The organism is Spirochaetae bacterium HGW-Spirochaetae-1 (genome assembly GCA_002839375.1).
Taxonomy (GTDB): domain Bacteria; phylum Spirochaetota; class UBA4802; order UBA4802; family UBA5550; genus PGXY01.
In genome coordinates, this window is record PGXY01000011.1 from 230686 (window position 1) to 288356 (window position 57671).

49 protein-coding genes and 2 tRNA genes (2 of these 51 only partly in view) are annotated in these 57671 nt (G+C 50.6%); 17 read left to right on the plus strand and 34 right to left on the minus strand.

From position 1 onward, the window contains the following. The 13 genes from CVV44_21750 to CVV44_21810 form a co-directional block, all read right to left on the minus strand. Positions 1-438 carry the 5' portion of a hypothetical protein gene (locus CVV44_21750; protein PKL35433.1) on the minus strand. The gene continues 405 nt to the left of window position 1, outside the view, so the window shows 438 of its 843 coding nt (coding positions 1-438); it begins with the start codon at positions 436-438; its stop codon lies beyond the left edge, outside the window. An 83-nt stretch (positions 439-521) separates the two neighbouring features. Further along, on the minus strand, positions 522-1358 hold the full coding sequence (gene flgF / locus CVV44_21755) for a flagellar basal-body rod protein FlgF (protein PKL35434.1): 837 nt from the start codon (positions 1356-1358) through the stop codon (positions 522-524). A 199-nt stretch (positions 1359-1557) separates the two neighbouring features. After that, positions 1558-2013, minus strand: a complete 456-nt coding sequence (locus CVV44_21760; GenBank protein ID PKL35435.1) for an arsenate reductase — start codon at positions 2011-2013, stop codon at positions 1558-1560. A 127-nt stretch (positions 2014-2140) separates the two neighbouring features. Continuing rightward, the gene (locus CVV44_21765) at positions 2141-3217 is read right to left on the minus strand and encodes a hypothetical protein (GenBank protein ID PKL35436.1); all 1077 of its coding nucleotides are present in this window, start codon (positions 3215-3217) and stop codon (positions 2141-2143) included. A 47-nt stretch (positions 3218-3264) separates the two neighbouring features. Then, a complete protein-coding gene (arsB, locus tag CVV44_21770; protein ID PKL35437.1) occupies positions 3265-4311 on the minus strand; it encodes an arsenical-resistance protein in 1047 nt (348 codons plus the stop codon). Between the two features lie 118 nt (positions 4312-4429). Then, positions 4430-5137, minus strand: a complete 708-nt coding sequence (locus tag CVV44_21775) for a cytochrome C biogenesis protein (GenBank protein PKL35438.1) — start codon at positions 5135-5137, stop codon at positions 4430-4432. Beyond that, positions 5137-5583: a thioredoxin gene (locus CVV44_21780; protein PKL35439.1), complete on the minus strand. Its 447-nt coding sequence runs from the start codon at positions 5581-5583 to the stop codon at positions 5137-5139. The genes CVV44_21775 and CVV44_21780 overlap by 1 nt, the downstream gene beginning before the upstream one ends. A gap of 29 nt (positions 5584-5612) precedes the next feature. Beyond that, entirely contained in the window at positions 5613-6023 is a 411-nt protein-coding gene (locus CVV44_21785) for a hypothetical protein (GenBank protein ID PKL35440.1), read from the minus strand. A 10-nt stretch (positions 6024-6033) separates the two neighbouring features. Beyond that, positions 6034-6264, minus strand: a complete 231-nt coding sequence (locus CVV44_21790; protein PKL35441.1) for a thioredoxin family protein — start codon at positions 6262-6264, stop codon at positions 6034-6036. 26 nt (positions 6265-6290) lie between these two features. Next, positions 6291-7091 (minus strand): hypothetical protein, encoded by an 801-nt coding sequence (locus CVV44_21795; protein ID PKL35442.1) that lies wholly within the window; start codon positions 7089-7091, stop codon positions 6291-6293. A gap of 105 nt (positions 7092-7196) precedes the next feature. Beyond that, on the minus strand, positions 7197-7622 hold the full coding sequence (locus tag CVV44_21800) for a hypothetical protein (GenBank protein PKL35443.1): 426 nt from the start codon (positions 7620-7622) through the stop codon (positions 7197-7199). A 96-nt stretch (positions 7623-7718) separates the two neighbouring features. Next, positions 7719-9017: a hypothetical protein gene (locus CVV44_21805; protein ID PKL35444.1), complete on the minus strand. Its 1299-nt coding sequence runs from the start codon at positions 9015-9017 to the stop codon at positions 7719-7721. A 108-nt stretch (positions 9018-9125) separates the two neighbouring features. Beyond that, on the minus strand, positions 9126-9461 hold the full coding sequence (locus CVV44_21810; protein PKL35445.1) for a transcriptional regulator: 336 nt from the start codon (positions 9459-9461) through the stop codon (positions 9126-9128). A 271-nt stretch (positions 9462-9732) separates the two neighbouring features. Here CVV44_21810 and CVV44_21815 point away from each other — a divergent pair, with 271 nt between their 5' ends. Beyond that, positions 9733-10779, plus strand: a complete 1047-nt coding sequence (locus tag CVV44_21815; protein ID PKL35446.1) for a hypothetical protein — start codon at positions 9733-9735, stop codon at positions 10777-10779. A gap of 129 nt (positions 10780-10908) precedes the next feature. Here the strand turns inward: CVV44_21815 and CVV44_21820 are convergent, their stop codons facing one another. The 4 genes from CVV44_21820 to CVV44_21835 form a co-directional block, all read right to left on the minus strand. After that, positions 10909-12333, minus strand: a complete 1425-nt coding sequence (locus tag CVV44_21820; GenBank protein ID PKL35447.1) for a hypothetical protein — start codon at positions 12331-12333, stop codon at positions 10909-10911. Positions 12334-12453: 120 nt separating this feature from the next. Beyond that, positions 12454-13722, minus strand: a complete 1269-nt coding sequence (murA, locus tag CVV44_21825) for a UDP-N-acetylglucosamine 1-carboxyvinyltransferase (protein ID PKL35448.1) — start codon at positions 13720-13722, stop codon at positions 12454-12456. A gap of 11 nt (positions 13723-13733) precedes the next feature. Further along, positions 13734-13895: a twin-arginine translocase TatA/TatE family subunit gene (locus CVV44_21830; protein PKL35449.1), complete on the minus strand. Its 162-nt coding sequence runs from the start codon at positions 13893-13895 to the stop codon at positions 13734-13736. A gap of 225 nt (positions 13896-14120) precedes the next feature. Then, positions 14121-15281, minus strand: a complete 1161-nt coding sequence (locus tag CVV44_21835) for a hypothetical protein (protein PKL35450.1) — start codon at positions 15279-15281, stop codon at positions 14121-14123. Positions 15282-15536: 255 nt separating this feature from the next. On the opposite strand from CVV44_21835, the gene CVV44_21840 reads away from it, so the two are divergent. From CVV44_21840 to CVV44_21850, 3 genes are all read left to right on the plus strand, one after another. Next, positions 15537-15803: a hypothetical protein gene (locus CVV44_21840; protein PKL35451.1), complete on the plus strand. Its 267-nt coding sequence runs from the start codon at positions 15537-15539 to the stop codon at positions 15801-15803. Between the two features lie 169 nt (positions 15804-15972). Continuing rightward, the gene (locus tag CVV44_21845; protein PKL35452.1) at positions 15973-16869 is read left to right on the plus strand and encodes a hypothetical protein; all 897 of its coding nucleotides are present in this window, start codon (positions 15973-15975) and stop codon (positions 16867-16869) included. A gap of 130 nt (positions 16870-16999) precedes the next feature. Further along, the gene (locus CVV44_21850; protein ID PKL35453.1) at positions 17000-17266 is read left to right on the plus strand and encodes a hypothetical protein; all 267 of its coding nucleotides are present in this window, start codon (positions 17000-17002) and stop codon (positions 17264-17266) included. Between the two features lie 22 nt (positions 17267-17288). On the opposite strand, the gene CVV44_21855 is transcribed toward CVV44_21850, so the two are convergent. Further along, positions 17289-19151, minus strand: a complete 1863-nt coding sequence (locus CVV44_21855; GenBank protein ID PKL35454.1) for a hypothetical protein — start codon at positions 19149-19151, stop codon at positions 17289-17291. A 149-nt stretch (positions 19152-19300) separates the two neighbouring features. On the opposite strand from CVV44_21855, the gene lepB reads away from it, so the two are divergent. Further along, positions 19301-20383, plus strand: a complete 1083-nt coding sequence (gene lepB, locus CVV44_21860) for a signal peptidase I (protein PKL35455.1) — start codon at positions 19301-19303, stop codon at positions 20381-20383. Between the two features lie 93 nt (positions 20384-20476). Further along, entirely contained in the window at positions 20477-22327 is a 1851-nt protein-coding gene (locus CVV44_21865; protein PKL35456.1) for a hypothetical protein, read from the plus strand. 66 nt (positions 22328-22393) lie between these two features. On the opposite strand, the gene CVV44_21870 is transcribed toward CVV44_21865, so the two are convergent. Both CVV44_21870 and CVV44_21875 read right to left on the minus strand, forming a co-directional pair. After that, positions 22394-22466, minus strand: a tRNA-Lys gene (locus CVV44_21870). Next, positions 22467-22540, minus strand: a tRNA-Gln gene (locus CVV44_21875). It abuts the tRNA gene before it with no gap. A gap of 196 nt (positions 22541-22736) precedes the next feature. Here CVV44_21875 and CVV44_21880 point away from each other — a divergent pair. Next, positions 22737-24611 (plus strand): hypothetical protein, encoded by a 1875-nt coding sequence (locus CVV44_21880; GenBank protein ID PKL35457.1) that lies wholly within the window; start codon positions 22737-22739, stop codon positions 24609-24611. 2 nt (positions 24612-24613) lie between these two features. On the opposite strand, the gene thrC is transcribed toward CVV44_21880, so the two are convergent. The 3 genes from thrC to CVV44_21895 form a co-directional block, all read right to left on the minus strand. Continuing rightward, complete coding sequence (gene thrC / locus CVV44_21885; protein ID PKL35458.1) at positions 24614-25957, minus strand: threonine synthase; 1344 nt, start codon at positions 25955-25957, stop codon at positions 24614-24616. 16 nt (positions 25958-25973) lie between these two features. After that, positions 25974-27242, minus strand: a complete 1269-nt coding sequence (locus CVV44_21890) for a homoserine dehydrogenase (protein PKL35459.1) — start codon at positions 27240-27242, stop codon at positions 25974-25976. 224 nt (positions 27243-27466) lie between these two features. Next, on the minus strand, positions 27467-29806 hold the full coding sequence (locus CVV44_21895; GenBank protein ID PKL35460.1) for a hypothetical protein: 2340 nt from the start codon (positions 29804-29806) through the stop codon (positions 27467-27469). 319 nt (positions 29807-30125) lie between these two features. On the opposite strand from CVV44_21895, the gene CVV44_21900 reads away from it, so the two are divergent. Continuing rightward, positions 30126-31376, plus strand: a complete 1251-nt coding sequence (locus CVV44_21900) for a glycosyl transferase family 1 (protein PKL35461.1) — start codon at positions 30126-30128, stop codon at positions 31374-31376. 74 nt (positions 31377-31450) lie between these two features. Beyond that, positions 31451-31867 (plus strand): hypothetical protein, encoded by a 417-nt coding sequence (locus CVV44_21905; GenBank protein PKL35462.1) that lies wholly within the window; start codon positions 31451-31453, stop codon positions 31865-31867. Positions 31868-31890: 23 nt separating this feature from the next. On the opposite strand, the gene CVV44_21910 is transcribed toward CVV44_21905, so the two are convergent. After that, on the minus strand, positions 31891-32604 hold the full coding sequence (locus tag CVV44_21910; protein ID PKL35463.1) for a hypothetical protein: 714 nt from the start codon (positions 32602-32604) through the stop codon (positions 31891-31893). 170 nt (positions 32605-32774) lie between these two features. On the opposite strand from CVV44_21910, the gene CVV44_21915 reads away from it, so the two are divergent. Beyond that, a complete protein-coding gene (locus tag CVV44_21915; GenBank protein PKL35464.1) occupies positions 32775-33311 on the plus strand; it encodes a hypothetical protein in 537 nt (178 codons plus the stop codon). 264 nt (positions 33312-33575) lie between these two features. Continuing rightward, the gene (locus CVV44_21920) at positions 33576-36413 is read left to right on the plus strand and encodes an RNA helicase (protein ID PKL35465.1); all 2838 of its coding nucleotides are present in this window, start codon (positions 33576-33578) and stop codon (positions 36411-36413) included. 14 nt (positions 36414-36427) lie between these two features. Here CVV44_21920 and CVV44_21925 read toward each other — a convergent pair whose 3' ends face one another. Continuing rightward, on the minus strand, positions 36428-39742 hold the full coding sequence (locus CVV44_21925) for a hypothetical protein (GenBank protein ID PKL35466.1): 3315 nt from the start codon (positions 39740-39742) through the stop codon (positions 36428-36430). 358 nt (positions 39743-40100) lie between these two features. Between CVV44_21925 and CVV44_21930 the strand changes: the two genes are divergently transcribed. The 3 genes from CVV44_21930 (at position 40101) to CVV44_21940 (ending at position 42555) form a co-directional block, all read left to right on the plus strand. Then, positions 40101-41435: a hypothetical protein gene (locus tag CVV44_21930; GenBank protein PKL35467.1), complete on the plus strand. Its 1335-nt coding sequence runs from the start codon at positions 40101-40103 to the stop codon at positions 41433-41435. Between the two features lie 26 nt (positions 41436-41461). Further along, positions 41462-41860, plus strand: coding sequence for a hypothetical protein (locus CVV44_21935; protein PKL35468.1), 399 nt, complete (start codon positions 41462-41464; stop codon positions 41858-41860). A gap of 65 nt (positions 41861-41925) precedes the next feature. Further along, positions 41926-42555 carry a hypothetical protein gene (locus CVV44_21940; protein ID PKL35469.1) on the plus strand — a complete coding sequence of 210 codons (630 nt, stop codon included), beginning with the start codon at positions 41926-41928 and terminating at the stop codon, positions 42553-42555. A gap of 5 nt (positions 42556-42560) precedes the next feature. On the opposite strand, the gene CVV44_21945 is transcribed toward CVV44_21940, so the two are convergent. Genes CVV44_21945 through CVV44_21955 form a run of 3 tightly spaced genes read right to left on the minus strand, consistent with a single transcriptional unit; the run spans position 42561 to position 47150 of the window. Then, positions 42561-43352 carry a hypothetical protein gene (locus CVV44_21945; GenBank protein PKL35470.1) on the minus strand — a complete coding sequence of 264 codons (792 nt, stop codon included), beginning with the start codon at positions 43350-43352 and terminating at the stop codon, positions 42561-42563. Between the two features lie 16 nt (positions 43353-43368). Continuing rightward, entirely contained in the window at positions 43369-43899 is a 531-nt protein-coding gene (locus CVV44_21950) for a cob(I)yrinic acid a,c-diamide adenosyltransferase (protein PKL35471.1), read from the minus strand. 5 nt (positions 43900-43904) lie between these two features. Continuing rightward, a complete protein-coding gene (locus tag CVV44_21955) occupies positions 43905-47150 on the minus strand; it encodes a methylmalonyl-CoA mutase (protein PKL35472.1) in 3246 nt (1081 codons plus the stop codon). 840 nt (positions 47151-47990) lie between these two features. Here CVV44_21955 and CVV44_21960 point away from each other — a divergent pair. The 3 genes from CVV44_21960 to CVV44_21970 all read left to right on the plus strand — a co-directional run bounded on the left by CVV44_21960 (position 47991) and on the right by CVV44_21970 (position 49642). Beyond that, positions 47991-48317, plus strand: a complete 327-nt coding sequence (locus CVV44_21960) for a hypothetical protein (GenBank protein PKL35473.1) — start codon at positions 47991-47993, stop codon at positions 48315-48317. Beyond that, a complete protein-coding gene (locus CVV44_21965; protein ID PKL35474.1) occupies positions 48224-48697 on the plus strand; it encodes a hypothetical protein in 474 nt (157 codons plus the stop codon). Before CVV44_21960 ends, CVV44_21965 begins: the two co-directional genes overlap by 94 nt. Positions 48698-49018: 321 nt before the next feature. Beyond that, positions 49019-49642 carry a hypothetical protein gene (locus CVV44_21970; protein PKL35475.1) on the plus strand — a complete coding sequence of 208 codons (624 nt, stop codon included), beginning with the start codon at positions 49019-49021 and terminating at the stop codon, positions 49640-49642. A 70-nt stretch (positions 49643-49712) separates the two neighbouring features. On the opposite strand, the gene CVV44_21975 is transcribed toward CVV44_21970, so the two are convergent. From CVV44_21975 to CVV44_22000, 6 genes are all read right to left on the minus strand, one after another. Then, complete coding sequence (locus CVV44_21975) at positions 49713-50645, minus strand: hypothetical protein (protein PKL35476.1); 933 nt, start codon at positions 50643-50645, stop codon at positions 49713-49715. Between the two features lie 191 nt (positions 50646-50836). After that, complete coding sequence (locus tag CVV44_21980) at positions 50837-51406, minus strand: flavodoxin family protein (GenBank protein PKL35477.1); 570 nt, start codon at positions 51404-51406, stop codon at positions 50837-50839. Positions 51407-51558: 152 nt separating this feature from the next. Then, positions 51559-53418 (minus strand): Triacylglycerol lipase, encoded by a 1860-nt coding sequence (locus CVV44_21985; GenBank protein PKL35581.1) that lies wholly within the window; start codon positions 53416-53418, stop codon positions 51559-51561. Between the two features lie 286 nt (positions 53419-53704). After that, positions 53705-55375, minus strand: a complete 1671-nt coding sequence (locus tag CVV44_21990) for a hypothetical protein (GenBank protein ID PKL35478.1) — start codon at positions 55373-55375, stop codon at positions 53705-53707. A 243-nt stretch (positions 55376-55618) separates the two neighbouring features. Next, positions 55619-56989, minus strand: coding sequence for a hypothetical protein (locus CVV44_21995; GenBank protein PKL35479.1), 1371 nt, complete (start codon positions 56987-56989; stop codon positions 55619-55621). A gap of 211 nt (positions 56990-57200) precedes the next feature. After that, positions 57201-57671, minus strand: partial view of a hypothetical protein gene (locus tag CVV44_22000; GenBank protein PKL35480.1) — the end only. Its footprint extends 1947 nt past the window's final position; the window shows 471 of its 2418 coding nt (coding positions 1948-2418); its start codon lies beyond the right edge, outside the window; the stop codon is at positions 57201-57203.

Sequence of the window (57671 nt, forward strand, 5' to 3'; positions counted from 1 at the left end):
TTTGGTTAACTGTGTCGTCAAGGCCGTGGCGGCATATCCCTCCCAGAAGCGCATCAATATGATTTTTCGCCGTATCCTCTCCTGGCCCTCGGCATTAAAGGCACTGAATGCCATGAAGGAAAGACCCGCGATAGGTGCCCCCCAGTTGAATGCATCTGCTGTTATTCCCAACGGACGGTTAATGCGCAATGGAAAGTGATGGTCAATCCGGTAATCGATAGTGTTGCTATGTTCATCGGGGGGCGTATTTTTCTCATAGCCGAAAAACCTGATGAACAGGGAGGCCGCGGTTATGCCTGCCGTTGTGATTATTTCGGCATAGGTCGGTTCTATCAGTTTCGTTTCTCCGGGGTTGCCGGCGTTAGAAGGGATGCTCAGGAGGCAGATTGCCGCCGTGATGCACATAACGTATGATAATCTGTAGCGAGCGCTTATCATGGTAATTATATGAAACGTGCCGCAGCACAGGAATGGCCGCGGCACGTTTTTTATTGCATTATATCAAGCCCCTACGCAAGCCCCTACCGTATAACATCGTTAATGAGCTTGCCGAGCGTCTGGTCATGGGTTGTGATAGTTTTCTGATTGGCCTCATAGCTTCTCTGAACCTCGATCATATCCACCATTTCCCGTATGATATTGACATTGGATTTTTCCAGGAATCCCTGGCGCACCATAACTTCAGCGGGAGGAAGGGGCGGTCCCGAGAATTCCGTTTCACGGTACATGGAATCGCCCTCTTTTTTTATCTCGCGGATATTCTCAAAGTCGACAATTTTCAACCGGTCCAGAACTACCGGTTCACTCCAGTTATTGTTGGCCATGTTCACCATATCACGGGGGTCGCGGGACAGATCATCGTTGATAAGAATCTCCCCGCGCTCGTTTATCATGAAATTGTTTTTCTGTACAGTTATGGGGCCGTTCTCACCCAGGACTGGGTTGCCGTTATGAGTTACCAGTATGCCGTCCTGGTTTATGGTAAAAGAACCGTCACGGGTGTAGCGTTCTCCGCGTTCCGTGAGTACCGTGAAGAAACCGTGCCCCTCCAGGGCCAGGTCAAAGCTGTTTTCAGTCCTCTGAAGCGAGCCCTGCTCGAATTCCGTAAAGACTTCGTTGACTTCAACGCCTGTACCGAGCTTGCCCACGTAGGGCATGCTGTCGTAGGAACCTGCCGGGGTTATGCCCACGCCGCTCTCATCGGTGCGGCGGATGATCATGTCGGGAAATGCCTTGAAAACGGCCAGATCCTTTTTAAATCCTGTTTTGTCAACATTGGCAAGATTGTTGGCCACAACATCAAGGCGGGCCTGTTGTGCTATCATGCCGCTTGCGCCGGTATATATTCCTCGAAGCATAGTGTTCCTCCACTTATATATTAATATCGTCAGGGAGGGACATAATATGAATTATTTTTGTCGCTGGGGGAAAAATCCCCGGTTGTTCCGGGAATATCCTGCTTATTTTATTTGTTTCATGACATTTATATGGAGCAATGAAATGTCCCATGTTTTAGTTTATTGACTGATGTTTAGCTGCTTGCATGTACGGGGTTTGTTACCCTGGAAGAAAGGGTTGCGCGGCTTTGTCCAGGGCTTCAGGCAGAGTCATGATGTATGCCTCTATCTCGTCACAGACCCGTCGATAATGTACCAGGGCCTCTTCCTCAGAAACAGCGTCTTGTGCCAGGACCGGCGGGTCTTCGAATCCCTGGTGGACCACCCTGGTTTTTCCCGGGAAGAAGGGGCATGTCTCGTTGGCATGGCCGCACACGGTAACCACATAATCAAATGAAATATTCATGAGTTCGTTGACATGCTTTGACCGGCCGCTGCTGATATCGATTCCCTTTTCTTTCATCACCAGTACCGCCCTTGGGTCCAGGGCCTTGGGTGCAGTTCCTGCCGAATATGCATCGATACTATCAGTCTTGAGGTGTCTTGCCAGGCCTTCAGCCATCTGGCTCCGGCATGAATTTCCGGTGCAGAGAAAAAGAATGCGCAGTTTATTCATGGTAATATCCTCCCCAGAAGAATGATGTTGGTATCGTTGATTTGGTTTATTGTCATGAGAATAGTATCGTATTATAATGATACTGTCAGGAAACTGTAAATAAAATATAAAGAAAAGATGCAGATGGCTACGGGCACAGCACAATTCCTTTTGCCCAGAGGCACTCACCACAGGGCGTTTCATTCCAGTAGCAATCCTTATTGTCCACTGTACGGTGCCAGCAGAGGTCGGGGCTGCTGCAGGCCGAACAGTCGGGGAATTCAAAGTATTCAAATTTGTTTCGGAAATCAGTGAATGCCCGTGATTGCCACGAGTCACTGAGATTCGCAGTTTTAATGCTGCCGAAATAACAGCTGCGGTGGAGCCGTCGTGATCCGAAGTACCATGCCGGATGGGTATAGGCCAGTTCCGGGCATGGTGCCATGTCGCCATGGGCCGTGATGAATACGGTCCCGGCTTTGATGAAGGGACAGGAGCGGAGAACATCGGCCTGCTGCCGTGCGATACGCAGTTCGGAAGAGCCCGGCTTCCCTCCCATGAGTTTGACCAGATTAATCCCGGGCTCTTCAAAAATAGTGTAGAGTATTTCGTCATTCATGGATTCGGAGTAGGGAAAGATGTTCGATAGTATGAACCGGTCGATTCCCGCCTCCCGGCCGAATTTCATAATGGATGAAAGTGCTTTATAGTTTGACTTCATGGCCACAATTTCCATCCCCAGACGGGGAAGCCCGGTGCCCGTTGCGGAGCGTGCTTCCCGTATCATTGCAGCCTTTTCAATGAAGGTGGCAGCATCGGCGCCGCGCCGGTTATGAGGAGCTGTCCGCGGATCGTCGTCCCAGGAAAGCCACAGTTCGTTCACGGGCAGTGAAGCCAGGAATGCCGATATTTCACGGTCAAGGAAATGGGCGTTGGATACCATTACCATGTCGGCACCGCACTTTCGGAGCTCCTTCATATGAAAAGCAAAGTCGGGATTGCACAGGGCCTCGCCGAATCCGAGAAGAACGATGCGCCGCAGCGCCGGCAGGGATTTCAGCATGGGTATAAGCCGGCGCATGAAATGCCTGGTGAAATGGCAGGGACTGAAGTCTTCAATGGAATTTCTGACACAGGTGCGGCAGTTCAGGTTGCAGTGCGTCGTGAGTTCCACGTAGACCTGGGTTATTTCCCCTGAAACGAACTGACGTTCCGTGCGCTCCATCCAGGAGAAGAGTTTGTTTTTATGCGGCTTGTTCAGGACTGTAACCGTCAGTCCGTAAAATATTTCTTTCTGAAATACAGGGCCACGTTCACCAGGCCGATAAGCACTGGTACTTCCACTAATGGTCCGATGACCGCCGCGAATGCCGCGCCGGAGTTGATGCCAAAGACTGCTACGGCAACGGCGATGGCAAGCTCGAAGTTGTTGCTTGCCGCAGTGAAGGAAAGGGTCGCTGCAACGGGATATCCCGCACCGATTTTTCTGCTCATGTAGAAACTGACAAGAAACATGAAAACAAAATAAATGAGAAGAGGTATGGCAATGCGCACGACGTCCATGGGTATTTTTACAATGTATTCGCCCTTGAGGCTGAACATGACTACAATGGTGAAGAGTAGGGCGATAAGCGTCATGGGGCTCACCTTGGGGATGAATTTCGTCTCATACCAGTTTTTCCCCTTCAGGGCAATGAGCCCGAATCGGGAAGCAATACCCGCTATGAAGGGGATGCCCAGGTAGATGAACACGCTCTCGGCGATCTGGCCGATGGTGATGGTTACCACGCTTCCCCTGAGTCCGAAAAGGGGCGGCAGCACCGTGATGAAAAACCAGGCATACACGCTGAAAAAGAGGACCTGGAAGATACTGTTGAAGGCCACGAGGCCCGCGGCGTATTCCGTGTCGCCTTTTGCCAGATCGTTCCACACGATGACCATGGCAATACAGCGAGCCAGGCCGATCATGATGAGGCCCACCATATATTCGGGATAGCCGCTCAGGAAGGTGATGGCGAGGAAAAACATGAGTATGGGACCTACGATCCAGTTCTGCACGAGAGAGAGGCCGAGGACTTTCCAGTTTTTAAAGACATCACCCAGCTCTTCGTATTTGACCTTCGCCAGGGGCGGATACATCATGAGGATGAGACCGACCGCGATGGGGATATTTGTAGTTCCGGACTGGAACCGGTTCCAGAAATCGCTCGTTCCGGGATAAAAATATCCCATGGCCACGCCGGCGGCCATGGCTGTAAATATCCATAAGGTAAGAAAGCGATCGATAAAGGAAAGTTTTTTAGTGATATGCTCGGCCATATGAATTTCTCCTCGTTGGAATTGTATGATTTGCCTTTATTTTCACAACTCATGTATGCCGCATCGTGTCATTGCTGTGCAGCGTATTACAGGTTCCGGTATACACGATACACTACTATTATGATTGGGCTGTGTATACAAGATAAATTCCTCCCAGAATCACCAGGGAGCCGCATATTTTTTTCACGATAATGGTACCCTTTGAGTTTTCGCTCCAGTTCAGGTACTTCTGGAGGTACTCCGTAAAGGTCCCGGCGAAAATAATTACGGAACAGTGCCCCAGGGCATAGGCTGTTACCAGCATTATGGCCAGGACCAGATTCGATGAAGCAACACTGAAGGCCACGCCCAGCATGGGCGCCATGTAGGCGAAGGTGCAGGGTCCCAGGGCGATGCCGAACACCAGCCCCAGCATGAAGGCGGCCAGGGCGCCCTTTTTCTTTACGCCCGGTGTAGCGGCGTTTTCCAGGAAGGGAAGGGGTATTACTCCCAGTAAGTGCAGCCCTACGATGAAAAATATAACCGCCACGGAATAATTTCCTATTTTCCCCAGGTCGCCCAGCATGCGGCCCATAAGGCCCGTGATGAGGCCGATGACGGCGATAGTGATGAGTATGCCGCCGGAAAAGAGGGTCGACAGGGCAAAGGCCCTTTTGGTGGTCATGTTCTTCTGCCCGTCTATGAATCCCACGATAAGAGGGATGCTGGCCAGGTGACAGGGGCTTAAGAGTACACTCAGGATTCCCCAGATCAGCGAGGCCAGGAGCGCCGCGTGGGACGAGGTATAGAGCATTTCTGAAAGCCTTGTGAAAATCTCCAGCACCATTATTCCACTCCGCCCTTTTTCAGGACCTGCTCCAGTTGCTCGAAAGGGAAAAAACCCTCGTGTCTGAAATATTCTTTACCCGAGGCGTCGAGAAAGACCTGTGTGGGGATGACGCGGATTCCGTACTGTTGGCCGTAGGGACGTCCTTCAGCGGTCCAGACATCATAAAAAACGACTTTCACCTGGTCGCCATATTTTGACTCAACCTCTTTCATAACGGGCTGCATCATTTTACAGGGGATACAGTTTACAGAACCGATCTCCACGAAGGTAACCTTCAGTGATATTTTCTTTTCAGATTTATTTTTTATCGTTATTTCCGGAGCTGCCCCTTTTTTCTGTGCTGCCTGGGTGCTGTTTGTTGAGCTGTCGTTGCCGCATCCCAGGGCTGTTACCAGTGCGAGAGACAGGATTATTTTTAATGTATACATTTCTTTCGTTCTCATTTATCCGTTGTCCTGTTTAAATTACTTTTTCAGCAACCGCATCCGCAGCCGTCCCCGGTCTGTTCTCGGATCGCTATGCCGATCTTTTCCTTTACGGCCTTATGTATTCTATCGATTATTTCGACTGTCACGGACGTTTTTCCTTTTTCAAGACCCATGTCCGTAAGGATGTAAGACTGCGGTGTTACGCCGACACGTTCCATGGACTTTCTGGCACAGGCCAGGGGGCATCCATCAATAGTGATATTTATATCCGCACCTTTAGCCGAGGCAATGAATCCCGGTATTTCCGCGCCTATGGCGGCCAGGCATGTTTTTGTCGCGAAGCCTTCACTCCACAGTTTTCGCGCCACCCGGTCCGTGACCTCGCCTACGTCGGAAGCTCCCGAGCAGGGATAGAGCAGTGTTGTTCCCCCATTACAGCATTCAGCCATGACCATGTCTCCTTTTTTATGACAATAATTTTTTAATGTCTTCAACCGACGGGACTTTTCCCGCCACCTTGACTACTCCGTCCACCACGAGGGCCGGCGTGATCATGACGCCATAGGCCATGATTTTGTCGATCTCTTTCACCTTGAGCACTTCGTAATCTACGCCCAGCTCGTCAGCAGCCTTGCGGGAGAGTTCTTCCAGCTTATTGCACTTGGGACACCCCGTGCCCAGGATTTCTATTTTCATCTCGTTTCTCCTTTATTGTATTACAGCTATATCATTTTTTCAATGATTCCTTTTAAATCAGTGAGGCGGTATCCCTTTATATCGGGAAGTTTTTTATAATTTGAATACATGACAAGAGGTACCCGGTAATCGTCGCGATGGTCCGTGCCGTGGAGTTTGTCGTGGCCGCCGTGGTCGCTGGTGATGATGATTGTGTACTTCTTTCCATCGGTCGATATGGCGGAGAAAAGCGGCATCAGCTTTCTATCGATTGACGACAATTCATTGAGATATTCCTTTGACATCCAGCCGTATTCCATGCCGGCGTACTCAAGGCCGCTCACATGCAGGAATACAAAGGTATTTTTATGAATACGGATAAAGTCCAGAGCGGAGTCAATGCTGTATTCCTCTGAAAACTCATGCTTTATCACCGCATCATTGACCAGGTAACCCAGTTTGGCCTTGGAATAAAAATAGCCTGTTGCCAGGCCCTTTGAACGGGCCAGGGTAAAAATAGTGGGGCTCTTTACATGTTCATCGCCCTCATACCATGAGTTGTCCTTTTTTCCTGACTCTTCGGGAGTCAGTCCCGTGAACATCGCTGTGTGGGCAATAAGCGTTTTGGGCGGATGAACACTGCTGCCTTCGATGTATTTTCCTTCTTTCGCCAGGGCACTTATGTTCGACGCTCTTTCCGGCGAAAGTGCATCGGGGCGCAGGGAGTCTATGGAAACAACAAGAAATAAATCAGGCGCTCCGGATGCGGGCCTGGGCGTACAGCCAGGGAGTATGACTGCTGAAATGAATAGAGTGACCAATATGGGAATTTCTATTGTTTTTTTCATAAATTTATCGTCCAGGCAAAGCTGTTGATATCGGCTTGCGTGCCGGAGTTAATACGCATGCATCATCATGTGCGCATGCGGAGAATGATGCCGTATGCCCTTATATTATTTCCAGCGATTTCCCCGTCCGGACCATTTGGGGACGCCCGTATCATCGCGCAGTACAACAAGAGTCTCATTTTTTTGTACCGATTTCGCTATGATGACATCACTGCCGTTTTGATTTATACGTGAACCGACGGCCGTTATGGTGTCTCCCTTCGAGATGATTATTTTATCCTTTAAAAACCATTCAGGGCCCAGATGCACATTTATTGTTTCTTTTTCAGTTTTTACCGTCACATGCAATCCCCATGCACCGGTGGTGTTCATTTCTATAACTGTCCCCTTTATCGTTTCTACTGTAGCGGGATTATAATTGCGGTTTGCAGCGTTATAGCCTTTCCCGCCTGCACGCTGTGCAGATACATTGGCAGCAAACATGACCAGAATTGCCGTCGCACATGCAAATAGTAATGAATACTTTTTCATATTGAGCCTCTCTTCCTGTTGATATTTTCTTCCTGCCGGATTATTTTCCCGGCTTTATTCTGAGACCCTGATTTTTTACAAAAAGTTTCCTCAGGGTCAGAAAAACATGCCGAATATCATCCCCGATATCGTTGCCATGACCACTACGAGTAAACAGTACACTATGGTTTTCTGCGTGCCGATGTAGCTGCGGATGACCAGCATATTGGGCAGCGACAGCGCCGGGCCGGCAAGAAGAAGTGAAAGCGCAGGTCCCTTGCCCATACCGCTTCCCAGGAGTGCCTGCACGATGGGCACCTCCGTCAGCGTGGCGAAATACATGAAGGCGCCCACGACTGAGGCGAAAAAGTTTGCTGCCAAAGAATTGCCGCCCACGGCCCACTGGACCCATGCAGCGGGAATTACGCCCTCATTCCCGGGTCTGCCGAGAAGAAAACCCGAGATCAGTACTCCTCCCAGAAGTAACGGTGTAATCTGCTTGGCGAAATCCCAGGTAGAGGTGAACCATTCCCCAGGCTCGCCAGTGTCAGTACTCGTGATAATAGCCAGTCCCAGGGCGCCAGCCGAGAAGGGAACAATGGGATACTCGCCGAACAAGAAGGACAGGGCTGCCACGATAAGGACTACTGGCGTCATCTTCCACCATTTCACATCATACCACAGGACAAGAAACAGGGCGAAGGCTGCGCCAGACACGGCTGTGATTATCCATTTATATGAATATACTAGATAGAAAAATCCCGAGGTATCATCGGATTTTCCCCAGTTGGCAAAAACAAGAATGGCCACCATGGAGGCGAAGTAAATTGTGTCTTTCCACAGAGGCCGCTTGGTCTCGGCTGCGGGCATGTTCATAGTCGCGTTGACTTTCTGTTTTTCTTCGTTACGATAGATGAAATGCATGATGCCGCCGATGACTACGCTGAAGAGTATGGCACCCACAGCCCGGGCTATACCGATATCCACACCGATAACCCGCGCCGTGAGAATGATGGCCAGGACATTGATAGCCGGGCCTGAGTACAGAAATGCGATGGCCGGTCCCAGTCCCGCTCCCATGCGGTAGATGCCGGAAAAGAGCGGCAGCACCGTGCAGGAGCACACTGCCAGTATGGAACCCGATACGGAGCCCACGCCGTAGGCCAGGACCTTGTTGGCCGCGGGCCCCAGGTATTTCATGACTGCTTCCTGTCGAACAAAGGTGGCGATGGCCCCGGCAATGAAAAAGGCAGGAACGAGACAGAGGAGCACATGTTCTTGAGCATACCATTTAGCAAGGTGCAGTGCCTCGAATACGGCGTTATCGAAGCGGGGAACTCCCACGGGCATGTAATAGAGGGCGGCAAAAAAGGCCCCGATCCAGAAGAGCGGTTTCCATTCATTTTTCCAGAACATTTATTTTTCTCCTTAATTGTGTGATGTGGATAATTCCTATTTGCACATTTGGTAAAAAAGCCAAATAATAGAATTAACCACCATCTCACCAGCACAAACAGATATTTTTCATCTTAGTTTGCAGCTCGCCACAACCTTTGCCTGACGGTCCGCCGTGGTTGCCAGTACCGATTCGATACAGCCGATAAAATCCAGGATGCAGGGACAGAGCAGGCTGTAATAAACTGTTGTGCCTTCCTTCTCATCCACCACCAGTCCTGCATTTTTAAGGACGCTCAGATGCTTGGATACTGTAGAGGTGTCGGCGCCTACCATATCTGTGAGCTCTCCTACGGAGCGCCTTTTCTTTTTAAGTTCCTCCACAATGAAAAGCCGTGTGGGGTGGGCCATGGCCTTGATGATGTCAGCCCTGGCCTCGAAACGCAGTTTTGTTTCCCTGTCCATATGGTATCATCCTCAACTATTTGGCAAAATAGCCAAGGATATGGAAATGTCAAGTATTTTCCAGGGGTCAGAGCATGTTTCTCTGTTGTGGGGCTCTGACCCCGCGATGCAGTTTTCCAGGTAACTGAAAATAGCAACGATTATGGAATTCTAATGGACATTGATATGGCACTGTGATAGTTTTCAGGCATATGGTATTTCCACCCGATGGATAACAGGGACGTCAGTTATGAACATGCCGGAAAATTGATTTTACTCACAGGAGGATTCCATGAAACCGTTCAGCGTTTTCTTTCTGCTCATCTGTGCCGCGTCTTTTCTGCATTCCCATGACTCGAGTGCCGGGACAAAGGTCTGGCTCATTGAAAGCAGGCCCAACAAAACTGTTGCGGTTAAAGGAGACCTTTCCACAGGTTTTGAAATCAATGACCTGTCCTGGGCCTGGAACAGTTCCGTTGCCTGCTTCCCGGCGACGCAGCAGAAGAAGTTTACGGGAAAACATGTCCTGTATAAGACGAATATTCCTCCCCATGCTGAGATGACCGTAACGGTCGTTCCCGATGATAAAGGGGCCAACTTCAGCCTGTATGGATACCAGGTAGGGGCCGGGAAAAGCGTCGTGGTGCCCGATCTTACCACCTGTATCACCTGTGAGGCCGATCATAAGTGGGACTATCCCAAGGTGGGGAAAAAACAGGATCACACCCGGACCATTGAGTTCAATGCCATAACCGAATCATATACCATCTATATCGGCGTGACCGGTGCTGATGGCCTTAAGTCGGGCGGATATACGCTGAAGGTAAGCCTCAATACGGGAGATGCGGGTACCGGCGAGCAGAAGCCACTGAAAATCTACGGAGCAAAGGCCCAGAAGGGTAAAATCATTTCCTATTCCGGCGATCTGAAGGACGGTGTCCCCGTCAATGACCTGTCCTGGGCCTCGAAGAGTTCCGTGGCATGTTTCCCCGGGACGCAGAATGAAAAGTTCAGGGGCAACCATATCATTTATGTCACAGAACTCCCTGCGCAGTCGAAGATGACTATCACAGTGATTCCGCAAAATGTCAATGACAACATGAGCATCTATGCATATACTACGGCCGTGGGAAACAAAGCCATGGTACCGGACCTGAACTCCTGTGTCGAATGCGAGGCCGAGCATAAATGGGACTATCCCAAGCGTGGTAAGACCCAGGACCATACCCGGTCCGTGTACCTGGAATCCATGGATAATCCTTACCGCGTGGTAATCGGTGTTGCCGGGGCAAAGGGGGTGTTTTCCGGGAAATTTATCCTTAAAATCGCCGTTGAATGATAATGGACCCTTGCTCAGAGTAAAACATGGTACTCAGAGCAACTTTTTCAGGGGGCTCTGACCCCGGCAGGAATAAAAAAGGCATCCAGTAATGGATGCCTTTCGATAATTAAGATATTGTTTGAGATATCAATATGCGTAAAAATAGGCGTCAAGCTGCCAGGAGGCTGAGCTTGCCATGCCTGATCTGGTACTCCTGAACCAGTAGGCTCTGCCGATGTATTCAGCGTCCGGTGTTTCCCAGGGACATCCCTGGGCCAGCACATAGAGATCGGCACGGCCATCGCCACTGAGGTCCGAAAGGTACACGATGGAACCGAAGTAATCAGTGTCTCCTCCGGTCGATTCATTTTCACCCGTCTTTGTCCATGATGCCGTTGCCGATACTCCCGAGTTGCTGCCGTTATGGATGTATACCACACCCCGACGGTCGCTTGTGCCGCCGCCACCGTAAACATTGGCGCCGAGAGCCAGGTCCGCATAACCGTCATCGTTGACATCGCCGGTGGACATGGTCATGCCCAGAGCATAGTAGTCCGATGATCCCGTGATCGCCCGGTCCGCCGCGGCATCGGTTGTTATGCCCGTTGATGTGCCGTGGAAGATGTAAACCCTGCCGCAGTTGGTGATGGCGGGGCTGGTTGCATCATAAAAGACTGCCGCCACGACGAGATCGGCAAAACCATCATGGTTAAAATCACCCGTTACCATAGTGCTGCCGAAATAATCCGCGCTCGTTTCACCGTTCAGCGTGGTACCGGCCGTGGTGCTGATACCGGTGTCGCTGCCGTAAAAGAGGCTCACCTGTCCTGCCATGGAATTGATACCGCTGGCGCTTACGGCCAGATCGGTGTAGCCGTCGCCGTTGATGTCGCCTGTGGCAAGGCTTGCACCGAAGAAATCACCGGTATTCGTTCCCGTCAGGGTGAGGTCTGCCAAAGTGGAAAGGCCGCCTGTTCCCGATGAATAGTAGAACAATACACCGCCCCTGCCGGAGCTGTATCCCGTATTCCCCATGGCCAGGTCCATGATGCCGTCGCCGTTGAAATCCCCGGCGCACAGGGAATTGTTTGCAACGGTTATCGTGGTATCGGGTGTCGATGAAAGTCCCGAAGCACCGCCGTTGAAAATATACACGAAATCACCGTCGCTTACGGCAAGATCGGCATAACCGTCATCATTGAAGTCTTCCATGACCTGTGTTTCCAGATTGCCCTCGATTTCGGTCAGTGAAATGATCTGGTTTGCCGGTTCGCTTACAGCCGCCTTTCCGCCGTAATACACATGGATGCGCGGATCTGTGCTGCCGTCACCACTGTCAAATCCATACATGCCTTCCACCACGGCCAGGTCGGCGTAGCCGTCACCGTTGACATCGGGCCACCCCGCCACAGGCGCATCGGAGCTGGTGCCGCCGCAGCCAATAAAGGTGCCGGTGCATAATAATATTGTCGATACAAGGATGTCTTTTACTCTTTCCCGCTTCATGAAACCTCCGGAATAATCAGTAATCCCCGCACGGTTTTTGTAGAGTGCTGCAGCGGGCCGATACATGTTTATTGTATGACTATAAAGTGCGGTCTGTATTTTCTGGATATTTATGCCTGTGCCCTATTGCTCGGAGTAACTTTCTCTCCTTACGGTTACTCTGAGCGAGGGTATTGTAAAAAACTATCAGGGATTCCCTCCCGGGACTCTCTTGATATTAGCCCCCAGGGCGATAAGCTTTTCCGTCATTTTCTCATAGCCCCGGTCAGCGTGATAGATTCGCCGTATCTCCGTGGTTCCCTTTGCCTGCAGGGCGGCGATGACCAGGGCAGCGCCTGCCCGCAGGTCCGACATCATGACCGGTGCCGAGGAAAGGGACTTCACTCCGCGGATGATGGCCACGTTTCCCTCGATTGTTATATCGGCACCCATGCGCCGCAGTTCCGGAACGTGAGTGAACCTGTTCTCAAAAATGGTTTCCGTTACCGTGGAGATGCCCGGCACGGTTGTGGCCAGGGACATGATGGGCGCCTGAAGGTCCGTAGGAAAACCGGGATAGGGGAGGGTCTTGATGATGGTGCCCTGGAGTTTTTTCGGTGTCTTTATACCGACCCAGTCTTTCCCCGATTCGAGGGTAAAACCCATCTGCGCCAGCGTTTCTATGAGGGCCTGCACATGTTCCGGTGCCGTGTTTTTCAGTGTCACGGCTCCCCGCGTGATGGCCCCGGCAATGAGGTAGGTCCCGGCTTCGATGCGGTCCGGCATGATGTTGTAGGTGACAGGGACAAGTTTTTTCACGCCCTCCACTTCGATGCGGTCCGTTCCCAGCCCTTTTATATCAGCTCCCATTTTAATAAGAAAGTTGCCAAGATCCACCACGTCGGGCTCCATGGCGCAGTTTTCCAGGATGGTTTTTCCTTTCGCCAGGACGGCACCCATGAGCAGGTTTACCGTGGCTCCCACGGAGACCTTTTTCATGGAAAAGGTACTGCCCTCGAGCTTTTTCGCCCGGGCCTTTATATAGCCATGTTCAAGATTGATTGACGCCCCCAGGGCCTCGAAGCCTGAAAGGTGGATGTCCACGGGCCGTTCGCCGATGGCGCATCCTCCGGGCAGCGACACGTCGGCCTCGCCGGTCCTGGCCAGGAGGGGGCCCATGACATACACCGAGGCGCGCATGGTTTTCACCAGTTCGTAGGGGACCTCGTTGTTTCTAATTTTATTGACGCGTATTTTCAGGATATTATCCTGTTTGTTGAATTCGGTCCCGGCTCCCAGGAATTCTATAACCTTGATGATGGTTCGTATGTCCATGAGGTCGGGAACGTTTTTCAGGACGGTCTCACCGTCGGCAAGCAGGCTCGCTACAATAATGGGCAGTGCCGCGTTCTTGGCTCCCGAGATGGTCACCTCGCCGGAAAGTTTTTTGCCGCCCCTGATTATATAATAGTCCAAAGCAGTCTCCTTTACTTTTTGGTGATATCTTTTATATCATCCACTTCTTTTTTAATTTTATAAATGCCCCTGCCGGCGCTTTTCAGTGAGTTCATGGCCTTATCGCCGCCGAAAAGAACGGCGATTATCACGATAATAATAACTATTTCCCAGCCGCCTGGTATTTGAAGCATGGCGTTTCTCCTTCGGTAATATTGTGGAATAACATGGAAAAATCATGTACATTTGTCAATTCTTTATATGTTTTGATTTTTACCCGCTTTTTCTGACTTTTCCGGAACAATGAACCTGTACAGTGCTGGTTTTAAGACTCTTTCAGGGGCGGCGGAAACCGGTTTTATGAGAGAACAGGTTTGATCGCCTGTGTTCGGCGGTATTTTCTTTGATTTCTTAATTAATCAATGGGGGATGTAGATAATCCGTCCCGGCTGGATGGTGCGGGGATTCTTGATATTGTTAAACCGGATGATTTCCGATGTCTTTTTATTATGACGGCGGGCGATTGAGGAGAGGCAGTCTCCCTCCTTAACACGGTAAGTCGTGACGCGGCGGTTCTGATGTTTGTAGATCTGGTCTTTTTTTCCCACGAGTTTTTTTATCCCATCTTCGGGCAGTCTGAGTGTGTAGGCACCGGAATAGGGAGGGGTGAGATCGAGTTTTAGTTCGGGATTGTACCGGCGGATGACATCTATGGGGACGCTGGAAAGCCGTGCTATATGGTTCACATTGACCGGCCCTGTAAGCGTGAAGAGAGCGGTGTTGAGCGTGGCCGGCTTTTCGATCTCATTTTTGAGGCCGAAGAGATTCTGGTTTTGATATATGAGTGTCAGGGCAATAAACCGCGGTACGTATTCACTGGTTTCCCGCCGAAGGGCGCCGCTGGAGCTCAAGCCCCAGAAATCATTCTGCCCTGTTTTTATCATGGCGCGTCGTACATGGCCGGCCCCTCCGTTGTAGGCGGCCAGGGCAAGCTCCCATGACCCGAAGATGCTGTGAAGACCCCGCAGGTGGCGGAGTGCGGCCCTTGTGGATTTTTCAATGTCGCGCCTCTCATCGACATAACGGTTTCTTTTCAGTCCCAGGGGGTCTGAGGTGTTCTGGACAAACTGCCACATTCCCACGGCCCTGCTCCGGGATACGGCATAAGGATTGAAGGCGCTTTCGATAAGCGGAAGCAGAGACAGTTCCGGTGGAATGTCGGGATATTCCCTGAATATGGCATTCACTATATCCCCGTATATCAGGGAATTAATTATTCCCCTTTTTGCATAGTCTCTTCCCGAGGTAAGATAGATGAGAACATATTTGCGCACATCGTCCCTCTGGCAGATGGATAGGTCTTTCATTGATTCAAAGAGATCTTTATTGTCAAGCCCGGAAGGGCATTGAATGTCCCTGTTGCGATGAGCGTCTGGAATAGAATCAATTTCCCCGCGGCCATATTGCGCGCCGGTGGAGAAGTCGAAGATTCCCCAGGAAAAGAGGTTTTCGTTGATGCCGAAGATCGACAGGAGGATTGTGCCCATAATAATGATTTTTGATATTCTGACTGGTTTCATAATGTCCTGTCCGGTTGATAAACCCCTGCTTCAACAGGGGACATAATAACAATATTGGGCAACATGACCATAGAGGTCAAACATAATTTCTGAATCTGCACCTGCAGTGTTCCCCCGGATGCTTCCTGAACTCATTTCCAATTCTGTCATAAAATTACCGGTCGGGCAATAATTTATTGGAAAGGCCGAGAATAAATTCTTGTAAAAAAATATTCACATGACTCAATTGGCATCAATCTGTAATAGGAGTACGTTATGACGATGAAGGTTGCACTGCATATAAAGGACCACTGCGTGGAAACAGAGGCTAAAAACGAATTGAAACGGCTCATGGATCGATATTTTTCCGAAGATGATGTGGAAGGGGTGCTCGAGGATCAGATAGAAATTCTCCGGGAATTCATTGAAACCAGCGATTTCTCCGGCCTGCGTTCCTCCGATCCCAGGCTTTCCGGCGATACGGAATCTACAGTGGTACTGCAGAAAAACGGGCAGGGGAAAATATCCCTGCAATTTTCCTAGAAATCGGTGATGATTGGTAAAACAGTGTCGGGACAGAGACGGTTTCGGTACAGGGGAACAGCTATTCTTCAGAAAAAAATAGTTGTATTATTTGCCCCATGCGCTATTAATATGATATATGTTTCCTTATAATATAATGATAGCAGAAGGCAGTAAAAAGGATAATTCGATGGAACAGGTAACAATATGGTATCTCGCCGACAATGAGCATGGCGAAAAAATTTACCATGCCATTAAGAGCATGGGGCTTACAATAAACTATATAGACAGCTTTGATTTCAGTCGCACCAACATACTTCGTGAAGAAATAAATATTTTTATATTCGATATAATGCATAAAAATCCCAGCGATATTCTGAAGGCCCTGGCCGATGAATCGCGCATACGGAGTTTTTTGAAGTTCGTCATTCTTTCGAAGAAGGAGATCAAGGAGGCTGTCAAGGTATCTTTTAACCTGCTTCACCTTGAATTTGTCGCACGTCCCCTGGATACGCCCGAGTTTCTTCTCCTTCTGGAAAAGTCCATCATAGTGGAACGGTATCGCGAGATCATGAAATTCATATCAAAGGAAGCCGAGACCCGCATCGAAACATACGAAGGCATGATGAATATAAACAGGAAAAATGTTTTCGAATCGGAAAGGGAGAAGGAAGCTTTTGCCAAGATACTTGAATATGAAAAGAATCTAATCAAAGAGCAGTCAAAATTGAACAAGGCCATGCGGGATTTTACCATCATGCGTCATGAGGAAGCCTTCGAGCTTAAAAGCAGGATACGTGCCGAGGAGATGCTTTCCGATCTGCGGCGCAGGGAAATGATCGATGCCAATAATATTATCCATGCCCAGGAATCGGTGATTGATTTTTCCTCTTATAAACTGGATGAAACCAAGAAAATACTGGATGCTTCGGAGAAGGTTGCCGAGCTGAGCAGAAACGAGGCTCTGACCCTTCATGAAACGCTCACCAAGGAGAGGGAGATGAACAAGTCCCTTTCCGAAGAGATAGACCGGCTGTTGAAAGAGAATGAGAACCTGAAAATAAAAATACAGGGATCAAAACTGTAACAAAGGGGCCGTGACGGTAAAATAACGGTAATCACCGGGCGGTGAGCGTCCGATACTGTAAGCGATATCGCTGGAATGCCCCCGGTGCGGCGGTAAAGACGGATCATCTTAGTTGGAGCGGAATTATATAATGGAATGGGAAAAAATTTTAGCTGACGCCGTGAAAGACGGACAGATAAAAGAACTTTATCTCAGGAAACTGCCGGTTCTCAGGACCACGACGAACTGGAAAAAGGTGGAGCTCGTGGGCTGGATCGATCATCAGTTTAAATATACTCACTATAAAGGCGGCCTTGTGCGGATAAATGAGAAGTTATATTTTGTCCAGGAAAAGACGATCAAGGCCCTTCAGGAATTCATGGACTGGAACTTCCCCCGGAAAATAGTCGTTATCTGAAACACGGCCCCCAGGGCCGGCCTTATTCCCCCTCAAGGTTTTCGAAGAGGGAAATAACCACATCATGCTTTCTTGCTATTTTTACGATATCATCGAGATATTTAATATCTATTATGGCGTAATTAGGTGACAGCTTTTCGATGAGCCCGCTCTTCTTTTTGCTGAAAGCCAGTTCATCGAGAAAGGTGGGATGGCTCGTTTGAAGCAGCACGGCCTCGGTAACGGTTATTCTCAGGGTCTGTCGTGACCATTCATTGAGCAGAAACTTCATATTCTGGGGTATCTGATTTTTAGAATAGGCATTCAGCGTGTCGATGAATGTCTTCAACGGCAGGCCGCGTTTATGTGCCGTAACAATGGATGACCGGGTTATCATGGCGTTGAGGATGACATCGTCCCTGGTGATTTCCGTGTGTGTCATGATATGATAGAGGCTCAGCGACGAAATCTCCTCCGAGGGAATGATGAGGCTGAAATCCGGGTTTATATAGATGCATTTTTGGGGCTCGGGAATCGTGACGGTGGTTTTTACCCTGGCGGTGCGTGATGCGATTTCAATCCCGATCTCGGAAAGCTGGGCATGGCCTTTTATGATGTCGATAATGCCGGTGACGCACAAAAGGTTCAGTGCTGACATGAACTGTTCCGACATGCTCTGGCGGAGATCAATTGTTTCCTGCAGGGAATTGCGCGCCGGTGCTGAAGCCAGGAGTCCCGTAACGGTGATGATCCTGAGATGCTCCAGTGTCGCCTCGGGAAGCTTTGTCATTGTTTTCAGGATAGATGAAATTACCCTGTAAGACGGTATGTCTGTCATGGGAAGAAAAAGCTCGTTGAAATTATCAGTCAGTTCCAGGCTGTGGAGTATTTTCATCAGAAGCGATTGCGGTTCCTCGAAATCGTCTTTAAGTGATGAGATGGAAATGGAGGCCACGTCCTTGTGCATGGACAGGCATTTCATCCTGTTGAGGAAGAACAGCGCCAGCTGTGCCGTCTCTTCGGGGTCGATATTTTTTCCCGTTATCTCTTTGATTGCTATCATGGAATCGGTGATTCTTTTCTGGTCTATTTTCCTGAACTTCATCTGCTTGGTGAGGAACAGACCAAAGGTGGATATGGCGTCATAGGTATAGAGGATGTTCAGAACGAAGCGGTACTGGTTACGGATATCATCCGTCGAGGGAACGTCGTGTTTTTTCAACTCCCCGATTATCGACGGCGCAAGTTTTTCGTTCAGAATGATAAAAGTGCGGAATTCAGGAGATATTGTGTGTACGATTGATGCCAGGCGCTCCTGTACTATGTAGCTCATGGTTTTATTGAATGATGACGGTGTTATCAGCGCCGTGGCCTCTTCAAAGGATAGGATGCCTCCCGCCGCGGCAAGGTGCCTGAGAAACTGCACTATCTTCGCGTCGGGAATTTTCTGCAAAAGGCCGGCATCGCCGGCCCTGGTTTCCAGAGCGGTTTTAATTTTTTTCAGCCTTTCATGTACATCGGCGGTGTCTTTAATATTGATGAGTTCGGCAATCTCGCTAATGCCGTAGATTTTATCAAGCTTATTGGTGAGGAGCTGCCTGTTTTTGATCACATAAAGGAGAAGTTTCTGTGAAAGGTTCGTGGTATGGATTTCCAGTTCCGGAACCGTTGTATGTGTCGCCTTTTCCAGTTCGCCCAGGGTGGCTCCATCACCGTCGTCATAGACGGATTTAATTATTTCCAGTTCCTTCGCGTTCAGGGACTTCAGTACGGCATGGATGCCGGCCGCCGACAGGATGGCCTGCTGGATATCCTTTTCATTGTCGGGTTTACAATGGAGGATTTTTGCGATTTCATTTTTTTTATCGCCGCTTAGTTTTTTCTGGATGTCTGATAGTGATTTCATAGTAAAAAAGTTGTGGACACTGTAATGAGGCTATTTTATATAGACCCAGTTATTTGTGCAATAAATTTTGTATTCTGTTTGTCGTAAATTACTGAAATATCCGATTTTGATTAGAAAAATTTGGTGTTCTGCCGAAAAAGGAGCAATATATGGTCCAATTTTTTCGTTTTGATAAAACTAAAATTCAGGAAAAGGCTTATAACGTGGTTGTTGGTCCTGCCGCTGCCCGTTTTTTCCTGAAGAGAACAGCGTATCTTATTCTCTTTATTTATTCCACCTTTTTTCTTGCCGTGGCTATACCTTTTGTACAAACGCCCTTCATTCCCATATATTTTGTCGGCAGTTTGGCAACTACCATATATATGGCCCGTTTCGTCAACCATTGTATTAAATTTCTGAAATATCGCAACGGCAGCATAAAAATATCTCCCGCAGGCGCGGAGATAAAAGACAGTACAAAGACCTTTACGATACCGGCCGATGACATTACCTATATGGAGTATAACATCCTGGGGAACCTCCTCATCCGGGAGAAAAACGCCGTAACGTCATTTCCCGTGACTCTCCTGGCCGATGAAGATCGCGCAGTTCTCCTGGGATCACTGGAAGACATGGCGCCGAAAAGGACACGGCTTTACCGCAAGGTATGGGAGTTTGTTGACGCCATCGCCGTTGCCCTGGTACTGGCTGTGCACATCATACAATATGTAGTGCAGGCCTATTATATCCCCACGGGCTCCATGGAGGATACACTTCTGGTGGGAGACCATCTCTTTGTGGAAAAAATAACTTATGGACCCATCATTCCTCCCATGCTCGGGATGGAAAAACCGAAGCACCTCAATGTTCTGGGAATACGCGGTGTGAACCGCGGTGATATTGTTATTTTCCGGCCGCCCCATGAACAGGACAAGGATTATATAAAGCGATGCATCGCCATCAGCGGCGATAAATTGGAGATAAAGAACGGTTCGGTGTACGTCAATGGTGAGAAGAAGGAAGAGCCTTATGTAAAAGGCGTCACCTATGATGAGAATACCAGGAGCAAGGTTCAGGGGATTGTGCCCCCGGGTAAGATCGTGGTCCTGGGCGACAACCGTGAGAATTCCATGGATGGCAGGTATTTCGGTTACCTGGATATTGAAAGAATAAAAGGGCGCGCCTTCGTCCTTTACTGGAATACGGAACAGGTTAAGAAGCTCGATTTTTCGCGGATCGGCCTGATACGCTGATCGCCCGTATCAAGGGCCTGCGCCTATTCCGGCCGGCGCAGGCGTGTACGGTGCGGCCCATGAACGGTACGATGTGAGCATGTAAAATTCAGCATGAACCAGAAGGTCTTCAAAGGCAGAGTAATCGCATCGGCAATCATCATCATTGGTGTTTCCCTCATATTTTTCATCAGGCTTTTTTCCCTTCATTTTTCCCCGAAACTGACGGTAGCAGATCGTAAAAAACCCGAGGTACGCCGCGGGCTTATAAAGGACCACAACGGATATATCCTGGCCATGAGCATCAGATCCGAATCTCTTTTTGCCAATCCCGGGGAAATGGATGATCGGGGTGCCGCGGCCCGGCTTATTGGTCCAATTATCGGTGCGCCGCCACAGTGGGTGCTCGAGAGAATTTCGCAGGAAAAAAAGTTTGTCTGGCTGAAGAGAAAGCTCCCGGGCGATACCGCTGACAGGATACGCGCTCTCAATATAAGGGGACTGTATTTTAGAAATGAATACAAAAGGGTCTATCCGCACGGAGACCTGGCGGCCAACGTTCTGGGCCTGGTGGGAATTGATAATCGTGGTCTGGAAGGAATCGAATTCTATTTTAATGACATTCTTTCCGCGAAAGAAGAGATCAGTTCCGCCTCCGATATCGACGAGATTGTCATGGGGCGGAACGTCAATCTCACCATCGACCGCTTCATACAGTATACCGCCCAGAAGGAACTGGACGCGGCGGCGCTGGCATGCAACGCGAAGCAGGGGGCCGTTGTGGTCATGGATATTAAAACCGGTAAAATTCTCGGTATGGCCAAGTATCCCTCCTTCAATCCAGGTGATCGATCGACCCTGACAGGTGAGGCACTGCGGAATTTTGCCGTCATCGATTCCTTTGAACCCGGTTCCACCATGAAAATCATTTCCCTGGCCTCCATGCTGGAGAACGATCCGTCGGTCCTCAAAAAATGGGTCACCTGCAGCGGCAGTATCGTAATCGGCGATACTACCATTGGTTGTCCGCGGTCTCATGGGCATATAGGAATGCCCGATATAATACGGTATTCCTGTAATGTGGGAATCATCGAATCAATGAAAAAGTACAGCAAAGAGTCCCTGTATAAAACGCTCGATTCCTTCGGCTTCGGCAAAAGGACCGGCATTGAACTTCCCGGCGAATTCGACGGCATACTCAGGCCTCCTTCTGCATGGTCGGGCCTTTCGAAATATTCAATCTCCATAGGGTACGAAATTTCAGTAACCTCGCTGCAACTCGTATCTGCCTTTGCTGCCATTGCCAATGGGGGTGTCTACAACAGCCCTTCCATCATTGAATCCATCGAAAACGGCAGCGGCGGCATAATCCAGGAATTCTATCCCCGCAGCAGGGGAAAAGTCGTGAATGAAAAAACAGCGCGTATTCTCCTGCAGCTCATGCAGGGAGTCGTCCGGGACGGCACCGGTGCCAGGGCCGGCTCCCGATACTATGCCGTGGCAGGGAAAACTGGTACCTCGCAGAAGTATTCCCGTCGCGGCGGCGCCTATTCGGACCGATCAATGTCCTCGTTTATCGGTATCGCCCCAGTATCGGCCCCCTCCCTGTGCATTCTAATCGTTCTCGATGATCCCGGTGGAAGTGAATCGGGAGGGGAGGTGGCTGCGCCGGTTTTTGCCCGTATAATTGACCGCGTGCTGCCACAGATGGGCGTGAAAGGCGAGGTCCTGAAGGCCGCTGCGCCTCTTTTCTCCCGTGAGCGGTCCAGGAATATCGACGCCAGGCTTATGCCCGATTTTAGAGGGAGGAGCCTGGAGGAAAGTGTGTATATCCTGACAAAAATTCAAAAACAGGTCAGTGTCGAATATGCCGTGCAGGGGACGGGAAAAGTCCAGTCGCAGAAACCTGTGCCGGGGACTGCTCTCCGGCATAATGATACACTGGTTTTATACCTCGGGGAATAGGATTGACCATTTCCGCATTTTGACAATAGGGATGATCGTATTGGGAACATTGGGTGGGTGAGTATGTGGGTTGCCCGGGGCTCGAACCCGGGACCTACTGATTAAGAGTCAGTTGCTCTACCAGTTGAGCTAGCAACCCTGGCTGAGGGACCAGGAATCGAACCTGGGTTTGCGGGGCCAGAACCCGCCGTCCTGCCGCTGAACGATCCCTCAATATGGATATTGATAAGTGCCGGTCAATAAAAATCAAGAAAATAAATAGTAAGCATTTAAAAAATGGATAAATATTTTCCGGATTTACCCGGTCGGATTTATTGCGTATTCTCTTTCATATTATACTTCTGTGATACGCGGCGGCAAACGATAATTATGATATAGATATTTAAATCAGTATGAGGGCAGAGGGCGTATGACGGGACATTATGAAAAGAACCTGGCGGTTTTACGGAACAGGGACGCTGAAATGGCATCGCATGTTGACCGCCTGCACGATGACCCATTAATTGAAGTGGTTGAGACAAAGGAAGGCGCGCCGGTCCCATCCATGCTGCTTGGAGAAAAGAAAAATTTTCTACACAGCCGTTTTGATCCGGAAAAGGAGGCGGAGCGGTTCATGGGAGAAATCAATACTGCAGATCATGACCTCTATATCGTCATGGGTTTTGCTTTCGGCTATCATGTCGAGTCTCTTTTAAAAAGAATATCCCGCGATGTAATCGTACTGATAATAGAAAAAAACGGTTCTCTTTTCAGAAAGGCTCTGGAGCAGCGTGACCTGGCAGGAGTTCTCGGTGACAGCCGTGTCATGATCCTCCTTGATCCTCCCGAGGATGTCATCGCCGACCGGTTGAAGGGCAAGGCATCGAAGAATGTTTCCTTTATCACCCACCGTGGTTCCCATCAGGTCTATTCCGGATATTACGGCACTGTGCTGGAAATCTGCCGGTCCTACCTGTCTACGAAGGAAGTAAATATTGCCACACTGGCCAAGTTCGAAAAATTGTGGAGCTCCAATATCGCAAGAAATATACAGTACTATGCGGATAATCGGGGTGTTCAGTCACTCTATGGAAAACTGCAGGGGATTCCGGCCATTGTCGTGGCGGCGGGGCCCTCCCTTATGGAGAGTCTGGATTTTATAGAAAGAAACCGTGACCGCGCCGTCATTATATGCGTTGATACGGCTTACCGGATTCTCCTGAAGCGCAATATAGTTCCCCATTTCTGCATCGCCGTCGATCCCCAGGTCATCAATGCCCGTTATTTCGAGGGAGTGCCTCTGACGGATACGGTACTGGTGGCGGACCCCATGGTCCATCCGTCGGTTTTTCATCTTTTCAGGGGACGTTCCATGACCACGGGTCTTGTTTTTGACATGATGAAGTGGATCGAGAGGATATGCGGCGACAAGGGAGAGATGACTCACGGGGGTTCAGTGTCCACCAACGCCTTTGACCTGGCCAGGAGACTGGGATGCTCGCCGGTTTATCTCACCGGCCAGGACCTGGCCTTTACGGGCGGCCTGGCCCATGCCAGGGGCTCGTACCTTGATGAACAGATACATCTCAGGACGAGCCGCGTCAATAATTCCCTGATGTTCAACCGGTACCAGCTCACGGCATTGCCGCCGGTATACGTGAAGGGAATACGGTCGGAAAAGGTCAGGACCAACCAGAAGATGATGATATTCCTGGCCTGGTTCCAGAAGCGGAAGGATGAAGCGCTGGTCAATGCCACCTGCGATGGCGCGTTCATGACGGGGATACGCCATGTATCGTGCCATGACATCAACCTGGAGAAAAGGGATATTCCCGTATCATCCGTGATCGATGGTCTCATGGCATCCATCAGGGAATCGATGAAGGACGCGGCGACCGTACGGAAAAGGCTCATTGATCGCATCAATGCCATGCTCAGGGACCTGGACACGCTTATTCCCCACCTGGAAAAGGCCGTGGGGTTTTCCGGAAAGCTGATAGATCTTTTGTCGCAGGCGGGGCAGGACCAGGGAAAGCTGGACTATATCCTCAGGAAACTTTCGGAGATCGACAGGACGATAGAGACGAAGAAAGAGGTCAAGGACATGATAAGTCTCACAAGCCAGCGGGCGATCCACACAATCAGCGAAGGATACGATATTGATGCCTCCGACGCTGGTCTTTCCAGTGAAGTTCTTGTGGCCCGGAGATCCCGCTTTCTTTACAGCGGCCTCTACGAGGCGGGCCTTTTCAACAGGAAAATATTAATGAAGATGCGGACCATGCTGGGGGAAGAAGCCTCCTGATGCTATGACCGCCGTGCGAATTCCTTCTCCAGGGTTTCGCGCACCATGCTTATATCGGGCTGCAGCAGGATGGGCCTGTTGGCGTATTTGCTCGTGACATCATTGAGCGTTCCTTCGTGGTATCCTACCTTGAACTCCGAGAATTTCAGTCCATGAGCCGTTGATATGATTATGGTACGGTCTTTCGGCGACAGCAACTTTTTTTCCAGGAGCTTTATAAGAACCGCCAGGGCGACGCCGGTATGCGGGCAGTTAAACATGCCCGTTCTGTCGGCCAGGGCTGCTGCGTTCGCCAGTTCATCCTCGCTGGCCTGTTCAACGATCCCGTTGAATTCTTTAAGTGTCTTTATTGCCTTCTGCACTGATACGGGATCGCCGATCTGTATGGCCGAAGCAAGGGTTTTTTTAGGCATCATCGGTTCAAAACCGTCAAATCCCTTCAGGTAGGAAAGATAGAGCGGGTTGGCGTTCTCGGCCTGGGCCAGTACTATGCGGGGAAAGCGGTCGATGAGACCCAGTTCCTTCATCATTTTAAATCCGCTTCCCAGGGCCGAGACATTCCCCAGGTTTCCTCCGGGAATGATGATCACGTCGGGAACCTGCCATTCGAACTGCTGAACGATTTCCATGGCGATGGTCTTCTGACCTTCGATGCGCAGGGAATTCATGGAATTGGCCAGGTAGATGGTGTTGTCCCTGGTGATTTCCTGTACGATGCGCATGCACCCGTCAAAGTTCGTGTCCAGGGATATGACGATAGCGTCATTGGCCATGGGCTGCACCAGCTGGGCGGTGGATATTTTGTTGCTGGGAAGGAACACAATGGAGGGAATTCCCGCGTACGCTGCATAGGCAGCCAGGGCCGCCGATGTATCGCCCGTTGAGGCGCAGGCCACGGCCTTGATATTTTTGCCGCGATGAATCATCTCATTCACCATGGAAACCAGCACGGTCATGCCCAGGTCCTTGAAGGATCCCGTGTGGCTGTTGCCGCACATTTTTACCCACAGGTCATCCATGCCGAACATGGCGCCGAAGCGTTTTGCCCAGAACAGGTTGGTGTTCCCTTCGTACATGGATACGATGTTCTCATCGTCGATTTCAGGAGCGACCCATTCCTTGTGACGCCAGATTCCGCTGCCGTAAGGCCATGTCCCGGTTCCGGACCTGCTTTCAAACAGTTCTTTCCACTGCGAGGCGCTTTTTTTTCGCAGGACATCCATATCGTGGGAGACTTCCAGGAGATTCCCGCATTTTTTACATCGGTATACGACCTCGTCGAGGGGATATTCTTCATCGCATCCCGCAATGCAGCGGAACATCGCTCTGTATTCGTTTTTCATCATCGGCTCCTTTTTCCTGTCAATCCTCGACGCGGAGAATCATGACTTCTTTCGCGATAAAATCAAAATCTCCTATTTCCCGTGCAGCCAGGACCACCGAGGCCTCATCGACGTCATGGGTCATAATTATTAGAGGCACGTATTCCTCATCGGTCTCCTTCTGAATTACCGAAGCGATGGAGATATTGTGGCTTCCCAGGACGCCTGCTATTTTTGAAAGTATGCCCGGAGCGTCCTTGGAGTGGATGCGCAGGTAATACTTGGAACAGCGTTCCGAGGGATCCAGGTACCGGGTGTCCCCGTTCAGGGCGTGCGGGATGTAGCTTGCACCGCTGCCCTGGGCAATCTGGATGATGTCGCTTATCACCGCCGATGCCGTTGGCGCGCTTCCCGCTCCTTTGCCATGGAGAGTTATGGGGTCGGTCATATCACCGTCGAACATGACGGCGTTGAATTCATTTCTCACCGATGCCAGGGGGTGCCTGAGGGGTATCATGGTGGGGTGAACGCTGATATCCATGGCACCGCCCACGAGCCTGGCTATGCCCAGGAGGCGTATGACATACCCCATGTCGCGGGCAAAGGTGATATCGATATCCGTTATTTTTGAAATGCCCTCTATGGGGATATTTTTAAAATCGATCTTACGGTTGTATGCAAGCATGGCCAGAAGGGAGATTTTATGCCCGGCATCATACCCCTCTATATCAAACGTGGGGTCGGCCTCGGCGAATCCTTTCTTTTGTGCGTCCTTCAGTATTTCGGAAAAGGGGAGCCCCTTGTCTTCCATCTGGGTGAGAATATAGTTGGTCGTTCCATTAAGGATTCCCATGATAGACCGTATATTGTTGGCCACCATGCCCGTGCTGAGTGCAAGAAGGCAGGGTATGCCCCCTCCCACGGCCGCTTCGAATTTCAGGCTCCCCGGGGAGGACAGGGCTGTGGCGAAAATATCGTCGCTTTTTTCCGCGAGAAGCTTTTTGTTGGCCGATACGACACTTTTCCCGTTTTTCAATGAATTGACGATGATATCCTTTGCCGGGTCAATCCCGCCGATCAGTTCCACAACCACATCTATGTCAGAAGCCTCTACGATATTTTTCCATGAGTCCGTGGTTACGGCGCCCTTTATTTCCTTCAGGATTTCTGGCCTGTTGTCGCAGACCATGGTAATAGCAAGATCAATGCCGGTCCTTTCCCTGATAAGGGCGGTGTTTTGGTTGATCCCCCGGTACACTCCCTGTCCGATAGTGCCGAATCCGATGAGGCCGATGCGTAATATTTTCATGCAATTATACCCTTGTCGGTGATATGTGTCGTTTTGAAAAACACAATTGCTTTCCGCATCGGGCAGATAAGCGGGGATTTCTCCCCATAACAGACTGCAGAGGCTTGCAGTCTGCCGGACATGCCCGATGGACAATAAGTGCAGTATAAAACCGATTTGTCAATAATTGTTTGTAGGCATATTTTAATTTAGTGCATGTTTGCCCGGGAGGCATATAGGCGCATTTATTTTGATTTTTCCACTTTAAATTTATTCGCGATGGTTTTCATTTTATCGGACTTGTCTTTCAATGTCTCGGCGGATTCGGCTACTACCTGTGCAGAACCGGCAACGGTCTGGACCGATTCATTTACCCTGGAGATGGCCTTCAGTATTTCGGAACTGGTGATCTTCTGTTCCCCCGTTGCGCCTGCTATCTGTTCGGACATTTGATTGATGTCCTCCACATCGATCATGATCTGTTCGCTTCCGCTGATCTGTTCCGAAGCCGATACGGCGATTTCCTCGATGAGTTTTGCGGCGATCTCTATCTTGTGGATCATGTCCGTGATAGCCGTAGCGGTTTGGGTTACCAGTCTGGCCCCGTTTGCCACATCGGCCCTGGTTTTCCGTATAACTTCCTCGATTTCCTTGGTGCTCTGGGCAGTGGCGTCGGCAAGTTTTGATATCTCCTGGGAAACGACGGCAAAGCCCTTCCCGTGTTCGCCGGCCCTTGCCGCTTCGATGGCGGCATTGAGGGATAGGAGGTTTATCTGGTCCGAGATGTCGTTGATCATTCCCACGATGTCAACAATTCTTTCCGAAGATTTGGATATCTGTGCTATGCTCAGCGTCGTCTCCTGGAGCATCTTCTCCGTGTTGCGGGCGTTTTCTACCGTGGTTTTGGTTTCCCTGCTCACATTGGAGGAATATTCGGCGACAGTCTTTGTTGCCGCCGTAAGTTCCTCCATGGCGGCCGTGGTCATTGATACCCTGTCGGCCTGCTTTGAAGCGGCGTTTGCGACGCTGTCAATTGTGGCCATGAGCTCTTCATTGGCCGATGTCGTTTCCTCGAGAGAAGCGGCCTGGTTCTGTGATTCTGTTTCAAGCGACCTGCTCGCCTGGGCAAGATCCTCGGCGTTCTGGTACAGGTCATAGGTCATATCCCTTATATTTGTGAAGGCTTCCTTGCTGCGTACGATCATGACGTTGATGGAACCGATCAGTTCGTCGATCTCACTGCGCATGGCGTTTTTATATACCGTGCAGTCCGGGCAGTAAGCGCACTTGTCTCCGGGGTTTACGGGAGCTCCCTCATTACAGAGCGTGCCTTCAATATCCCAACAGGCCCGGTTGGGACTGTCAAAGGCGGGACACTCCTTCCTGGTGCAGTGTTTGGCGTCTTTGCATTTTATGTAATGAGTCTGCGGGATAAAGAGACTCAGATCCCCCTGGCTGACCTGTGCCGCCACATCGATAACCTGCCGCAGTCTTCCTGTTATGCGTCCGGCGATGAAGTTGCTGACGAAGAGCAGTGACGGTATGCCTCCGAGAATGACAACGAGGATGATGAAGAAGATGATATCCATGGTGTGCATTATATCGGAATAGGCCGCCCTGGCGACGATGATCCAGTCCCATTTCGGGTAATAGGTGAAAAAGGCGATCTGTTCGCTCACGGTGCCGCTGCTGTCCCTGTAGTAGTAGGTTGTTTCCCCCTCTTTCTTTTCGACGATCTCCCGTATGAATTTTTTTCCCGAAACGGCGTCCTCCTGATCCTTGAGGTTCTGTCCCTGGAAAATGGGGTGCCACACAGCCTGGTGTTGGGAGTTCAGGACATAGATATAGCCCCTGGAAGCAATTTTCGTGGATTGCAGCATGTCAAAAACGGCCGATTTCGGCGCAGGAACGCCGGCGTACAGGGCGCCGATGACGGTGCCCTTATTGTTCCGTATCGGTTCGTAATGGGTTATGGTCCATTTTCCCACGACCATGGCCCGTCCCCGGTAAGCCTTACCTGAAGAGATGGTGCGGAATACCAGGCTTTCGCTGGGGATATATGTATCAATGGCCCGGGAGCCGTCGGTTTTTTTTACATTGGTGGCTATCCTGATCAGCCTGTTGTCATAGAGCTGGAAAATCGTTGATGTTGCGCCTTTCACGGCTATACGGTCGGTGATGGCGTCCACGTCGTTATGATTATTGTAAAAAGCGCCGGCATCGGATCGCATTGTTGGCAGATCGACGGCTGTTGTTTCCCCCGTATCCTGGTTGGTCACCGTTACCCTGCGGAATGTCTTTTCGAAGCGGATATTGCGGTGCCGGGTGAATTCATTTTTTGCTACGGTCCAGGCTTTATCAATCTCGTTCAGAAGTCGCCGATCAAGTTCATCGCTCTGGATCTCGCACATGGTCTTGATATTGTTAACAGCGTTCTGCATGGTTTGCTTCGTCTGTTCCAGGATGGATTGGCGTGCGAAAAAGAATATTATAAGAAGGGAGCCCACCAGTGGGATAATAGCGGCCATGGACATGTATTTGAATATAGTTCCTTTTAGTCCATAGAAGAATTTTCGGAAATTCATGTATGTGCCTCTTTTACTCTTTGATTATTCCCGCTAGCTGCTGAAGCGTTGCTTTTCAATGCATATCCATGCTAATGAACAATTGTTAACTGTCAATGTATTCTCTCATCAATTATTGCGGTAACGTAAATTAATTGTTGTTTAAATATGAGGTGGTCAATGCAGATCAGGCAATCGCACTATTCATATTGATTTAATTATAGTACTACTCGATAATAATGTCAATGATGGCGAAATATTTTTTTAAGCTTGTATTAGGGACAGTATGCCGTCACAATAGTATTCATTATTGAAAAAAGGTTCTTGGGAATGCGGGTGTATGGAAAGACATTTCGGTTTTGTCTCAACGCGGATTGCAGGTAATGACGGTGTAAGCCTGGAAACGGGGAAATGGGCGGCCGTGCTTTATAAGATGGGGCACCGTTGTTTTTATTTTTCCGGTCTGAATGACAGGCCCGGGACGGTTGCATTCACCTGTGAAGAGGCTTTTTTTCAACATCGGGAAATCGAAGAAATCAATGCGGGGCTCTTTGGCGTCGAACAAAGCATAAGGGAAATCCATGATCGTGTCGGGGTGATGAAGAATAAAATACTGGACGATCTGTCGGAATTCGTAAAGAAATTTTCCATTGACATTCTGGTCGTTGAAAACGCCCTGGCGATTCCCATGAACATTCCCCTGGGGCTGGCCCTCTGTGAATTCATAGCACAAGGGAATGTTCCCGTTATTGCCCATCACCATGATTTCTACTGGGAGCGGGACAGGTATGCGGTACACAGCGCGGTAGATTATCTGGAAACGGCATTCCCGCCCGATCTGCCCACGGTGGAACATGTCGTCATAAATACTCTTTCGGCACGCTCCCTCAAATTACGTCGGGGAATCGAAAGCATGGTAATACCCAACGTCCTTGACTTTTCAGCGCCGCCTCCGGCAATAGGGACATCACTCATAGGCCGGGTCCGTGATGCGGCCGGATTAGCTCCCGGCGATCCCATGATTCTGCAGCCAACGCGGATCATTCCCAGGAAGTGTATCGAAAGATCCATCGAACTCGTCGCGCACCTTGAAATGCAGGAGCCGGTCCTGGTCATATCCCACCCTTCGGGTGATGAAGGAGATGAGTACAGGGATGTGATAATCCGTTTCGCCGGCGAAAGGGGTGTACGCCTGGCCTTTCTCGATCCCGGTGCCGGCGGGATCGCGGCGGAATTTTCACTGGAGGCGATTTACGGGGCTGCAGACCTGGTAACCTATCCATCGTCCTGTGAGGGTTTCGGCAATGCCCTCCTCGAGGCCGTATATTACGGGAAACCGGTCCTGGTGAACCGCTATCCCGTCTTTATTGCCGATATCGAACAGAGGGGATTCAAACTGATACTTATGAATGATGCAATTTCATCCGATATTGTACTTGGAGTGAAGGGAGTCCTGGCTGACCGTTTGGGCCGTGAAGAAAAGGCCCGGATAAATTATTCAATCGCCGCGAAATACTATTCCTTCGATGTGCTGGAAAACTCGCTTCGCGCTCTTCTTGAAAGGCCGGGCCTGCGGGGTGTTTCAGCATAACGGATTTAATTTGCAGGATACATAAACGAGACGGAAATGATTCATCCAATTAACGAAAAACGGGAGGTTTACTGATGGCAATACCGACATTGGGAGAGATGCTTGTAAAGGATGGTGTAATCACAGGGGAGCAGCTTGATCGGGCCCTGGCCCTTCAGAAGAGCAGGAGAGATCAGGTTAATCTCATCGGTATTATACTGATAAAGCTCGGTTTCATAGACAAGGTCACCTTCATAAAATACCTGGAACTCCAGACGGAGATGGTGACGGCAAGCCATAGGGAAAAATTTGTGCCCAGGATCGGTGAGCTCCTTGTTCAGAATGAAGTGATAACCAGGGAACAACTCGAAGAGGCTATTGAAATTCAGGACAGGCGAGGCTCGGGGCCCCTGGGAATAATTCTGATAAATCTGAAACTCATTGATCAGGATCTGCTGCTGAAGTACCTTCTCAAGCAGATACAGTACGCCCTGGGTGATGATAATGAGTGACGGGAGCCTCCCGGCACGCTGTTTCAGATTTCAATTTCCTTGCATATGATCATGGGCGTTTCCTCTTCTTCGGGGGAAACGCGGTATAGAACGTCATGCCTGCCGGCGATAAGGCTTCGCGCCTGAAGGAAATCCTTGTATGACGATTTTACCCCGCACACCTTCACGATAACGGAATCTGCCAGTGAAGCACCGCGCACATATATTTCCCGGTCACGCAGGAATTTTTCCTCCGGCAATTCATTTTTTTTCAGGGAAAAGGTGGGTGAGAAGATAATTCTCGCTTGGTTGTCGCGCATGAATAGAAAACTTTCATCGTGAAAAACATCGGCGCATATGAGCACGCCGAAATTATATCCGTAGGCATGAAAAACCCTGTAATCGTCACCGGGAGTAATTTTTCCCACTTCGGCGAAGAAGAGATTTTTTTTTCGGTAAAAACCCAGTTCCCTGCCGCGGTCGTAAATGAAGGTAGTGTTGTACATGTTTCCCGCCTGCACCTCGGGCATGGTACCGCCGATTACTACCGTATCCAGCTCTTTCGAGAGGACGGCTATGCGCTTTTTCTGGAGCCTTTCATTATGGTCGGTCTGTCCGTGGTTGCCCAGAACCGTGTTGACGAAAAAGTATTCCGGGAAGCAGACAAAATGGGGCCGGAATTTTCTCATAACTGCAGCATCGTCATGAGAAATGGTTGTACCCAGAGGCTTCTGGTAGAGAACGATCCTTGCTTTCATATCCTGACAATTATTATCGTGCAACTGTATTTAAGAAAGAACTTTTTCAGTATTTAATCTTCCGTGTTAAAAAAACCATGAGAAAAATTGTCACTTTTCACCACCTCCTTACGCTTAGAGTATGATGATTGATTGGGGTCAATCCACTACCACGAGGGGAGAAAATACAAATGAAAATGAATGCAGGTCATTATGATGATATGTTTACTTCAATGTACAGCATGTATTATGAACGGGCGGCACGGCTGATATTTCGCATAACCGGCAATGATGACATCAGCCGTGAATTAGCGCAGGATGTTTTCATCCAGGTTTACAAAAATATTGCCCGCATATCATCGGAGAAGGGGAGCCTGAAATTTTATATACTGACGATTGCGCGCAACAGGGCCATTGACTACCTGAGGAAAAGGAGTGTGGAGGAAGCCAGGTACAGGGAAAAGTTTCTTGAGGAGGTTGCGCTTGATGGAAAATTTTATGACGCCATTGAGAACTGTTTTATCGAAGGGGAAATCTTCTCGACGCTCCACGATACGATCAATGAGTTCCCTGAAACGGAACGGCTGGTTTTTATCGGAAAAAATTTTGAGAACAAAACATTCGCCGATTTATGCCAGAGTTCAAATCTTTCATTTTATAAGATCAAGAAAATTGAACAGAAAATAAGGGGCAGGATCAGAAGATCCATAGCGCCTTTTTTTTCATGAAATTCCTGCCGTAGTGACAGATCGCGGCCTGTCATTACGGCAGGAATAAAAAGTACTTGAAAATATATCGCTTTTATCCATTATGTCTCATGTAGGTGATCTTTTTTTACAATCCCCCTTCAGGTAAGGGGGATTGTTTTAGGTCCCTGCCGTAAATTTATTTATACTATTATACTATGCGCTTTAGGCTGATTGATTCCTGACTCAGGATGCCGGTAGTACCTTCCCCGGAAATAGTGCGGACAGAATAAACGATATAACCCGATGAAAGCTGAATTCATACAGGATGAACAGGATCTCTTTTCCTACTCGAAAGATGACCTGGCGACGCGGCATGAAGCCGCTCCCCTGGCGGACATTGACGGCGAATCCGCTGTGAAGGAAATCATCAGGAGCGGTCATATCCCCGCCGATGACCGTTTCTATCTGAAAACCGAGTCCTATATCCTCCAGCTGGCCTATGCCTATAATAAAATACTGTCTCTTTCCAATTCGCGCACCAGGATTCTCGCGCACCAGGTTGAGAGCACGTATAAAATAGTGAACGCCCTGAATCAGCGTTTCCTCATCGCCGATGAGGTGGGCCTGGGAAAGACCATAGAGGCCGGCCTTGTCATCAAGGAGCTTATTTACCGCTATGGATACCGCCGCATCATGATTGCATGCCCTGCATCGCTTTTGTACCAGTGGCAGGCGGAGATGAAGAGCAAGTTTAACGAAAATTTCATCATCATGGACCGCAAGACCCTGTCCCGGGCCCGTAAAGCGGCAGGGGCCGGCGGCAATGCCTGGGAAATTCATGACAAGATCATCTGCTCTCTGGATTTCATCAAAAGCGACAGTTTTTCCGATGAGATGAAGAATACAGCCTGGGATGCCGTTATATTCGACGAGGCCCACCGTCTGCGCAGAGATGCCCAGCACAGCACACTTGCCTATACCGTGGCGGAAATTATCTCTGAAAAAACAAAGTCCATGCTCCTTCTCTCGGCCACACCGTTCCGCGGCAAGCTGGAGGAACTGTATTATCTCATAGCTCTCCTGGACAGAAATATCCTGGGACCTTTTCAGTCCTTTTATAATGATTACTGCATGAACAACGCCGATGTGGCGGCCCTGCGGCGGAAATTATCGGAGGTCGTGATCCGCCGAACAAAGAGGGAAGTGGGAGGATTCACCCTCAGGCACGCCCGGACGATTCGGTTCGACCTGTATCCCGATGAGCGGAATCTCTACGAAGAAACGACCAGGTATGTCGTCGAGGAATTCAACCGCGCCCTCCAGACCGAGAACAGGGCCGTGGGATTCGTCATGACCGTTTTTCAAAAGCTCCTGGATTCATCGTCGTACGCACTGCTGTCGGCACTGAGGAACAGGCACAAGCGTCTCGAGGATCTCGTGAGCCGGGCCGGAAGCAGCGCTGCCATTGTTACTGACCTTAAAAACAGGACAGACGATGATATGGCCGAGGAGGAAAACGAGGAAAACATCATCGACGCAACACTGGAAAAAACCCTGGAAGAGCTGAAAGTCGAAATGATGACCATAGATCGGCTCATAGGGCTTGCCGAAAAGATAGATGTCGACAAAAAAGGGGAAAAACTTCTCGAGCTTGTTCAGGCCCTGGTCCGGCGCGGCATCAAAAAGTTTCTCATATTCACCCAGTTTCGTACTACCCAGGATTATCTTTTCAACCTGCTAAAGGACTACCGAACCGTGGTCTTCAACGGGTCCATGAGCGGCGAGGAAAAGGAGGAGGCGATCCTGTGCTTCAAGGGCGACAGCGAGATACTTATAGCCACGGAGGCCGGCGGCGAGGGGCGAAACATGCAGTTCTGCAATGTCCTGATAAATTATGATCTTCCCTGGTCCCCGCTGAAAATTGAACAGCGTATCGGAAGAATTCACCGTTTCGGTCAGCCCAAAGATGTATACATCTATAACTTTTCAACCACGGGGACCGTGGCCGAACGGGTCCTGGAGGTTCTCACCCATAAACTGCACCTCTTCGAGGAATCGATCGGCCCTCCCGATGTCATGCTCGGCCAGATTGAGGATGAACTGAAGCTGGGGAACCTCATTATGGATATGGTGACGGGGCGCAAAAAGGAAAAGAACATCGATGAAGAGATCGACGGCAGGATTGCCCTGGCGAGACAGAACTATGAAAAGCTGTCGGAACTGACCGTTGCCGATAAAATGGATTTCAACTATGACGAGTATTACCGCATAACGTTGAAGGAACGCCAGTTCACCAATCACCGCATTGAAAATTTTGTGAAAAGGCTCCAGGAGGAGGATGATTATCCCCTGCGGTTCCTTTCAAAGCAGCACCGGGGAAACAATCTCTATCCCGTTAAATATAATGATGAGGGCATCAGTGGGAAATACGGCACGTTTGACAGCCTGACGGCACTGGACAATGAGAACCTGGAATTCCTGGCCTTCGGCCATCCCATAATTGACCGGTTCATACGGCACGCCCAGAGTCCCGATTTCGGCGGGTTTGCCGGCATCAAGATGATAAAATGGGACCGACAATGCACGGCCTTCATGGTAAACTATGTAGTCACCTATCGTTCCGTGCAGGAAACGAAGGAACTTGTACCGGTATGCGTGGTCATGGAAGGGGATCTCGATGACCATTTGCTGGCCGAACTGGAACTCGAGGCCGTTGAACAGGAGCCCATGGAGGGATCGGCCGGCATTGAGATGGAACGGATAAGCGGCTTTCTTTCCGACAATGCCGATGAGCTTTTCGCCGGTGGACGGGCCCGCCTGCTGGTGAAGGTCCGCGAAAGAATCACGTATATGAGCGACAGCCTGGATTTTCGCATAGACCCGCACCTGGAAAAGATTCGCAATTCCTATGATAAAACGATAAAGGAACTGGAAGAAAAGCTGGAGCTCCAGGAGAGCAGGATGAAGTGGTACGGCAAGGATATGCGGAGCGCCGTGACGCGGACCACGAACCGGATCATGAAGGCTCAGAGGGAGAAGGAACATCTCATCGATACCTACAAGGGATACCTGGGCATAACCTATTCTGTCAGGGTGCTGAATGCCGGTGTATTGCTAACGGGAAATCAAAAGGGGGTGTGAGCATTCCTTCCGGATCAATTCAGTGAATCCTGGATTGCCGAGGGATCAAATGAGGCCCTGAGTTTCTTTTCGAAATCTTCTGCGGTGAGGGGAGGATTGAAGAGGTATCCCTGGTAATGGTCGCACTTCTGCTCATGGAGAAAATCGAGCTGGTCTTTTCTCTCAATACCTTCGGCCACTACCTTGAAGCCCAGGTTGTGTGCCAGGTCAATAATAGTGGTCGCCAGTGTCATTGATTTTATGTTTTGCGGTACCTCATCTATGAAAGTCTTGTCTATTTTCAGCGTATCGATGGGGTAATCCTTGAGCTTGCTCAGGGAGGAATAACCGGTACCGAAATCATCGATGGAGATGGAAATTCCCAGTTCATGCAGGCTGTGCAGCTTTTTGATGTTTTCTTCCTCGTTCTCCATGATACCGCTCTCGGTAATTTCCAGCTCAAGCCACTGTGGCGCCATCCCCGTCTCATGCAGAATGTTGTTTATCGTTTCGATAAGATTGTCCTGCCTGAACTGGAAGGGCGAAATGTTGACCGATACCTTCATGGGTGGGAACCCCATATTCTGCCATTTTTTATTCCAGCGGCATGATTCCCGCAGAACAATGTTGCCGATTTCAATGATCATGCCGTTTTTTTCCGCCAGGCCGATGAAGTCCAAAGGCGGCACTGATCCGCGCAGGGCCGAGTTCCAACGGATAAGTGATTCCATGCCGATGATATTACCGCGGAAATCAACCTTGGGCTGAAAAAAGGTTTCAAATTCATGATTATTGATGGCGTCCTTCAGTTCCTGCTCCATCTTGATCCTGTTCAGGAGCCCGTCATTGAGCTCCGCGTCGAAGAGCTGGTAGGTGTTTCGTCCCTTTTCCTTGGCGTTATACATGGCGTTTTCGCTGTTATTGATCAGCATTTCGGCGTTATCGCCGTCATTGGGATATACGCATACTCCCAGGGATGCCGTGAGATAAAATTCCAGATCTCCCAAGACAAAGGGTTCCGTGAAGGATTCGAAGGTCTTCCGCACCACATCGATGATATCGTCGGCGCTTGCGAGATCGGAGAAAAGTGTCATGAACTTATCTCCATCGAACCGAGAAACGATATCATCCTCGCGATATGTCACTTTCAGTCTGCCGGCGATGCTTTTGAGCAGCAGGTCGCCGATGGCTGAGCCGTGAATGTCATTTATGTGTTTGAAGCGGTCCAGGCCTATGCACATAACGGACAGTAGGTTTTCTTTGCTTTTCCGCTGGGATTTCATTATTTCAGACTGAAGTTTGGCCAGGAACATTTTTTTGTTTGGCAGGTCCGTGAGGGAGTCGTAAAAGGTCAGTTTATGCACATTTTCTTCGGCTATTTTTCTTTTGGATATATCCATGAAAACGGTTTCGATTTTATCGTCATTCAGATATAGTTTTGCCGTTACTTCCGCCCAGAAGGTCATGGAGTCATTTTTTATGAACTGCAACTCGTAGTTGTGGATTGTCTCGCGTGTTTTCAGTTCATGGAGGAGCTGATTCCGGTTCTGGGGATCGGCGTAGAATTCATCGATGGTTCTTTTGTTGACCACTTCCTCTTCGGAGGCAAAGCCGAAGAGCTTCAGGGCATGCTCGTTCACCTTGAGGATCATGCCGTCCGAGGCCCGGGTCGTGGCCATTCCCACCAGGGCGTTTTCATAAAGGTGACGGTATTTCATCTCGCTGTTCAGGATATCTATCTGCCGCAGCACCAGTTCCTCGTTCATGCTCTCGAACTTCCTGGCGGCCGTGACCAGCTCTTCGTTCTGCTCCCTGATTTTTCTCTCGGCATTTTTCTGTTCCGTGATATCCCTGGAAAAAATGGCGATCCGACTGACCTCGCCTTCATGGTCCAGGATGGGATAGGCGTTGATGTCGAAGATGTATCCCTTGCGTTCATCCTCGAAGCGGCATTGCTCCTTTGTAACCAGGATGCTTTTGAACCGGTTGAGGCGGTCCTTCTGCCCGGTCTCCTCAAGATGCTCGAAGTAATTATGGCCGATAAAATTTTTAAGGTAGTTTTTATATTGTTTCGACGTCGAGCTGTTTGCGATGAGAATAACTCCCTCGTTATTAAGCATGAAAACGGTGTCTGTAGTGGCGTTAAGAAGGGCCCGGATTGCCGATTCCTTTTCGCGGATGGATTCTTCGTTGTGCATAAGTTCATTCTGCGACGCGATGAGCTCCTCGTTCATGGCCTCGAGCTCTTCGTTGCTTGCCGCCAGTTCCTCATTCTGCTGTTGAATCTTCCGTTCCGCCACCTTGCGCTTGGTAATATCAGTAGCGGTGCCCGTTGCCCCGATGACCCAGCCCGAATCGTCGCGGATGAGGATCAGTGCTATGATGAAATGTATGGGAGTGCCGTCCTTGGCAAAATAGGTCGTCTCGTAGCGGGCCGAATTTCCCTTTCTTCTAACGAGCTCGCGAACGATGGCCGCTTCGTGCTTCGCCAGTTCTGGTGTGGTGAATTCGGCAAAGTTGTGACCGATTATTTCCATCTGCCGGTATCCCATGACACGCTCCGCTGCGCGGTTCATAAAGGTATAGTTACCCTTTATGTCGCCGGACCAGATTATCTCGTCGGCCATCTCTACCAGGGTCCGGTATTTCTCCTCGCTTTTTTTCAGATCTCTCTGGAAGTTGATGAGCTCGTCATTGGCGCTTTCCAGGGCATTGTTGATCACTTCAAGCTGCTGGTTTTGCTCGGCGACGGCCTGTTCGGCCTTTTTGGCCTTTATCAGGGCGCTTGTGTCGATGTTGAAAATCTGGTACGATGCGATGCCCATGAAGAGCATGACGATGATATTATCCATCAGGTAATCAAAGGTTATGTACTGCGACAGGGCGTATTGGGAACTGATTGTAAGCCCATAGAAAATGAGGATCGCTATATTGACGGCATAATAGAGAATTATTAGTATACGCCTTTTCACGGTGAGAAGCGGAACCATGATGAGAATTCCCGGTATATATACGATGGTATCCATGCGGGCCAGGAGTGGCTGGTTTGTGTCCATGAAGAGTACGTACCAGACACCGCTCATGAGAGTGAGAATGCTGAGGTGTGAAGCGATCTGGTAAAAGCCCATTCTGAGAATAACCAGGGAGACGACGGTGAAAATGCAGATTGTAATGACAGGACCGAAGAAAGTCGCAGACAGGTGTCCCCGGTAAATATACATTCCCAGGACCACGGGCGACAGTACCATGATTGCCAGCAGTACTGATAAAAGGACACGGGATTTTTGCTGAATGATGTAATCTGAATCCCTGTATCGTTCAAGGAAATAATTGATTATTCCGGGTATCATCAAACCTCGATAAAAATTAAAAACCGACCATCCAGACTTGTTTTAATTTGCCTTTGTGGCAGGTAACTGTCAAGACTATTAAAATTATATTGCTTATTTTTCTGATATAATGTATTTTAATCAGAATAAAAACTTACCATTATTTCCCTCATTAGTGCAAATTGTCTATATTCGTTAACCCTGATTCATGCCGTGATTGTATAAGACGGGTATTGCATGTTTACATAAGGAAAACAGCTTCATTATAATGAAATGTTCCCTGGATTTATTTTCGGCATAAACCTAAAAGTACTGGAAAAATGTATGATTATTAATTATGATATGAGGGTATTTATTTAACGCCCCAGAGGTGACAGATATGAAAATGATTACAGTGGGAAGAAAAGGTACTATATTAATCATCCTCCTGATGGGAATTGCATCCATCATGCTGCTCTCAAACCGGATTGTTTCATTGAAGAATGAAGGATTCGCCCAGAACATGTCCAGGACCGATATTCGCAACCGCTACGAAAAGGACAGGGAAGGCATAATGCGGAGCCAGGAAGAGATGAAACAGCTCATGAAGGGTATTGTCGCCGATATCAAGGAGCGGAATCTCAAGTTCCGCGTAGAGCTGAATGAACAGATGAAGTATCAGATCGCCCAAATAACGGGTGCCAAAGAACCCGAGGAAATAGAAAAGGATGCGTCGGTCCGGTGGGGATGGGGACAGCGGCAATGGAAACGCTATTTCGGTACTTATTACGATATCCTGGGAAGAAAAAAATCGGAAGATGAGAAGCAGGAACAGCTGGAAAGGCGCCGGAAGCTGGCCGAAAATGAGAAAAAGCTGGAAGAGCAAAGAAGACAATTGGAAGAGGAAAGGCGCCTGGCCGAGGATAAACAGAGGGAACAGGAAGAGGCCGCGAGGCTGGCAGAGGAAGAGAAGCGGCTCGCCCGGGAAAGGAAGCGTCTGGATGAAGAAAAAATGAAACTCAATGAAAAGAAGATAGAGACTGATATAGATAACGCGCCGTCGCCTTCGGCCGTGGCCTTTACCTGGCTCGGCAGGCAGAAAATGACCCCGGTGAAAAACCAGGGTACCTGCGGCAGCTGCTGGGCCTTTACTTCGGCAGCGGTTCTTGAGGCCAATTTTATGATCAGGAACGGCAAAGAACTGGACCTCTCGGAGCAGAACATTCTTGACTGCGCCGTCGATGAGAGGGGCAAGGACGCGGGAAGCTGTGGCGGCGGATGGTACGGCGGGGTGTTTCATTACTTTACACAGAAGAGCGCGGTTACGGAGACAACTACTCCCTACAAGGGGCGTGAAAGCGTGTGCCGTCAGCCCGTGAAGGAAAACTACCGCGTCGCCGCCTGGGGCTATATCAGGAAAGACGCCGGCATTCCCTCCGTGGATGAGATGAAGGATGCGCTGTGCAAATACGGCCCCGTTGCCGCCTGCGTGAAGGTGACGCCGGCGCTGCAGGCGTATAAAAGCGGCATCTTCGATGAGCATGCCGCGGTCAGCGGTCCCCGCGACATCAATCATGCCATAACGATCGTGGGATGGGACGATTCGAAGAAGTCGTGGCTCGTTAAGAATTCCTGGGGGCCCCGGTGGGGCGATAACGGATATTTCTGGATAGAATACGGATGCAATAATATCGGATACGGCGCGACCTGGCTCGTCGTTGTACGTGATCAGTAGGCATACGGAAAGGAGGCAATTGGCATATGACGGCAAAGGGAAAAAAAATGGTACTAGCGGGGATGCTGGTCGTGGCGGCGGGATTGTTTTCGTGTTCGCCCAGGGCCGCACTTATACTGACCGACGAGAGCAACGGCAAATCATTCAGGATCGAAAAAGGAAAGATTCTTGAAGTGAGACTCAGCGCGCAGATGGGAACGGGATACAGCTGGAAGTGGAAAATGAACGATGAGTTCTTCACGGAAGAGAGGGAGCAGGATATTATAACCGCGGAAAAAAACAAGACCGGGGATGTGGATATTCAGGTGTTCAGATTACGCCCTCTCGTTTCGGGAGAGACGGAACTGGAATTTATTCTTGACCGGGCCTGGGAGAAAGACAAGGCTCCGCAGAAGGAATTCTCCGTCAGGGTAGTCATATATTAAATTTGGTGATTCCGGTGCGTAAATAAACTGGTATCCGCCTTTAGCGCGGATGAGATGCGGGAACGATGGCATATCCTGAAGCTTCTAAAAACACGGAATTGAAGAATGTCCGGAATTTAAAAATAAAGCCCGTTTCCGTGGTGGTAATCGGTTCATCCACGGGCGGTGTTCCGGTCTTAACACGCATATTGTCGGCGCTGAAAGAATTTTCCCCGCCTATAGTGATAGTTCAGCACATGCCCCGGGAGTACACGGGCCCCTTTGCCGAGAGGCTGAACAGGCTTTCCATAATATTCGTGGCCGAGGCCTCCAACGGAGACCGTCTCTACCGCGGACATGCCTTTGTGGCGCCGGGAGACTCCCATGTACTTCTGCGCAGGGACGGGCAGGGCTATTTTATCGAGGTCAATTCCGACGAGCCGGTGAACCGCTTCAGGCCATCGGTGGATGTTCTTTTTGATTCCGCGGCCCGTATTCCCGACAGGGACATCGTGGGAATCATTCTTACGGGCATGGGCAACGACGGGGCTGCCGGTCTGCTGAAAATGAGGGAAAAGGGCCAGGTCACCGTGGCCCAGGACGAGAATTCCTCAGCCGTTTTCGGTATGCCCCGTGAGGCCATCATGAGGGGCGCGGCGGCCCATGTCATGAGCGTTGATGAGATCACGGCCTTCATCAACGGCCTGGACGAATGATTGGTTCAGGACGACGGTGAAAGCATGAATGCAGCGATACGGGAATAGAATGTTTTGGGATTGTCAATCATGGGGAAATGGCCGCTGTTCTCGATGGAGATTATCGGTATTACTCCAAGTTTTTTGAGCACGGGAAGAGCGGCGTTTTTGTCACCATGCACATAGGCCGACCTGCAGGGCAGTGTTCTGAAAAGCTCCAGCAGCCGGCCGCTGCATGAATGCTCCACCAGGGAAAGGGCGCTCCTGTTCAGACCATCGTCATCGGACATCTTCACCCCGGCATACCAGTGATGCAGGCCCCGCTCCGGCGAATGGGCCGTTATAATCCGCAGGTGCCCCAGGAGCTGCCGCCGGTAATGGCCCAGTTGCGCCGATGCCGCTTTCCTGCTCACGGCGCAGTCCTCTGTTACAAGATTTCCTTCAACATTGATAAATGAAATGAGACGGTCTCCAAGTCTCTCCGTCATGAGGAGGCCCACGGCCCCGCCCATGCTGTGGGCCACGAGATGCACCCGGGGATGGCTGAATTTTGTCAGTATGGCAAGGCAGATATCGGCGTGATCGTTCATGGTGCAGGAATAATGTGCCGGTTTTGATGATCTGCCAAAGCCGGGAAGATCGACGGCGAGGAGTGAAAAGGGGAGCATGGTTTCCGCTTCCCAGGCCCCGGTGAAAGAATCCATGGAGCATCCCAGTCCATGGATGAAGAAAACCAGGTCTTTGCCGCCCTCCCGGAAGAGACCGGCGATTCGCAGTGTTTCCTGTCCCGAAGCTATTTCATAGTAACCGGGTTCCATGGCCTCCACGCCTCATTCAGAATTCAATGCCGCTTCGCGCCTGTATCTTTTCCCTGTAATAATGCTTAATTTCCTTCATTTCAGTCACGAGATCACAGAGTTCCATGAGATCCTCCGTGGCTCCCCGGCCGGTCAGAACCAGTTCCATGCCCGCCGGTTTGGCGCGCACAAGGCCGGCGATTTCCTCTCCGGTGACGAGCTTGAACTTTTGGGCCGTTACTATTTCGTCTAGGATCAATATGTCATATTCTCCGCCCGTGAGTGCTTTCCGTGCGCGTTCATATCCCCGGCGCGCCAGGTCGTAGTGTTCATGGAAGTTCGTTCCGTCGGGCATGCAGAACCTGTCGCTTCCGTACTGTTCGATGGTAATGGCCGGCCCGAGCGTTTTTATCGAATGCAGTTCGGCATAATCCTGCCCCTTCATGAACTGGATCATGAGGGTCTTCAGGCCCGCACCTGCCGCGCGGAGGGCGAGTCCCAGGGCAGCCGTGGTCTTTCCCTTGCCGTCTCCCGTGTAGAGCTGTACATATCCCTGTCCAATGGCCATGGCGTTTACATGTTCCTCCGGTATTTTCCGCCGACGCTGTAGAGCAGTTCGCTTATCTGCCCCAGGCTGGCCACGCGCGCCGTGTTCATGAGCTCTTCGAATATATTCTCACCGCTCTCGGCGACGCTGCGCAGTTTTTCCAGGGCAACGTGGGCTTCGGCGGCATGGCGCCCGTGAAAGGTCTTCAGATTGTCGAGTTGTGACTGTTTTTCCTCATAGCTTGCCCTGGCCAGCTGCACGTCCTGCCGGGATGATTCCTGCGAAGCGGCTTTGTCGTCCAGGTAAGTATTGACGCCGATGATAGGGTACTCGCCGGAGTGTTTTTGATGCTCGTAGACCAGGGATTCCTCCTGAATCTTGCCCCGCTGATAATGCGTTTCCATGGCTCCCAGGACACCGCCGCGCCTGCTGATTGCGTCGAATTCCTTCAGCACCGCCTCTTCCACCAGGTCCGTGAGTTCCCTGATGATGAAGCTGCCCTGAAGCATGTTCTGGTTTTTAAAGATTCCGTATTCCTTCATGATGATGAGCTGGATCGCCATGGCCCGGCGCACCGATTCCTCCGACGGTGTGGTGACCGCCTCGTCGTAGGAGTTGGTGTGGAGTGAGTTGCAATTGTCATTCAGGGCCATGAGGGCCTGGAGCGTCGTCCGTATGTCGTTGAACTGCATTTCCTGGGCGTGGAGGGAACGGCCCGAGGTCTGGACATGGCATTTCAGGCGCTGACTCTGCTCATTCGCACCGTACACGTATTTCATGGCGATGGACCAGATACGCCGCGCGACGCGGATCAGCACATTGTATTCCGGGTCCATGCCGCTGGAAAAGAAGAAGGAGAGGTTCGGGGCAAAATCGTCGATATGCATGCCGCATCCCAGGTAGTACTCCACGTAGGTAAAAGCGTTGGAGAGGGTCAGGGCCAGCTGCGTTACGGGATTGGCCCCGGCCTCGGCTATGTGGTATCCGCTGATGCTCACGGAGTAGAAGTTCCGGATCTTCTTATCGATAAAAAACTTCTGGATGTCCCCCATCATTTTCAGGGCAAAACCCGTGGAAAAAATGCAGGAGTTCTGGCCCTGGTCCTCCTTGAGGATGTCGGCCTGGACCGTGCCGCGAATGTTTTCAAAAACGAAGGTGCGTATGGCGTCCAGTTCCGCCGGTTCCGGTCCGCGTCCCTTTTCCGTCATGAACCGGTCGAGCTGCTGATCTATGGCCGTGTTGAAAAAGAAGGCCAGCATGATGGGGGCCGGGCCGTTGATGGTCATGGATACGCTGGTCATGGGCGAGCAGAGGTCGAAGCCCGCGTAGAGCTTTTTCATATCGTCGAGCGTACAGATGCTGACGCCGCTTTCACCTATCTTGCCGAAGATGTCCGGTTCCGTCGTCGGGTCCTGGCCGTAGAGCGTCAGTGAATCGAAGGCGGTGCTGAGGCGCTTGGCCTCGTCGTTCCGCGAAAGGTAATGGAAACGGCGGTTGGTTTTCTCAGGGGGGCCTTCACCGGCAAACTGGCGCTTCGGGTCCTCGCCCTCCCTGCGGAAGGGGAAGACGCCGGCGGTGTAGGGGAAATACCCCGGGAGATTTTCTTCTCGCATCCACCGCACCGTATCGGCCATGCTTTCAAAGCGCGGCAGTGCGATGCGCGGGATTTTCAGCCCCGAGAGGGAGAGGCTGAAGAGGTGCGTGATATTCTCGCGGCCCCTGATTTTCACGGCCAGTTTTTCCTGTTCATAGGCTTCCTTTATTTCGTTCCAGCCGTCCATGAGGTGTTTCACCTCAGGGTCAAGGGTGGTCTCGATTTCACGGACAAGTTCAGGGAGCCCCTGGAGGCGGGCATCGTCGAGGAGTATTTTCGCCGATTCCAGTTTTCGTATGACCGCTGTTTCGGCGCCTGTTTTTTTGTGATAGTTCAGCACGGCCCGGGAAATAATACTCAGGTAATGTTCCCGCTCGGCAGGTATCACCGACAGGCTTTCGGGATGTTCCCGGGAAAAACCCGTTTTAGGCGGAACGGGCCAGTCGATGAGACCGCGTTCTTTCAGCATGTTGAAGCAGAGGCTGAAGAAAAGAGTCGTGCCCGGGTCCGAGAAATTGCTGGCCACGGTACCTATAATGGGGAGGTCTTCATCGGCTCCCTGGAAGACCGAGCGGTTCCTCCGGTATTGCTTGCGCACATCGCGCAGGGCGTCGGGGGAGTTCTTGTGGTCGAACTTGTTTATGACGATGATGTCGGCGTAGTCCAGCATGTCGATCTTTTCCAGCTGCGACGGGGCGCCGAATTCCGAGGTCATGACATAGACCGACATGTCGCAGACCTGTGTGATCCAGGTGTCGCCCTGGCCGATGCCAGGGGTCTCTATGACGATGAGGTCGAAGCGCGCAGCCCTGAGCACGGCAATGAAGTCCCGTATGGTGTCCAGCATATCCTGGCCCGAATCCCTGGTGGCCATGGACCGCATGAAGACCCGTTCAGGATCGAGAAAGTTCATGCGTATGCGGTCCCCTAAAAGTGCGCCGCCGGTTTTTTTCCGTGTGGGGTCGACGGCAAGGACGGCCAGGCTTTTGCCGGGATACTGAGCGGCGAAGCGGCGGATGAATTCGTCCTCCAGGGAGCTTTTTCCCGACCCCCCGGTACCGGTGATGCCCAGGACCGGTGTATTCGAGGACAGGGCAGACAGTTCGCCGCGGAGAGCGGGAAAAGCGGCGCTGCTCACGCCCAGGTCCTTCTCGGCCATGGAAAGGAGTTCGCTCACGACGAGCCCGTCGCGCGAAGCGAGCCGCTCCTTCCAGTCCCGGGGCAGGGGAGGCGAGGCAAAGGCCGCGGTGCGGGAAATCATGTCGTCGATCATGCCCGCGAGGCCCAGGTGATGGCCGTCCTCGGGCGAGTAGATATGCTCGATGCCGTATTCATGGAGCTCATGGATCTCTTCCGGAACTATCACGCCCCCGCCTCCGCCGAAAATCCGTATGTGGTCCACGCCGTTTTGCACAAGAAGGTCTTTTATGTATTTAAAGAATTCCATGTGGCCGCCCTGGTAGGAACTGGCCGCGATGGCATGGGCCCCTTCCTGTATGGCCGTATGGACAATCTCCCGGGCTGAACGGTTGTGGCCCAGGTGAATCACCTCGGCCCCGGCCTGCTGCAGGAGCCTGCGTATGATATTGATGGACGCGTCGTGACCGTCGAAGAGGGTCGTGGCCGTGACAAACCTGATTTTATCCTTTATCGGAGCGTTTTTATCAAGGGAATTCATGTAAACCTCAGATCAGTTATGTATATTTTTCCCGCGATTATGGGAACGGGGGCCCCTGCTGTCAAGCATTGTGTCTGAAAAAGACCTTCCGGGCCCTGTTAAAGGCCCTTTTTCAGGGTATTTTATCATGTCCGTCACCCCTGTCAGGGTTCAGGCGGATATTTTTCTTCCTGTGATTATAAGATAGCTATTAAGGGGTGAAGATTCCAGTCGGCGCAGATACGATATGCCCCGGGGCTCCGCACAGACGCGATTAATCATGTCTGTACGGAGCCCAATGCAGGCATTATATCGCAAACCGGCCTGTTCCGGCCCGATTACCATTGCCTCCCCCGTGTTTAATAATTAATACGCACGCTGTTAACCGGGATTTAAAAGATTTTGGTGAAAAATAAAAAAAATGATTTTTCCCGGGCTGGACCCGGCTTGCCTTCATGGGCGATGGAACGGAGCATCTACGGAGCATCTACGGAGCATCTACGGAGGAGCGACGGAGGAGTTGAGGCCGGTACCGGCACTTCCAACGTCGTGTTGGTCGCGCTCACTCAGGTGCCGGCGGTGGCTGGGACTTATTGTTGCCGGTAACTAGTTCTGTGCACGCTGCGGAGGCACGTCGTGTGCCATCCTCACGTGCAGCCCAGGCGCTCGCACATCCTTGATGCTCGCTTATCTGCTTGTGATTATTCCATCCGGAACTTGGGATTTCTGTGGCGTCGGTTCCCGGCCGGAATATCTCTATGTGCAGGTCTTGTATCGACTGTTGTAACGCTAAAATAACTTGACAACCCGGTATTATGATATTAGCATTCCAGTATAGACAAAAGGTGGGAAGTGATATTCATGAATAAAGCAATAATAGACGAGGCCGCAGCCGTCCTGAAATCAGTTCTGACCGATGAGTTCGGTGATGGCATTGAACTTACCATGTTCGGGTCAGCCGTAAGGGGCACCTATGACAGGGAATCTGATATTGATATTCTGGTTCTTCTTCCTTTTGAACCTACCACAAATATTGAGGAGACTATTTTCGGAATCGCTTTCGATATTGAACTGAAGTATAATATAGTTTTCGGATTGATCGTATATTCAGGGCGATTCTGGAACTCAGAACTGGCAGCGACAATGCCTTTACACAGGAACATAGAAAGAGAGGGTGCCCGGATTTGACTCCTCACAATGAGCTTATTCGCTATCGTAGATTAAAAGCCGGGGAAACCCTTCAGGACGCGGTGATCCTTGTTGAAGCGGGAAGATTACATTCGGCGGTAAACAGAATTTATTACGCACTATTTTATGAAGTTTCCGCGCTGCTTCTGACGAAAGATTTAAGTTCATCGAGACATAGCGGAATTAAGGCGTTGTTCAATGAACACTTTGTTAAACTGGGCGTTGTTTCAACACATACCGGACGTTTTTTCTCCACCATGTTTGAATTCCGGCAGAAAGGCGATTACAGTGATTTCGTCACCTTTGAAAAAGATAAGGTATCGGAATGGCTTGTCATGGCCGGGGAATCAATTAAAGAGATCGAAGGCATTTTTAAATAACCGTACCTTATTGTCCCGCTCCCGTACGGAACGGTTTAAACTGTTCCTTATGCACCGCACATAAAAACATGCTATACGGAAAAACATGACGTTGCCTTGTTGCTGATTATTCCATCCGGAACTTTTATTTTCATACCGGTGAGCCCCTTTATCTAAAAGCGATGCGAATGCAGACGCCAGTGTCACACGCTGACAGGAAGTCAAAAAAGCGTGTGACGGACGCGCGGAGCGGGGGATTTCTGAATCGGGGTAAAAAATGATTGATTTCCATCGGGAGCATATTCTATATAGCAAAAGCATCTATAGGGGAAGTAACTTACATTGCTGAAAAAATACGGAGACAATGATATGGCCGCCGAAATAAAAAAACTCAAATCCGATGACGTATACCAGCTGAAAATAACACTGAATGAAGTATATCCCGACATCTGGCGCAGGTTCGTTGTTGAAGCCGACATCAAGCTGCCCGATCTGCACAAGGTCATACAGACCGTGATGGGATGGGACAATGCCCATCTGCACATATTCCGTATCGATAAAAAGCTCTATTCGCCGCCCGATGAGGAGTTCGACGGTCCCTATGTGGATTACCGGAAGACCAAACTCAACCAGGTCGTGACTGCGGAGCAGCAGAAGTTTTTTTACGACTATGATTTTGGCGACGGGTGGGAGCATACCTTGGTCCTGGAAAAAATCCTGCTGAAAGAAAAGGGCGCTAAATATCCCGTCTGCGTTGAAGGAGAACGGAACTGCCCGCCCGATGACTGCGGCGGTCCCTTCGGTTACATGGAACTGCAGAAAACCATAGCCGATCCCCGCAACGATGAATATGAAGAAATGATGGACTGGCTCGGCGGGGATTTTGATCCCGAAGAATTTTATATTGATGATATCAATGAAATGCTTCAGGAAAAGGACTACGGCTGCATCGAACTGTTCGATTAATTGTGTTTTCGCAATAGCATGCCCCGTTGAGCCGCCATGCATGGCGAATCAACGGGGACCGGGAGAACCTTTATTCAAGGACAATCCTGCGTATCTTCTGATTGTTGGTGTCGGCGATATAGATGGTCCCGTCACGGTCTATCTCGATGCCCGTGATAGTGGAGAAAGTCGCGCTCAGAAGCGCACCGTTATCCTCTCCGTCTGAACCCACTGTCCCGGCGAAGAGGGATATCGTGCCGTCCGTTGCCACTTTCCATATAACATAATTGGCGTAATCGGCGGCGTAGATCGTCCCGTCACCGGCCACTGCCAGACTATTCAGCTCCGGCGCAGTTGCACTGGTAATGGTATAGGTGTTCAGCAGCGTTCCTGCCGGTGAATGCTTCCGTATTGTATTGCCGGTGCCGCTACAGCTGTATACATTGCCCGAGCTGTCAAGGCTGACACTGTACACATAACCCACGCTGGCGAAATCGCTTGTGGCGTTACTGTTCCCCAACTCGATCTTTCTGATCTTGCTGTTCATTGAGTCGGCCACGTAAAGGATGTTGTTGTCGCTATCAAAGGTGCAATCATAGGGACTGTTGAAGGACACGGGATTGGTGTTTGAACTCCCCGATGCTCCGGTTGTTCCAAGAAAAGTTGAGACAACAGCGCTGCCGGTTATTTTGAGTATTTCATGATTCTCATCGTTTGCCACGTACAGGGAGCCGCTTCCATCCACCGTCATTCCCAGGGGAAAATTGAATGGATCACCGGAGGCGATATTTTCAGCGAAAAGTGAGCTGATGCCGGCGGTGTTTATTTTATACAATGTATAGGTTGCTGCTACATACAGGCAGCCCGTACCGTCACAGCACAGGGCGCGATAATCCTGGTTAAAATCCGAATAATCCGTGACATTTTTATAGGTCTTTGTTGTGTCACCGGAATCGGAATCGCACGACGGAACAAGAAAGAGACAGCAAATCGATAGAAAAAGAGCAAGGAAGAAATTTTTCATAATAGTTAACCTCAGAAGGATTTTTTATGACCGGATGCTGTATAACAGTGCGGCATTGCCAGTGTCAATTACTTTATGTCACCTTTATGGTGGCGGTGTCATTCCATGGATAAAGGTTCGCTATCAATCCCGCCCGCAATTGATCAATGCCAGCAGAAAAATAACAGGGATTGTCGGGAATTATCCACCTTTCATCGGGCCAGCTTCTTCCCCAGTTTTTCCGCCTCGGCCAGGATCTCGCTGTTTTTTTCGATCTCGCCGGCCTCCGTGGCGCTGCCGTAGACCATGCCGGTGATTGTGGCGCCCACGTACCGGAAGGAGTCCTGGAAGCAGCGGATGGCGTTAATCGCGCCCGAGGCGACCGCGTCACTATCGCCGTAGGTAATGACAATGCCGATTTTTTTATCGAAGGGATTTTTCCCGTACCGGGGCATGGCGAAACACCGGTCCATCCAGAGCTTGGTCTGTGTCGACATGTTGAACCAGTGTACCGGCGTGGCGATCAGCCATGCATGGGCCGCAGCGAGTTTCGGGAATAGTTTCTGCATATCGTCATTTATGACGCAGCCCTTGGCATCGGGATTCTGGCACTTCCAGCAGGCCTGGCACGGCCTTATATCCATGCCGTGAATAAAGAACGATTCCACCTCGGCCCCGGCGGACCTGGCGCCTGCTGCGACGCGTTCTGCAAGGATCGCGCTGTTTCCTTTTTTGCGCGGGCTCCCCAAAAGGATTACGATATTTTTCTTTTCTTCGGTCATGACTGTCCTCGTTTGGTTTCGGCCTGATTGTGAATACGGTGCATATCCTATGGCATGCCGTCGGAGGAGTCAAGGAGATATTGCTGTCCCCGTGTGAATGCAGGGAACGGTTTGAAACCGTTCCCTGCACACGACCCGTTCCCTGCAGAAAATTACCAGGTCTTCGGTTCCGGAGGACTCACAGTGAAGGTGTATTCCTGGCCGGGTCCCGACATCAAACTTGTAAACAAGGTGTTGATAGCATAGCCGTTGCCCGTAAGTTTCGGGAACGTTGTGATGCCCGAGAATGTCAGGCTGCCGTCTCCCAGGGACGAGACAGGCTCGTCAAAGTCGATGGGGAAATTTATCGGTTCCACGGTGTGCAGTTTGAAGGGAACATCTATGCCGATCGCGCCTACCTGGGTTATATAGAGATTCACCGGCATGTTCCCGTGCACATGCAGTATGCCGTCATTATCCAGGGAGGCCGTGCCTTCCATTGGAGCTGCGGGAGAAATCGTCAGCGTCACTTCCAGTGGAAGGATCACCCAGATATCGCCCGGGAATGTCGGAACAGACAGTGTGCCCGTAATTGTATTGGAAGTCATATTTGTATCGGCCGTGAAAGTTGATCCTTCCGGCAGTTCCACGTCCTGGTCCAGCGTATTCAAGTGTATCGTTCCATTAAGGGTCCACTCGTCGAGGGAAAAAATAAAGTCACCGTCAACAGGGTTGGCTGTCGATACGGGCCGGGGACTATCCGTATCGCAGGTACAATCCGCGGAGCGGCCGTCGAACCGGTCCTTTATCCAGGAGAGTACATACGGCGCGGCCTGGAACTGGGTGGTTATATGCTCCCCGGGGAAAACCATGTAGGTGGTTTTTACACCAAGGCCGCAGTATTTTTCTTTGAGCGCCAGGCTCTGCTCCAGGGGGATGAACTCGTCCGATGTGCCATGATACATGAACAGCGGCACGTCCATGGTGCTGTTTCCCAGATCCTGCTCCAGCAGCGTTTCGTGCACGGAAGGTATGCTGAGGAGTTCATCGAGAGTAGGGCCGCCTTCAACATAGGTGGAGAGACTGGTATTCATGAAGGCAAACAATGCCTCAAATACGCAGGTGGAAAGGCCCTTCTGGATGGCCAGCTCGCCCGTGGAATTAACCAGCGTTTCAAGGGGGATGCCTTCGGGGTACTGTGACCACAGCCCGATCACCGTTGCCAGCAGGAAGCCCGAGCCGTTGTTGCCGTCCAGGTATTCGGCAACTTCAAAAAAGTCACCCGGTACTCCACCGGCCGCTACACCGACCAGGTTCATGTCCGGCGTATAGACGGGCTGCAGCTGTCCCGCAAAGGATGCCGATTGTCCGCCCTGGGAGTAACCCCAGATGGCAACATCCGCACGTGCACTGACAGTGCTGAACGGTACCTGTGATGCGGCTTTTATAATATCCAGCACGGCATGGCCCTGGGCAATGCCCGCCATATAGGTCGGTATGTCACCCGTTGTGTAACCGGGATTGTCGGTTACCAGCACGGCATAATTTTTATTAAGGGCCCTGGCGATATTGGATATCTCGTAGTCCGTCCCTTCCATGAGCTGTATCGACGGCGCACAGCTCTGGCAGAGGCCGTGAGTGCCAACCGCATAACTGATGATGGGGCGCCTGCTCCACCATGACCAGATCTTTTTCGGGACCAGTACCGTACCGGTCACTATGTTAGGAGCTCCAATCGCGTCCGTGGAGCGGTACATGATTATCCATGAGTTCACCTCAGGGGCCCCCGGCAGGGTTATGGAGGCTCTACGATAGGAGATGAGATCGCCGTGATTGCCCGCCGGCAGCGTGGAAGGAGGTGTATAAAAAGCCTCCCCTGACGGGCCAATAATTGAAGATATCGCCTCGGTTTCCGTTAAGCCCGCATCTGATATCAGGTCAGTTGAATCATCATTTGTTGCAACATCGCAGGATATAGTGAATATTGAAATAATGAAAATAAGAAAAAATGATACGTGTCTTCTGTTATACATTCGTTTCATATTATAAGTGACCTCCTTTTGGGGTATTTTATAGGTCATCTATACCCCGATGAGCGGGGTTTTGTCGTGTCAGAACCTGATTAATCAAAAAATGTCCATAAAAAAGCCGTCGGGACGGTATATGTGCTAATAAACCTGATTAATACTATGCAGGAATTCCGCGAAGGGGGAATCTGATAATATCTGGACAGAGGGAATGCATGAAATACCAGTAAGTCTATCTCTGTAACTTCATGCTCTTTGTGATCTTCCTGTGACCTTGATCAGCGTAGCATAACTATTTTTGGAGGGTGATGAAGGGATGATTGGCGATTTTCTGCATTTTCCGGTATTGTTCCGGCGTGGTTTTCATGACTTTCAAAAAGGCGCGGTTGAAAGTGCGCAGGCTGTCGAATCCCACGGAAAAGGCAATGGTGATGATGGTGTTCTCCGTGGATGCCAATAGTCCGATAGAATCACTGATGCGGAGCTTGTTGATATAATCCCCCATTTTCCTGCCCGTGACTATCTTGAAAATCCTGCCCAGGTTGTCGGGGTGGATATCCACCATGGCGGCCATGCCCTCGCGGGAAATATCTTCCCGGTAATTTTCATGGATGTAGGCAAGGACCTTCTGAATTTTCTCTTCGGCCCGGTCTGTGTTCACGGTGTACGATCGTGCTGTTGACCGGGAATCGCTGATCTCCTCATAAAGGCGCGAATATTCCGACAGGGATTTTTCAAGATTGTTTTTAACGGCGTCGATATCGTTCTGGATGGTCACATGGCGGGTGACAATGACCAGGGCGGTGCCCACGTAGAGCGTAAGGGCCGAATAATAAAAAATCATATTCTGGAACAGGGGCGGTGCGGGGATGAAGGCGAATTTGTAAAAATAGACAACCCCGTCATGGATGGCGCCCAGGATAACAATGAGGCCGAAAAAGCTGAAGAGCCGGGACAGGGGCTTCTTCGTGGCAAGGGCATACATGTGGCAAGACAGGTTATAAAAGCCGATAGCCGTAGTCACGGTGATGAGCAACAGGCCGTGAACACGGAGCCTTTCGGGCGTGGTGAAGAAAATGCCTATAAAAAGCACGATGGCAAAATAGAACCACAGGAGCGCCTCGGTTTTTTTTCTTGCCAGTCCGTAGATCCTGTGGAGAAAAATGGGATGCGTGACATTCAGGGCAACCCAGGCGAAACCCAGAATTTTAAACCGGTTCAGCATGGTTCCATAAATGTTCCAGCTCGTACTTTGATCAAAAATAATGACGAGTCCGCAGAGAAGCTGCAGGAAGTAATACAGGTATTCCTGCGAATCCCTTTTTCTCAGGAAGTGGAAGAGTGAAATGATGAAAAAGGGAACGCCCATGGCGATGATGATGTAGCTGAAGACGATGCGGAAAAAATAGTCCAGGTCCCTGCTCTCGCTCCATGACGCGATGTCCGTGAGAGACATGTTTCCCAGGATCTCGCCGTAGGTATTATAGGAAACGCGTATGGCGATGACATTCCTGTCCTCCCTGGTGAGGGATTTGGGGACGAGGTAGTGGCGCGGATGATTCCACGTGGAGTGCTCAGCGGGGGGAAACCGGCCCGTGGTCCCGATCCTTTCGCCATTGAAGTATGTTTCATCGGCATTGGCAATGCGGCCCAGGATGAGACCCAGGTCGCGGAGACCGAAATCATCGGGGAGCGTCAGGGTCTTTCTCAGCCAGACAATGCCTGATAGTTTTTTTTCTTTTTCCGCCAGGTAGGGCATGAAGGTTCCGGGAAGGTTTATCGTGTCCCAGGAGGTATCATCATGGCGGGGTGTCCGGTACGCGGCGTCATCGGCCGCAATGATCTGCCAGGGGCCTGCCAGGGACAGGGAGGCGTCGGGGGATGGGCCGGACCGGCAGGCTGCAAGGCATACCATAACGGGTATGATGAATCCGGCCCCCATGTTTTGTATCCTTACTTTCATAATGCCCGGAAGAGTGTTTGCCTGTGAATTAATTGTCGAATTAAGTAATCCGTTTATGAAAAGGTTAATGGTTGATAACGAATAAAAAAATCCGGCTTGTCAAGAACTATTTGTTTTAAGGAGGGCTGTGCACAAAATGGATGCATACTATTCGGGAAATTACACCGCGAAGATACTGGCATACAGGAATGCAGATTGTTTTACCGCATTCACCATGCATGCCCGTATCCGGGGGTTGTCTCGTCAGATCTTTACCGGCAGACCGGCCTCGTCGTCGAGCTTAATAGCGCTCACCATTTCGGAAAGCTGTTGTGCGTGCTTCATGAGCATCTGCGCCGTGGCCGACAGTTCCTGGGATACCGCGGCGTTCTGCTGGGTTATTTCGCTGAGTTGGACCATGCCGTTGTTCACCTGCTGTATTCCCGTGTTCTGTTCCTGCGAGGCGCTGAAGATTTCCTGCACCAGCTGTGCTGTTTTTTTCGCATCCGGCACTATCTCCGAGAGGATGCTCCCGGCCCGGTCCGCCACGGATACGCTCGTTGATGCCAGCTCATTGATTTCCTGTGAGGCGTTCTGGCTTTTCTCGGCGAGTTTTCGGACCTCGCTGGCCACGACGGCGAAACCCTTGCCGTGTTCCCCGGCACGGGCCGCCTCGATGGCGGCATTCAGGGCCAGAAGGTTCGTTTGGTAGGCGATGTCCTCAATAAGGCGGATTTTTTCCGTGATTTGCCGCATGGCCGTCAGGGTCTCCTTTACAGCCACGCCGCCCTCGTCGGTTCGCTCGGCGGTTTTCTGTGCTATGCGGTCGGTCTCGCGGGCATTTTCGGCGTTGGTCGCCACGGCTGCACCAATCTCTTCCATTGATGAGGTTATCTCTTCCACATTGGCGGCCTGGCTGTTGGTTCCTTCACTCAGGCTGCCTGCCGTGTTCATGAGTTCGCCGGAGGAATTGGTGAGCTCCATGGCGAGCTGCTGCGCCGATTTCAGTATCCCCGTGAGAATATCCTTCTGTTCCCTGTTTTTGTCCGCTTCCTCTTCGGCTTTTTTCAATGCGTTATTCGATATGGTTATGATGGCCATGGAAACAAGGTAGATAAGAGTAAACATGATGAGCGGATAGGTAATGGCGTTTCGGCTGTATTTTGCCACTGATTCTGCGTACTGGCCTGAGGTTTGAATGTAATACAGAAGCCAGCCTGATATAAAGAGGCCCGTTGAGATAGAGAGCACCGTTCTTGTAGCGAAAAGGGCTGCCAGGGCCAGGACAAAATAGGAAAAATGCAGTATGCCCACGAAATTGCCGAAATTACCGGGCTGGGACGATATAAAAATGAGTATAATCAGGGTCATGGCTATGATCATAAAATGCGCGGCGAAGCGGTATCGTCCCGATTTCAGTATTGCAAGGACTAGTATATACACCAGGATTGCCGCACCGTAGCCGACAGCCGATGAAAGAGCGCTTGTTCCGAGCTCGAACATGATGGTTGCCATGGCAAGGAGCAGAAACAGGGCTGCGAAGGTGAGCGCTACATACATGAGTGCGGCGGCTTTTTGTCGGACAACATAGGGAACGTTATCGTATTTTTGCAGAAAGAAGGATTTCACGTTCATTATTATTCTCCTTAATTATATTGCCGGGATGGGAAGACCATCAGGGCCGTTGGCTGGTATAATAGTAGCATGGGGAGGTTTCAGGTGCAATTTAAATTTTAGCAGTGAAGTATTTTTCTAAGGAATGGGACTGGTTGACGGGGTATCTTTTTGGACGGTCCTCCGGGAAGGTACCGGCCCTAGTGTTGGGATGAATGCCGCAAATTGGAAATTACTGCCTGAGCTGCGCCACGGTAACGCCGTCGCCGCCCTCGCCGTTGTCGCCGGACCGGAAATCGCTCACGTAAATTGAATATTTCAGATGCTCCCGCACGGCATGCTTAAGCGCACCCGTACCGTGGCCGTGGATGATGATCACCGTGCCCATATTGTTCCGGTCCATGCGGTCCAGTTCACTGTTCATGACTGCCAGGGCCTCGTCGGCCCTTTTGCCCCGGAGATCGATGGTGTTGTACTGCGTCTGCATGGTGAAGGGAATGCTCTGCGATTCCATTTCATTGCGCCGCTTTTTCTGCTCGGCCCGGGTCTCCCTGCTTTTGGAGGCGCCTGTTGCCGTTCCGGAGCGGTACAGGTCCGTGAGCCGGAACCGTGAACGGATGGCATTGCCCAGGAGTACCACGGCGCTTTCTCCCGCAGCGTCGACGCTTTCCACCACGGCCTCCTTTTCCAGGGAGGCAATGAA

Excerpts from the sequence above, each read along its gene's own strand:
- flgF (PKL35434.1), bottom strand. The coding sequence starts at position 1,358 with ATGCTTCGAGGAATATATACCGGCGCAAGCGGCATGATAGCACAACAG.
- CVV44_21760 (PKL35435.1), bottom strand. The coding sequence starts at position 2,013 with ATGAATAAACTGCGCATTCTTTTTCTCTGCACCGGAAATTCATGCCGG.
- CVV44_21765 (PKL35436.1), bottom strand. The coding sequence starts at position 3,217 with ATGGAGCGCACGGAACGTCAGTTCGTTTCAGGGGAAATAACCCAGGTC.
- arsB (PKL35437.1), bottom strand. The coding sequence starts at position 4,311 with ATGGCCGAGCATATCACTAAAAAACTTTCCTTTATCGATCGCTTTCTT.
- CVV44_21775 (PKL35438.1), bottom strand. The coding sequence starts at position 5,137 with ATGGTGCTGGAGATTTTCACAAGGCTTTCAGAAATGCTCTATACCTCG.
- CVV44_21780 (PKL35439.1), bottom strand. The coding sequence starts at position 5,583 with ATGAGAACGAAAGAAATGTATACATTAAAAATAATCCTGTCTCTCGCA.
- CVV44_21785 (PKL35440.1), bottom strand. The coding sequence starts at position 6,023 with ATGGTCATGGCTGAATGCTGTAATGGGGGAACAACACTGCTCTATCCC.
- CVV44_21790 (PKL35441.1), bottom strand. The coding sequence starts at position 6,264 with ATGAAAATAGAAATCCTGGGCACGGGGTGTCCCAAGTGCAATAAGCTG.
- CVV44_21795 (PKL35442.1), bottom strand. The coding sequence starts at position 7,091 with ATGAAAAAAACAATAGAAATTCCCATATTGGTCACTCTATTCATTTCA.
- CVV44_21800 (PKL35443.1), bottom strand. The coding sequence starts at position 7,622 with ATGAAAAAGTATTCATTACTATTTGCATGTGCGACGGCAATTCTGGTC.
- CVV44_21805 (PKL35444.1), bottom strand. The coding sequence starts at position 9,017 with ATGTTCTGGAAAAATGAATGGAAACCGCTCTTCTGGATCGGGGCCTTT.
- CVV44_21810 (PKL35445.1), bottom strand. The coding sequence starts at position 9,461 with ATGGACAGGGAAACAAAACTGCGTTTCGAGGCCAGGGCTGACATCATC.
- CVV44_21815 (PKL35446.1), top strand. The coding sequence starts at position 9,733 with ATGAAACCGTTCAGCGTTTTCTTTCTGCTCATCTGTGCCGCGTCTTTT.
- CVV44_21820 (PKL35447.1), bottom strand. The coding sequence starts at position 12,333 with ATGTATCGGCCCGCTGCAGCACTCTACAAAAACCGTGCGGGGATTACT.
- CVV44_21830 (PKL35449.1), bottom strand. The coding sequence starts at position 13,895 with ATGCTTCAAATACCAGGCGGCTGGGAAATAGTTATTATTATCGTGATA.
- CVV44_21835 (PKL35450.1), bottom strand. The coding sequence starts at position 15,281 with ATGAAACCAGTCAGAATATCAAAAATCATTATTATGGGCACAATCCTC.
- CVV44_21840 (PKL35451.1), top strand. The coding sequence starts at position 15,537 with ATGACGATGAAGGTTGCACTGCATATAAAGGACCACTGCGTGGAAACA.
- CVV44_21845 (PKL35452.1), top strand. The coding sequence starts at position 15,973 with ATGGAACAGGTAACAATATGGTATCTCGCCGACAATGAGCATGGCGAA.
- CVV44_21850 (PKL35453.1), top strand. The coding sequence starts at position 17,000 with ATGGAATGGGAAAAAATTTTAGCTGACGCCGTGAAAGACGGACAGATA.
- CVV44_21855 (PKL35454.1), bottom strand. The coding sequence starts at position 19,151 with ATGAAATCACTATCAGACATCCAGAAAAAACTAAGCGGCGATAAAAAA.
- lepB (PKL35455.1), top strand. The coding sequence starts at position 19,301 with ATGGTCCAATTTTTTCGTTTTGATAAAACTAAAATTCAGGAAAAGGCT.
- CVV44_21865 (PKL35456.1), top strand. The coding sequence starts at position 20,477 with ATGAACCAGAAGGTCTTCAAAGGCAGAGTAATCGCATCGGCAATCATC.
- CVV44_21880 (PKL35457.1), top strand. The coding sequence starts at position 22,737 with ATGACGGGACATTATGAAAAGAACCTGGCGGTTTTACGGAACAGGGAC.
- thrC (PKL35458.1), bottom strand. The coding sequence starts at position 25,957 with ATGATGAAAAACGAATACAGAGCGATGTTCCGCTGCATTGCGGGATGC.
- CVV44_21890 (PKL35459.1), bottom strand. The coding sequence starts at position 27,242 with ATGAAAATATTACGCATCGGCCTCATCGGATTCGGCACTATCGGACAG.
- CVV44_21895 (PKL35460.1), bottom strand. The coding sequence starts at position 29,806 with ATGAATTTCCGAAAATTCTTCTATGGACTAAAAGGAACTATATTCAAA.
- CVV44_21900 (PKL35461.1), top strand. The coding sequence starts at position 30,126 with ATGGAAAGACATTTCGGTTTTGTCTCAACGCGGATTGCAGGTAATGAC.
- CVV44_21905 (PKL35462.1), top strand. The coding sequence starts at position 31,451 with ATGGCAATACCGACATTGGGAGAGATGCTTGTAAAGGATGGTGTAATC.
- CVV44_21910 (PKL35463.1), bottom strand. The coding sequence starts at position 32,604 with ATGAAAGCAAGGATCGTTCTCTACCAGAAGCCTCTGGGTACAACCATT.
- CVV44_21915 (PKL35464.1), top strand. The coding sequence starts at position 32,775 with ATGAAAATGAATGCAGGTCATTATGATGATATGTTTACTTCAATGTAC.
- CVV44_21920 (PKL35465.1), top strand. The coding sequence starts at position 33,576 with ATGAAAGCTGAATTCATACAGGATGAACAGGATCTCTTTTCCTACTCG.
- CVV44_21925 (PKL35466.1), bottom strand. The coding sequence starts at position 39,742 with ATGATACCCGGAATAATCAATTATTTCCTTGAACGATACAGGGATTCA.
- CVV44_21930 (PKL35467.1), top strand. The coding sequence starts at position 40,101 with ATGAAAATGATTACAGTGGGAAGAAAAGGTACTATATTAATCATCCTC.
- CVV44_21935 (PKL35468.1), top strand. The coding sequence starts at position 41,462 with ATGACGGCAAAGGGAAAAAAAATGGTACTAGCGGGGATGCTGGTCGTG.
- CVV44_21940 (PKL35469.1), top strand. The coding sequence starts at position 41,926 with ATGGCATATCCTGAAGCTTCTAAAAACACGGAATTGAAGAATGTCCGG.
- CVV44_21945 (PKL35470.1), bottom strand. The coding sequence starts at position 43,352 with ATGGAACCCGGTTACTATGAAATAGCTTCGGGACAGGAAACACTGCGA.
- CVV44_21950 (PKL35471.1), bottom strand. The coding sequence starts at position 43,899 with ATGGCCATTGGACAGGGATATGTACAGCTCTACACGGGAGACGGCAAG.
- CVV44_21955 (PKL35472.1), bottom strand. The coding sequence starts at position 47,150 with ATGAATTCCCTTGATAAAAACGCTCCGATAAAGGATAAAATCAGGTTT.
- CVV44_21960 (PKL35473.1), top strand. The coding sequence starts at position 47,991 with ATGAATAAAGCAATAATAGACGAGGCCGCAGCCGTCCTGAAATCAGTT.
- CVV44_21975 (PKL35476.1), bottom strand. The coding sequence starts at position 50,645 with ATGAAAAATTTCTTCCTTGCTCTTTTTCTATCGATTTGCTGTCTCTTT.
- CVV44_21980 (PKL35477.1), bottom strand. The coding sequence starts at position 51,406 with ATGACCGAAGAAAAGAAAAATATCGTAATCCTTTTGGGGAGCCCGCGC.
- CVV44_21985 (PKL35581.1), bottom strand. The coding sequence starts at position 53,418 with ATGTATAACAGAAGACACGTATCATTTTTTCTTATTTTCATTATTTCA.
- CVV44_21990 (PKL35478.1), bottom strand. The coding sequence starts at position 55,375 with ATGAAAGTAAGGATACAAAACATGGGGGCCGGATTCATCATACCCGTT.
- CVV44_21995 (PKL35479.1), bottom strand. The coding sequence starts at position 56,989 with ATGAACGTGAAATCCTTCTTTCTGCAAAAATACGATAACGTTCCCTAT.